Annotated in this window: 48 protein-coding genes and 1 rRNA gene (1 of these 49 only partly in view); 27 read left to right on the top strand and 22 right to left on the bottom strand. The window is 62.1% G+C overall.

All coding sequences use genetic code 11. From position 1 onward, the window contains the following. Positions 1-788: the final stretch of an endopeptidase La gene (gene lon, locus VLU25_20370; GenBank protein HSR70296.1), read on the top strand. Its footprint begins 1594 nt before the window's first position; the window shows 788 of its 2382 coding nt (coding positions 1595-2382); the start codon falls outside the window, past its left edge; the stop codon is at positions 786-788. A 16-nt stretch (positions 789-804) separates the two neighbouring features. On the opposite strand, the gene VLU25_20365 is transcribed toward lon, so the two are convergent. Beyond that, complete coding sequence (locus VLU25_20365; GenBank protein ID HSR70295.1) at positions 805-1902, bottom strand: VWA domain-containing protein; 1098 nt, start codon at positions 1900-1902, stop codon at positions 805-807. A gap of 158 nt (positions 1903-2060) precedes the next feature. On the opposite strand from VLU25_20365, the gene VLU25_20360 reads away from it, so the two are divergent. Together VLU25_20360 and VLU25_20355 are read left to right on the top strand one after the other, a co-directional pair. Beyond that, complete coding sequence (locus VLU25_20360; GenBank protein HSR70294.1) at positions 2061-2252, top strand: hypothetical protein; 192 nt, start codon at positions 2061-2063, stop codon at positions 2250-2252. 119 nt (positions 2253-2371) lie between these two features. After that, positions 2372-4036 carry a Zn-dependent hydrolase gene (locus VLU25_20355; GenBank protein ID HSR70293.1) on the top strand — a complete coding sequence of 555 codons (1665 nt, stop codon included), beginning with the start codon at positions 2372-2374 and terminating at the stop codon, positions 4034-4036. A gap of 20 nt (positions 4037-4056) precedes the next feature. Here VLU25_20355 and VLU25_20350 read toward each other — a convergent pair whose 3' ends face one another. Continuing rightward, entirely contained in the window at positions 4057-5304 is a 1248-nt protein-coding gene (locus VLU25_20350) for a hypothetical protein (GenBank protein ID HSR70292.1), read from the bottom strand. A gap of 171 nt (positions 5305-5475) precedes the next feature. On the opposite strand from VLU25_20350, the gene VLU25_20345 reads away from it, so the two are divergent. After that, the gene (locus VLU25_20345) at positions 5476-6666 is read left to right on the top strand and encodes an aminopeptidase (protein ID HSR70291.1); all 1191 of its coding nucleotides are present in this window, start codon (positions 5476-5478) and stop codon (positions 6664-6666) included. Positions 6667-6959: 293 nt separating this feature from the next. Here the strand turns inward: VLU25_20345 and VLU25_20340 are convergent, their stop codons facing one another. Further along, the gene (locus VLU25_20340; protein ID HSR70290.1) at positions 6960-7958 is read right to left on the bottom strand and encodes a hypothetical protein; all 999 of its coding nucleotides are present in this window, start codon (positions 7956-7958) and stop codon (positions 6960-6962) included. A 538-nt stretch (positions 7959-8496) separates the two neighbouring features. Here VLU25_20340 and VLU25_20335 point away from each other — a divergent pair. Beyond that, entirely contained in the window at positions 8497-9129 is a 633-nt protein-coding gene (locus VLU25_20335; GenBank protein ID HSR70289.1) for a helix-turn-helix transcriptional regulator, read from the top strand. Between the two features lie 18 nt (positions 9130-9147). Here VLU25_20335 and VLU25_20330 read toward each other — a convergent pair whose 3' ends face one another. After that, positions 9148-10164, bottom strand: a complete 1017-nt coding sequence (locus tag VLU25_20330; GenBank protein ID HSR70288.1) for a DUF3011 domain-containing protein — start codon at positions 10162-10164, stop codon at positions 9148-9150. 207 nt (positions 10165-10371) lie between these two features. On the opposite strand from VLU25_20330, the gene VLU25_20325 reads away from it, so the two are divergent. Beyond that, positions 10372-12426 carry a S9 family peptidase gene (locus tag VLU25_20325; GenBank protein ID HSR70287.1) on the top strand — a complete coding sequence of 685 codons (2055 nt, stop codon included), beginning with the start codon at positions 10372-10374 and terminating at the stop codon, positions 12424-12426. A gap of 282 nt (positions 12427-12708) precedes the next feature. Further along, positions 12709-15279 carry a M14 family metallopeptidase gene (locus VLU25_20320; protein ID HSR70286.1) on the top strand — a complete coding sequence of 857 codons (2571 nt, stop codon included), beginning with the start codon at positions 12709-12711 and terminating at the stop codon, positions 15277-15279. Here VLU25_20320 and VLU25_20315 read toward each other — a convergent pair whose 3' ends face one another. Continuing rightward, entirely contained in the window at positions 15280-15858 is a 579-nt protein-coding gene (locus VLU25_20315) for a peptidylprolyl isomerase (protein ID HSR70285.1), read from the bottom strand. 67 nt (positions 15859-15925) lie between these two features. Between VLU25_20315 and moaA the strand changes: the two genes are divergently transcribed. Together moaA and VLU25_20305 are read left to right on the top strand one after the other, a co-directional pair. Next, a complete protein-coding gene (gene moaA, locus VLU25_20310) occupies positions 15926-16909 on the top strand; it encodes a GTP 3',8-cyclase MoaA (GenBank protein HSR70284.1) in 984 nt (327 codons plus the stop codon). 67 nt (positions 16910-16976) lie between these two features. Beyond that, positions 16977-17303 (top strand): iron-sulfur cluster assembly accessory protein, encoded by a 327-nt coding sequence (locus VLU25_20305; protein HSR70283.1) that lies wholly within the window; start codon positions 16977-16979, stop codon positions 17301-17303. Between the two features lie 51 nt (positions 17304-17354). Here VLU25_20305 and VLU25_20300 read toward each other — a convergent pair whose 3' ends face one another. After that, positions 17355-18269, bottom strand: coding sequence for a substrate-binding domain-containing protein (locus tag VLU25_20300; protein ID HSR70282.1), 915 nt, complete (start codon positions 18267-18269; stop codon positions 17355-17357). Positions 18270-18338: 69 nt separating this feature from the next. Between VLU25_20300 and VLU25_20295 the strand changes: the two genes are divergently transcribed. The 4 genes from VLU25_20295 (at position 18339) to VLU25_20280 (ending at position 23933) form a co-directional block, all read left to right on the top strand. Further along, positions 18339-20012 (top strand): GWxTD domain-containing protein, encoded by a 1674-nt coding sequence (locus VLU25_20295; GenBank protein HSR70281.1) that lies wholly within the window; start codon positions 18339-18341, stop codon positions 20010-20012. Continuing rightward, positions 20009-20497: a tRNA adenosine(34) deaminase TadA gene (tadA, locus tag VLU25_20290; GenBank protein ID HSR70280.1), complete on the top strand. Its 489-nt coding sequence runs from the start codon at positions 20009-20011 to the stop codon at positions 20495-20497. Before VLU25_20295 ends, tadA begins: the two co-directional genes overlap by 4 nt. Positions 20498-20660: 163 nt before the next feature. Then, positions 20661-23474: a pitrilysin family protein gene (locus tag VLU25_20285; GenBank protein ID HSR70279.1), complete on the top strand. Its 2814-nt coding sequence runs from the start codon at positions 20661-20663 to the stop codon at positions 23472-23474. A gap of 81 nt (positions 23475-23555) precedes the next feature. After that, positions 23556-23933 carry a c-type cytochrome gene (locus VLU25_20280; protein ID HSR70278.1) on the top strand — a complete coding sequence of 126 codons (378 nt, stop codon included), beginning with the start codon at positions 23556-23558 and terminating at the stop codon, positions 23931-23933. Between the two features lie 30 nt (positions 23934-23963). On the opposite strand, the gene VLU25_20275 is transcribed toward VLU25_20280, so the two are convergent. After that, positions 23964-24698: an SDR family oxidoreductase gene (locus VLU25_20275; GenBank protein ID HSR70277.1), complete on the bottom strand. Its 735-nt coding sequence runs from the start codon at positions 24696-24698 to the stop codon at positions 23964-23966. A gap of 114 nt (positions 24699-24812) precedes the next feature. Here VLU25_20275 and VLU25_20270 point away from each other — a divergent pair, with 114 nt between their 5' ends. Next, the gene (locus VLU25_20270; GenBank protein ID HSR70276.1) at positions 24813-25283 is read left to right on the top strand and encodes a cytochrome c-type biogenesis protein; all 471 of its coding nucleotides are present in this window, start codon (positions 24813-24815) and stop codon (positions 25281-25283) included. 31 nt (positions 25284-25314) lie between these two features. After that, the gene (locus VLU25_20265) at positions 25315-25683 is read left to right on the top strand and encodes a metallopeptidase family protein (GenBank protein HSR70275.1); all 369 of its coding nucleotides are present in this window, start codon (positions 25315-25317) and stop codon (positions 25681-25683) included. A gap of 113 nt (positions 25684-25796) precedes the next feature. Here the strand turns inward: VLU25_20265 and VLU25_20260 are convergent, their stop codons facing one another. The 4 genes from VLU25_20260 to VLU25_20245 are packed head-to-tail and all read right to left on the bottom strand — an operon-like array spanning position 25797 to position 29249. Continuing rightward, the gene (locus tag VLU25_20260; protein HSR70274.1) at positions 25797-26315 is read right to left on the bottom strand and encodes a hypothetical protein; all 519 of its coding nucleotides are present in this window, start codon (positions 26313-26315) and stop codon (positions 25797-25799) included. Positions 26316-26319: 4 nt separating this feature from the next. After that, complete coding sequence (locus tag VLU25_20255) at positions 26320-26763, bottom strand: hypothetical protein (protein HSR70273.1); 444 nt, start codon at positions 26761-26763, stop codon at positions 26320-26322. Between the two features lie 36 nt (positions 26764-26799). After that, positions 26800-28236, bottom strand: coding sequence for an adenosylhomocysteinase (ahcY, locus tag VLU25_20250; GenBank protein HSR70272.1), 1437 nt, complete (start codon positions 28234-28236; stop codon positions 26800-26802). Further along, positions 28233-29249, bottom strand: coding sequence for a metalloregulator ArsR/SmtB family transcription factor (locus tag VLU25_20245; GenBank protein HSR70271.1), 1017 nt, complete (start codon positions 29247-29249; stop codon positions 28233-28235). The genes ahcY and VLU25_20245 overlap by 4 nt, the downstream gene beginning before the upstream one ends. 68 nt (positions 29250-29317) lie before the next feature. Between VLU25_20245 and VLU25_20240 the strand changes: the two genes are divergently transcribed. From VLU25_20240 to VLU25_20225, 4 genes are all read left to right on the top strand, one after another. Next, positions 29318-29827 carry a low molecular weight protein-tyrosine-phosphatase gene (locus VLU25_20240; protein HSR70270.1) on the top strand — a complete coding sequence of 170 codons (510 nt, stop codon included), beginning with the start codon at positions 29318-29320 and terminating at the stop codon, positions 29825-29827. Positions 29828-29838: 11 nt separating this feature from the next. Further along, on the top strand, positions 29839-30729 hold the full coding sequence (locus VLU25_20235; protein ID HSR70269.1) for a fructosamine kinase family protein: 891 nt from the start codon (positions 29839-29841) through the stop codon (positions 30727-30729). A gap of 1019 nt (positions 30730-31748) precedes the next feature. Beyond that, complete coding sequence (locus VLU25_20230) at positions 31749-34145, top strand: FtsX-like permease family protein (protein ID HSR70268.1); 2397 nt, start codon at positions 31749-31751, stop codon at positions 34143-34145. A 1048-nt stretch (positions 34146-35193) separates the two neighbouring features. Further along, positions 35194-38544, top strand: a complete 3351-nt coding sequence (locus VLU25_20225) for a S41 family peptidase (protein HSR70267.1) — start codon at positions 35194-35196, stop codon at positions 38542-38544. 125 nt (positions 38545-38669) lie between these two features. Here VLU25_20225 and VLU25_20220 read toward each other — a convergent pair whose 3' ends face one another. The 5 genes from VLU25_20220 to VLU25_20200 all read right to left on the bottom strand — a co-directional run bounded on the left by VLU25_20220 (position 38670) and on the right by VLU25_20200 (position 45240). Further along, positions 38670-39722, bottom strand: a complete 1053-nt coding sequence (locus VLU25_20220) for a hypothetical protein (GenBank protein ID HSR70266.1) — start codon at positions 39720-39722, stop codon at positions 38670-38672. Positions 39723-39731: 9 nt separating this feature from the next. Then, positions 39732-41636, bottom strand: coding sequence for a M1 family metallopeptidase (locus VLU25_20215; protein HSR70265.1), 1905 nt, complete (start codon positions 41634-41636; stop codon positions 39732-39734). 68 nt (positions 41637-41704) lie between these two features. Continuing rightward, complete coding sequence (locus VLU25_20210; GenBank protein ID HSR70264.1) at positions 41705-44434, bottom strand: ABC transporter permease; 2730 nt, start codon at positions 44432-44434, stop codon at positions 41705-41707. Then, on the bottom strand, positions 44431-44796 hold the full coding sequence (locus tag VLU25_20205; protein HSR70263.1) for a PadR family transcriptional regulator: 366 nt from the start codon (positions 44794-44796) through the stop codon (positions 44431-44433). Before VLU25_20205 ends, VLU25_20210 begins: the two co-directional genes overlap by 4 nt. Before the next feature lie 144 nt (positions 44797-44940). After that, the gene (locus VLU25_20200; protein ID HSR70262.1) at positions 44941-45240 is read right to left on the bottom strand and encodes a hypothetical protein; all 300 of its coding nucleotides are present in this window, start codon (positions 45238-45240) and stop codon (positions 44941-44943) included. Between the two features lie 58 nt (positions 45241-45298). Between VLU25_20200 and VLU25_20195 the strand changes: the two genes are divergently transcribed. Continuing rightward, complete coding sequence (locus tag VLU25_20195) at positions 45299-45850, top strand: hypothetical protein (GenBank protein HSR70261.1); 552 nt, start codon at positions 45299-45301, stop codon at positions 45848-45850. Between the two features lie 22 nt (positions 45851-45872). Here the strand turns inward: VLU25_20195 and VLU25_20190 are convergent, their stop codons facing one another. Together VLU25_20190 and VLU25_20185 are read right to left on the bottom strand one after the other, a co-directional pair. Next, complete coding sequence (locus VLU25_20190) at positions 45873-46922, bottom strand: agmatine deiminase family protein (protein HSR70260.1); 1050 nt, start codon at positions 46920-46922, stop codon at positions 45873-45875. Then, a complete protein-coding gene (locus VLU25_20185) occupies positions 46919-47785 on the bottom strand; it encodes a carbon-nitrogen hydrolase (GenBank protein HSR70259.1) in 867 nt (288 codons plus the stop codon). The genes VLU25_20190 and VLU25_20185 overlap by 4 nt, the downstream gene beginning before the upstream one ends. A gap of 97 nt (positions 47786-47882) precedes the next feature. Between VLU25_20185 and VLU25_20180 the strand changes: the two genes are divergently transcribed. After that, the gene (locus VLU25_20180) at positions 47883-50090 is read left to right on the top strand and encodes a hypothetical protein (GenBank protein ID HSR70258.1); all 2208 of its coding nucleotides are present in this window, start codon (positions 47883-47885) and stop codon (positions 50088-50090) included. Here VLU25_20180 and VLU25_20175 read toward each other — a convergent pair. After that, positions 50042-51523, bottom strand: a complete 1482-nt coding sequence (locus tag VLU25_20175) for a M20/M25/M40 family metallo-hydrolase (GenBank protein HSR70257.1) — start codon at positions 51521-51523, stop codon at positions 50042-50044. The genes VLU25_20180 and VLU25_20175 overlap by 49 nt on opposite strands. A 47-nt stretch (positions 51524-51570) precedes the next feature. Here VLU25_20175 and VLU25_20170 point away from each other — a divergent pair, with 47 nt between their 5' ends. From VLU25_20170 to VLU25_20155, 4 genes are all read left to right on the top strand, one after another. Then, positions 51571-52182, top strand: coding sequence for a sigma-70 family RNA polymerase sigma factor (locus VLU25_20170; protein HSR70256.1), 612 nt, complete (start codon positions 51571-51573; stop codon positions 52180-52182). After that, positions 52179-52427 (top strand): zf-HC2 domain-containing protein, encoded by a 249-nt coding sequence (locus VLU25_20165; GenBank protein HSR70255.1) that lies wholly within the window; start codon positions 52179-52181, stop codon positions 52425-52427. The genes VLU25_20170 and VLU25_20165 overlap by 4 nt, the downstream gene beginning before the upstream one ends. Positions 52428-52639: 212 nt before the next feature. Then, a complete protein-coding gene (locus VLU25_20160; protein ID HSR70254.1) occupies positions 52640-52843 on the top strand; it encodes a hypothetical protein in 204 nt (67 codons plus the stop codon). A 28-nt stretch (positions 52844-52871) separates the two neighbouring features. After that, entirely contained in the window at positions 52872-53414 is a 543-nt protein-coding gene (locus tag VLU25_20155) for a hypothetical protein (protein ID HSR70253.1), read from the top strand. Between the two features lie 28 nt (positions 53415-53442). On the opposite strand, the gene VLU25_20150 is transcribed toward VLU25_20155, so the two are convergent. The 3 genes from VLU25_20150 to VLU25_20140 all read right to left on the bottom strand — a co-directional run bounded on the left by VLU25_20150 (position 53443) and on the right by VLU25_20140 (position 56588). After that, positions 53443-55188, bottom strand: coding sequence for a M28 family peptidase (locus VLU25_20150; GenBank protein HSR70252.1), 1746 nt, complete (start codon positions 55186-55188; stop codon positions 53443-53445). After that, the gene (locus tag VLU25_20145; protein HSR70251.1) at positions 55189-55899 is read right to left on the bottom strand and encodes a hypothetical protein; all 711 of its coding nucleotides are present in this window, start codon (positions 55897-55899) and stop codon (positions 55189-55191) included. A gap of 158 nt (positions 55900-56057) precedes the next feature. Next, positions 56058-56588 carry a hypothetical protein gene (locus tag VLU25_20140; GenBank protein HSR70250.1) on the bottom strand — a complete coding sequence of 177 codons (531 nt, stop codon included), beginning with the start codon at positions 56586-56588 and terminating at the stop codon, positions 56058-56060. 90 nt (positions 56589-56678) lie between these two features. Here VLU25_20140 and VLU25_20135 point away from each other — a divergent pair, with 90 nt between their 5' ends. Together VLU25_20135 and VLU25_20130 are read left to right on the top strand one after the other, a co-directional pair. Then, positions 56679-56987 carry a hypothetical protein gene (locus VLU25_20135; protein HSR70249.1) on the top strand — a complete coding sequence of 103 codons (309 nt, stop codon included), beginning with the start codon at positions 56679-56681 and terminating at the stop codon, positions 56985-56987. 281 nt (positions 56988-57268) lie between these two features. Then, positions 57269-57342: ribosomal RNA gene (locus VLU25_20130) — 16S ribosomal RNA — on the top strand; the annotation flags it as partial.

Here is a 57342-nt window from a genome sequence, read left to right as displayed (position 1 = left end):
TGGAGCGCATCGTCGACCGCTATACCCGCGAAGCGGGCGTCCGCCAACTGGAGCGGGCGGTGGGCAAGATCGCCCGCAAGGTGGCGCGCCAGTTCGCCGAGGGCCGGCAAGAGGCCGTGCAGGTGCAGATCGGCGATCTGGACGACATGCTGGGCGTGGAGCTTTTCTTCCCCGAGGAGGCGCGCCGCAAGCTGTCGCCGGGGGTGGCCACGGGACTGGCCTGGACGGAAAGCGGAGGGGACGTCCTCTTTATCGAGGCCTCCCTGCTGCCGGAAGGCCGCGGACTGACCTTGACCGGCCAATTGGGTGAGGTGATGCAGGAGTCGGCCAAGGCGGCTCAAAGCTATATCTGGTCGCGGGCCCAGCAGTTCGGCATCGATCCAAAGCAGTTCAAAAACTCAGGTGTGCACATCCATATCCCGGCCGGAGCCATCCCCAAGGACGGCCCCTCGGCCGGCGTGACCATGGTAACGGCGCTGGCCTCACTCTACTCCAAGACGGCGGCCCGGGCCGATACCGCCATGACTGGCGAAATCACCCTCTCGGGGCTGGTGTTGCCGGTGGGAGGGGTCAAGGAAAAAGTGCTGGCCGCTCAGCGGGCGGGAGTCGGCCGCGTGATTCTGCCCGCCCAGAACCGCAAGGATCTCAAGAAGCTCCCCGACAACGTGGCCGGGCAAATGGAGTTCATCTTCGTGGAGAACGTGGACCAACTGCTCAGCGCCACTATACCCGAGATCCCCAACTGGAAGCCCACCCTGTCCGATTCGGACTCGGCGCACGTGGTTTGAAGCAGTCCGGCGGGCTTCAGTCCTTTGCCGCCAGGTAACCCTCGCGGTGGCGCAGTCGCAGGTTCTTGCGCTCGCTTCGGACCTCGATCTTGCGGAACTCGCCGTCCCTCTCGGGATTGGAAGAGACGTAGGAGAGAGTGTAGAGCGAGCGCAGTTCCTCGGCGATGGAGGCGAAGACCGTGGCCAGGTTCGATACGTCCGAGCGGGCCTTGAAGTTCTCGCCTCCGGTGAACTTAGCCAGATTCTTGAGATAGCTTTGAGCGATGTTGTAGCGCAGCCTCTCGCGCTCGATCGCTTCGCGCTCTTCCTGGATGTCGCGGGGGGTGCGGCGCCGCGGCGGTGTGGGAACTGGGACCGGCAGCGGATTGATATCGGGCGTGGGCGTGGGACTTTGACCGGGTACGGTGGGCGGAGATCCCGCGGGCGGAGCTCCCAAGGGTCCTGCCGTGGGGTTCCGATAGTACTCGCGGATTTTCCTGATGGCGTCCATCTCGGTGTCGAAGTAGACGGTGTAGATAAGGGTATTCGACTCCTTGGCCTTGTCCAGCGTGTCCCTGGAACTCGTCAGGTGGCTGGCGGTATCGACACCGTCGGTGAAGATCACCAGAACCCGTCTGTAGCGACTGCGCTCCATCTGTTCCAGAGCCAGCCAGACGGCCTCGTAAACCTGCGTGGAATCGCCGGTGCGCGTCGACTTGATGGCCCGGTGGGTGTCGTCGCGGTTGGCAGTGAAGTCGGAGTCGAAGTAAACCTCGTCGTCGAATGAAATCACCATCACTTCGTCCTGGGGGTGAAGGGCATTGACGAAGTGAATGGCGGCGTCCTGAATCTGGCCCAGCTTGCCCACCGTGCTGTAGCTGGTGTCGAGCACCAGTCCCACGCTGAAGGGCGCCTCCACGGGGAAGAAATTGAGGATCTCCTGCTCGACGCCCTCCTCGTAGATTCTGAAGTCGTCCTTCTTCAAGCCCTTGACCGGAGTTCCGTTTGGCGTGACGGCCAAGACGTCGACTTTGACGGCGTCGACGCGGGCGTCGATGCTGGGAGGCTGCTGCTGATCCTGGGATTGGGCCTGCGCCCAGAGCGGACACACGGCCAGGAAAACAACAAGAAACATCCGAATAGCGCGCTGATGTGGCATGAAATCTCTCCCTACTTATATTGTCCGATGCGCCGGCGCTTGGAAAGTATCAGCCTGGAAGCTCGACACCAGACTGGAAAAATTCCCGCCGGCTATAGAATAGCCGCGCTTAAGAGGGCGTAATCAACATTGCTATGACGAAATTTCATCGAGGCATTCTCATCAACAAGATTCCTGTTTCGACCATCCCCGGCCTGATCTTCGCCGCGGGGGTGGTCGCGATCGTGCTGATCGGACTTCCCACCCTGATCGTCCCCTTCCTGGCCTGCATCGTGCTGGGCGTGGCTTTGGCCTTCGTGCGGCGATGGTGGCTCAACCGCACCTGAGAGAGGAGCGTCTCGGCTGCTCCGCCCACCCTTTCCCGCCTCCCGGCTCGCTTCCCGCCTTCCATACCGATACAATGTCTCCCGCAACAATTCGAGCAACGGCGGGAGGATACGCCACCATGACACAGAGAATCATCAGTGCACTGCTGATTGTGCTGCTGGGCGCCTGCGGGGTCCCCTCGGGCGATCCGGCGGACGATTCCGGCAGCGAAATCGAGGCTAAGTTGAACAAGTACACGACCGTCCGGCTGACGACCGACCTGTCCGTCCTCGGCGATGAGCAGAAAAAGATCATCCCCTACCTCATCGAGGCCGCCAAGGCCATGGACGGGGCCTTCTGGCAACAGGCCTACGGCGACAAGAGCGAACTGATGCGGTCCATCTCCGATCCCCGGGTACGCCGTTACGCCGAGATCAACTACGGTCCCTGGGACCGCCTGGAGGAGAACGAACCCTTCGTCGAAGGCATCGGTCCCAAGCCCGCCGGAGCCAATTTCTATCCTCGCGATATGAGCAAGGACGAGTATCAGCAGGCGCTGGCCGACAACCCCGCCCTGGGCAGCCTTTACACCATGGTGAGGCGCGACCAGGACGGCGACCTGCAGGCCATTCCCTATTCAGAGTTCTTCCAGGACTCCTACGCCGTGGCTTCTCATTGGCTGGGCCGGGCCGCCCTGATGGCCACGAACGAAGGACTCAAGAAGTACCTCGACTCGCGCATCCAGGCCCTGCAGACCGACGAGTACCGGCCCTCCGACATGGCCTGGATGGACATGAAGGACAATACCCTCGATATCGTCATCGGTCCCATCGAGACCTACGAAGACCAACTGAACGGCGCCAAGGCCGCCAACGAGGCTTACGTACTGGTCAAGGATCAGGAATGGAGCCGCCGCCTGGCCCGCTACACCAGCATGCTGCCCGACCTGCAGGGCCAGCTTCCCGTGGATAAGGCCTACAAGAGCGAGACCCCGGGGCTGGAGTCCGACCTCAACGCCTATGACGTCGTCTACTACGCGGGCGACTGCAACGCCGGGTCCAAGACCATCGCTATCAACCTGCCCAACGACGAAGCCGTGCAGTTGGCAAAGGGCACCCGCCGCCTGCAACTGAAGAACGCCATGAGGGCCAAGTTCGACAAGATTCTGCTGCCGCTGTCCGACGAGATGATCGCTCCCGATCAGCGTCAGTTCATCGACTTCGACGCCTTCTTTTCAAACGTCATGTTCCACGAGGTGGCTCATGGACTGGGCATCAAGAACACCATCTCGGGAGAGGGCACGGTCCGCCAGGCTCTCAAGGAGAAGGCCTCCACGCTGGAAGAGGGCAAAGCCGACATCCTGGGACTCTTCATGGTCACCAAGCTGATCGACGGCGGCCAACTCGACTCCGACGTCCGCACCAATTACGTGACCTTCCTGGCCAGCATCTTCCGCTCCATCCGCTTCGGACTGGCCAGCGCCCATGGACGGGCCAATCAGGCCGAATTCAACTTCCTGCAAGAAGCGGGGGCCTTTCGCTACGACTCGGAAAACCATACCTACTCGGTAGATTTCGAGAGGATGCGCGAAGGGGTCGAGAAAATGGCGGCCCGCATCCTGACCCTGCAAGGCGACGGAGACTATGACGGCGTGAACCAGTTTTTGGAAGACTACGGCAAAGCCGGCGCCGACCTGGAATCCGACTTGCAGAGACTGGCCGAGAAGGGCATTCCCGTAGACATCGTTTTCGAACAGGGCGTGGAAGTCCTGGGACTGCAACCGGTGGCAGCCGAGGAGGAATAAGCCGCGCGCAGGAGGTCGGCCTATGGTTCGAAGACGGCCTGCTGGAAGTCTTTCCAACGGACCAGCACACGCCTGCCGTCATCGAGCTCGACGATAATGCCGTTGTTGTCCTCATCGACGTCGGCGCTGTCCTCGAGTTCGAAGGTGGGCCCCTGACGCAGCTTGACGCGGGCGCCCCGGTTGGTCTTTTCGATCGACTCGATGGCGGAGAAGAGCAGCGAGTAGCTCCAGTCGTCCTGCTCGCCGTCCAGCGTCTCCCAGGTGTAGGACTCGTCATTGTCCCAACGGATCTGGCCCCGGTAGGTCTTGCCGCTTTCGTCGGTGACGGTTCCCCGCAGCGGCGCCGACTCGGTGAAGTCGTCATACAAGAGAGGTTTCTCGGGGTCCTGCAGGACAAGGCTGCGGTAATCCCTCCAGGGCACGATCACTTCGCCCCATTCAGGGACGGCCACGACGATGCCGCGATTGTCGTTGTCGACGTCATTGGTGCCCGACAACACCAACTCGCGTCCGTCCTTGAGCTTAACCTTGGAAGCCCTGCGGCTCTCCTTTTCGATGGAAGCGATCTGGGAGAAGGGAAGGGAATAATCTTCGCCGTCCTGCTCGCCGTCCAATTCTTCGTTGCTGAGGGATTCGTCGCGGTCCCAGGTGATGTAGCCGGTGAAGGTCTCTCCCTGTTCGGTGGTGAGCACGCCATGAATGCGGCTCCCCACCTTGGAGCGGGCGCCCTGCGGCGGTGCTTTAAAGTCGATCCTCTCCACCCCGCGCCAGCGGAGTTTGACCTCGCCCTTCTCGGCGTCCTCGATGACGGAGGTTCCCAGGGCTGTTCCCATGTCGTTGGACCCGGCGTAATAGGTGATCTGGCGTCCTGAGCGCAAGGTGAGCCGGGCGTCGGAGCGATTCAGGATCTCGATGCTGCGGATCTGCCCGAAACGCACTGCCGAGGCGCGCCGGTTGGAATCCTCGTCGCCGTCATCCAGCCGCAAGCCCAAGAAGTAGGTCGGTTTCTCCTCCTCATGCTCAGGCATCAGTTCTTTCAACTGGCGCATGTGCTCTTCGGAGATTCTCTTGCCGCCGTTGAAGAGGTCGACCCAGGCCGTTTCCGTCCCTCCCCAGCGGATAAAACCCTCTAACACCTCGCCGTCGGCGAGGGTGATTCTTCCGTAGAGGCGGTCGCCGTCGGCGGTTGAGGCAGCCGCGGCGCTCAGGCATCCGGCCAGTGCTGAAACGAGGGCCAAGATTCGAATCTGCGAGCATAGGGTTCTCATAGTGTATTTTCCTTCCACATCCAAGGGCTTTCCCTAGCATACGGCAGACCACCCCCTGGATGTTCAACGCTTCTCGGGCAAGAGAAGTTAACAGGCGTCGAAATGCACCGGCCATTCGACCGCGGATGTGCGATTGGGTAACCTGTCAGCGGGAGGACAGAAGGTATGAAGATGATGACGACGAAGATGGGGATTCTGGCCCTGGCGCTACTCACCCTGGGGCCGCTTTCCGGCGTTGCGGCATCCGCCCAATTATGGGCTGGCTGGCAGGAGCAGGAATGGCATCCCGACTGGGAGGCCCTGGCCGAGGCCATTGCCTACCGGCTGGAGTTGCAGCCGGGAGAGAAGGTGCTCTTGCTCACCTATCCTGGACGCTTCCAGTCCCTGGCCGACCAATTGAGGAGCCAGGTGCGCCGGGCGGGCGCGGTGGACATGGGGCAGATGGAGGTTTGGCGGTTCACGCCTACCGGCGATCCCGCCTTTCAACCGGACGAGGCCTGGAATCGGGCCCGCGAGGCGGCACGCGAAATGCTCTCCGACGTTGACGTCACCCTCAAGTTGCCGGGAGCCCTCCCCTTCCACGCGCCTTACCAGGCCGTGCAGGATCTGCTGCGCCAAGGAAAGGGACGCACGGTGCATTTTCACTGGGAAGGAGCCTACGATCTGCAGGGCAATGCCCTTCCCGTCAGCGAAAGAGTCAGCCGCCTCTATGAGAAAGCCGTCCTGGAAACCGACTATGACGCCGTAGCCGAGACCCAGCGAAGCTTCGAATCGGCCATGCGCCAGCATCCCGTCCGCGTCACCACCCCCGCCGGAACCGACATCACTTTCCGCATCGGCGGCCGTCCGGTGACCCGCCAGGACGGGGACGCCTCGGCCACCCGGGCCTCGCAGGCACGCAACCTCATCGACCGCGAAGTGGAGCTGCCCTGCGGCGCCATCCGCGTGGCGCCCCTGGAGGAATCCGTCGAGGGCGTCATCGTCTTCCCCGAGACGACCTGGGCGGGCCAGAAGGTGCGCAACTTGCGCATGCGCTTCGAGAGGGGGCGGGTAGCCGAATGGAGCGCCCAAGAAGGCGCCCAGGCTGTGCAGGAAGAAATGGCGCAGGCCGGCGACGCTTCACGCGCTTTCCGTGAATTCGCGTTGGGATTCAACCCTCTGCTGGCAGTCCCCCGGGAAGATCCTTGGATTCCTTACTACGGCTACGGCGCCGGAGTGGTCCGTCTTTCCTTGGGCGACAACAGCGAACTCGGGGGCAACGTCGGCGGGGGCTACGTGCGCTGGAACTTCTTCGTCGACGCCGATGTGCAGGTGGGCGATGAAGCGTGGGTCCAACAAGGACGGCTGACCGCTCCGCGCTAGGCTTCGCAACCGCGATTTGAGAGTTGGCCTAGTGCTGCCGGCCATAAGTTCTGAGCCAGGGCCTTGCCAAGTTCGAGGTGCGATATGCGAAGTTCGAAAGAACCCCGAAGGGGTGCCATTCGCCAGCCCAGGGTCAGCCCCGGCGAGGGCAAGCGAGACGGCGGCGCCATCCTGGGTTTCAGACGGCAAAGGTCCGAACGCTGAACGTGGAATAACGCGACAGGGTTGCTCAAAACTTCTGGCGCACTGCATTAGTGGCCCTAGTTGGGCCTTGGGAATTGGGAGCTGCGCAGCTACTGGGTGAAGAGCTTGACACGAGCCTGGCGTTGCAGCCACTGCTCGTCTTCGGGAACGCCCTCCTTGAGTTCGAAGAACTCTTGTTCCATATCGCTGATGCCGCCCTGGTTGTCGAGGGTCAGCAGCAGACGGGCCAGTTGCCGTCCTCTTTCCACTCCTCCCAGCACGGTGGCGGATCCTGCCTCTTCAGGCGGAAAGAGAACATAGCGCTTCTCGGTGTGGATAATCAGCTTGACTTCAGGGTGGGCCTCAGCCAGCCGGTAGAAAAAACTGTCGGTTGCGATGGTCTTTGCCTCGCGCTCAACGTCGGCCAGGACGACCAGCCAGTCGGCCTCTTTGAGAACCTCGTCCTTGACTTGGGCAATGGCCTGCATGGGATTGGATGCGCGGAAGCCGGAATTGGGTTTGACGCGGCTGGGATCGGTCACGCCCAGGAAACCGATGCGCAGATTCCTTGACAGGCCCAGCCGCGATCCCTCGATCTCGACGACGGCGTAGCGCGCCGGAAGGGCGCGGGAAGAGCGCCGCGGCGTCAAGTTGGTGCTGATGATCTGAGTGGGCAGGTCTTCCAAGGCGCTCAGTTGATCCCAATAATGGAGGTCTTCGGAGGCCAGGTTCAGGACCGATACGGGGAATTCGCGCAAAGCCTCGGTCATCAGCTCGTTGACCATCGAAGACCCCGGCCCCAGCGCGGCGAAGAAATTGCCGGCATCCACCTGCAGGATGGGATGGGAGTGTTGGTCCGAGTAACTCGTCATGACTCCGGCGCGGCGGGCCAATCCGCCCGTGGGGTTGCCGCTGCAGCCGCAGGGCTCGAAGTTTCCGGCCAGTGAGGCCGAATAGAAAAGGGCCAGTCGGGAAGACTCGCCGCCTTCCCCGTCGCCGCCCGCCGCAAGGCCGGCCGTGGCGGTCAGGAGTGCCGCCGGCAGCACCGACAGGGCTGCTATCTTGAAGATGAACGATTTTAGCGCTTGGTATTTATAAGCAAGAGTCACAATTCACCCTTTCTCACACTCTCCGGAATCACCTTGCCATCGGCTCGAACCCATATAAAGATGTCGGGCTGGCGTCAAGGTTGCAGGTTCGGAGGACGGTTTCCCCAAATTCTTCCCCATTGCGAAGGCAGCAAGGTTGGACTTCCTACAAAATCCCGGTTGATCTCCTCAAGAAATCGTGGAAATAACTTGCTTTGTGAATCAAATACTTGTATCATCACAAAACTCTGTGATTCCATGACCCGAAGATATCCACGAGTGCGTTCCCGAGGGCATCTCGACAACGCTTATTGGGGAAGATCAGCGTGTCAGATCAAGAAGAGGCAGGATCGGGCGGAGATCGGCTAATCTGCCTTCGCTCACTGGCCGTGACTCTCTCGTCTTCACTAAAAGACAATGGTTTATGGCAGACGTTTTCTCCCTTGGCTGAGTGCGGGCTGTTCTTTATGAGTATGATGTGTTGACTTTCTTATGAACTTGAGGTAGATTGTCGACCTGTCGGAGCTTATACAAGGTGTCAAAAGCGCAGGTAGTAATCATGGAAAGGGGGAGCATCTTTATGCACTCAAAAGGTCCGATCAATAATTTTGTGTGTAAAAACCTTAGACAGATTCGAATCGGGAAGGGAATCAAGGTGCTGGAGGTTGCCAAAAAGACAGGCATTCCGGCCAGTTCTTACTCTTGTCTGGAGTGGGGACGCTACAAGCTGAATCTGGACAATCTGTTCCGCATCCTGCACGCAATCGAGGCCGACATTACCGATGTCTGGCCCATGGCTCACCGCAGCAGTCGCGAAGCCGTCACCAGAGAGCACATCCGCAAGGTTCTGGAAGCCTCCGAGGAAATGCGTCCGCCCACCATTTCCACCGACGACTTTATCCAAGCCGTGTGCCGCTGTTGCGGCGTGGACCGCATTGACCGCGAGGTAGCCCGCAACTCTAAGAAGATCCGAGAAATCCAAGTCTTAGCTTCAATCGTGGTGCGCGACGTGCCCCAGATAACATTGACTTCTCTCAGCCATCGGCTGGACGTCAATATCTCCTCGCTCTCTCACCGCACCCGACGCATGCTCAAGCAGGCGGGGAAGGATGAGGAGCTGGCTGAACGGATCGAAGACACGCGCGAGGCGGTGCTTTCCATGCTGCCTCTGGAGTTGGCTAAGGCGTCCTGAACTGGTCGAGGTCCGAACTCACCGGTAGTCGACTTCGAATTCCGCCGAGCAGCCCTTGTCGACCCAGATGATATTGCCTTGCCAGCCCCAGCTTTCCCCGCGGCGGCAGGGAGCGTCCGACTTCTGCTCGAGCAGGCGGACCCGGCGGATGAAGCGGTCCGCTCTGCAGGAGTTGTAGCGGTAGTCGTGGCTCTTGCAGGAAAGGACGTCGCCGTCCCGGCCTCCGGGCGGTGGCCCGCCGCCGCGGCCGTCCCGGTAGTAAACTTCGAAATCGGCTGAACAGCCTTCGTCCACCCATACGTAGTCGCGCCTGTATCCATAGCTGCGTCCCAGGCGGCACTCAGCGCCGGATCGCCGTCGCAGCAGGCGGATGTCGGTGATGCGCCCCTCCACGTAGCATTGTTCCTGGCGATAATCGCGGCTGCTGCAGGTGATCCTTTCTCGGCGGTCGCCGCCTCCGAATATGGGGCCCGAGGAGCCGTTGTCGACGTAATGGACCTCGAAGTCGCCGTCGCAGCCGTTGTTAACCCAGACATAGTCGCGGTCCCATCCCCAGGAACGGCCCTCGATGCAGGGCGCGTCAGAATCGGTGTCGCGCAGAAAGGCGCGCTCGATGCGTCCGCCCACCCGGCAGTCTCTGCGCCGGTAGTTCTCGCTTTTGCACTCGATCTCAACCCTTTTCAGGTTGTAGCCCCCGCGGTCCGGGTCATTGGGGGAAGGCGGATAACGCCCCGGTCCGGAGTTTCCGCTGCTGCGGAAGGTGACGTCGAACTCGGCGTCGCATCCTCGGTCCACCCACAGGATCTCGCCCCGAAAGCCGTAGCTGTATCCTTCCCGGCAGGCGGCGCTGGACTTCTGGTCTTTCAGGCGCACGCGCACGATCGGTCCTCGCAGGCGGCATTCCCGCTGCCTGAAATCTTCGCTCTTGCAGCGTACTTCCTGGGTTCTCAAGTTCTGCGCCTGGACCGGCACCCAGGCTAAAAAGAGAACGGCCGCCCATGCCGGGAGAAAGGCTCCGTAAGTTAAGGCCTGCATCGATTCCCTCGTTTTCTGCGGGACTCTGAGTTCCGCAGTTCTCTAAGATGCCCGGCTGCGGAAAAGGTTGTCAGCAGACGCAACTTGCCCGGCCTCCCGGAAAGCAGATCGGCGGGAGGCTCTCTATAATGCGGCCAACAGGACTCTGCTCAGGCAGAAGGACTCCCGCGAGGGAGAGCAAACGTGGCAACAGGAAAGAAGGATGGAATGTTGAGAAGACTTTGGGTTGTGGTGGCATGTGTTTCCCTGTGCTCGCTGTGGCTCGCAGCCGAGACGGCCGACAAGCGTCCCATGACGGTGGACGACATTTTCAGGATGACGGACGTGGTCTCCCCTCTCCTATCCCCTGATGGGGAGTGGATTCTCTACGGCCGCCGCACGGTGGACTGGGACGAGAACGAGAGCAAGACGACTTACTGGCGCATCCCTTGGCAGGGGGGCGAGGCCTACCGGTTCATCGGGGAAGAGGGCGGGAGCAGTTTCGCCTTCTCGCCGCAGGGCGGCTATTTGGCCTTCCTGCGCGAGGTGGGCGAGGGTAAGGACAGGAAGCGGCAGATTTTCATCATGCGCACCCGGGGCGGGGAGGCCGTCCAGCTCACCAAGCACAAGACCTCGGTGGGCCGATTCCTGTGGGGACGGGACGAGAGCCGCATCTACTTTCAGGCTGACGATGCCCGGCCCAAAGAGGAGGAAGCGGAAATCAAGAAGGGCGCCGATGCCATCTTCGTGGACGAGCCGCCCAACGGCCAGGGCCGCGATCAGTGGAACAACCTGTGGATGATCGGCCTGGACGACAAGGAAGAGAAGCAGATCACCGACGAACGCCATCTCATCAGCTCCTGGGACATCTCGCCCGACGGTTCGCGCCTGGTCTACACGGCACGCAGCGAAAACCGCCGCAACCAGCAGTATTTGGCTGAAATCTACCTCCATTCGATTCAGGACGGGCTGAGGACGCGGCTGACCGACAACCAAGCGCCCGAGCGGGGCGTGCAGTTCGCCCCCGATGGCCGCAGGGTCCTCTATTCAGCCCCCGATGACCAGGAGTGGGAGCTGCGCAACGACAAGATCTGGGTCATCGACGCCGACAGCAAGGAATACCGCATGGTATCGGGGGCGTTTGAAGGCAATATGGGCGACGTGGAATGGGGTCCGGAGGGCGACTTCATCTACTTTTCCGGCTTGCAGCGCACCGAGGACGCGCTTTTCCGTCTCGACCCCGTCAGCGGTGCCCTTGAGAAGCTGCTGGACGTAGATGGCGTCATGAGTTCGGTCTCCTATTCAGCCGACAGGAGCCGCATCGCCTACGTCTTCGAGGATCACGACACACCTGCCGAGCTTTATGCGGCATCCCTCACCCAGGCCTCGTCCCGCGAGCTGACCGACCACAACGCCTGGGTGGAGGAAGAGTTGCTGCTCTCCGACATGAAGGTGGTCAACTGGAAGAGCACGGACGGGCTGCCCATCGAAGGACTGCTGCACCTGCCTCCCACCTACCAGGAGGGCCGGCGTTCACCCCTCATCCTGCACATCCACGGCGGACCGGCGGGAGTCTTCACCAACAACTTCGACGCCCGCGTCCACATCTTCGGCGGTTTGGGCTACGCGCAGTTGCAGCCTAACGTGCGCGGCAGCAGCGGCTATGACGACGAACTGCTGCGCGGCAATATGAACGACATCGGGGGCGGCGACTACCAGGACCTGATGACGGGGGTCGACTACCTCATCGAGCAGGGGATCGCCGATCCTGAGCGGTTGGGCGTGCGCGGGTGGAGCTACGGAGGCATCCTGGGCGGATGGACCATCACTCAGACCGACCGTTTCAAGGCGGCCTCGCTGGGCGCCATGGTTTCCGACTGGACCTCGGAATACGGTCCCGGATTCAACCATGACGTCCGCCTCTGGTACATCGGAGGAACCCCCTGGGAGAATCCCGAGGGCTGGCGCCAGAAGTCTTCGCTGACTCACATCGCCAACGTCGAGACTCCCACCATTCTCTTTCACGGCAACAACGACCGCACCGACACCGAAGGCCAGAGCATGATGTACTTCGCGGCTCTCAAAGACCGGGGAATCGAAACCCGCTACATCCGCTTTCCCCGCGAGGGCCACGGCATTCGCGAACCCCGCCACTTCCGCACCTTGGTGGTGGAGGAAGTGCGCTGGATGCAGCGCTACGTCCTCGACGATCCCGACTGGCAAGCTTGGCAGCGCCCTTCCGAGAAGAAGGACGAGGAGAAGGACGAGCCTGAGGTGCGCTGAGACGAACAGGCTAGAGCCAGCGAGCAGCCTCATACCGCCGAGAGCAAATAGGCCTCAGCGCGGTCGCTGAAACTTGATCCGTGTGCGAACTTGTCGGCCACCTAGTGGCCCTAGGCGGCAGCGCCCCTTCGGGTTTCTTTCGAACTTCGCCTGTCGCAGTTCGCACTTGGCAAGACTCTGGCTCAAATCTTTTGACGCGCTGCATTGCAGCGGGCTTGAGGGCGGCGAAAACCGGCGGCCGCCGCCCGCTGCGGCCTCCAAGCCGCTATAATGCCGCCGCATATGAGCAAATCAAGCCTGTTGTCCTCCTCGCTCCTCCTGCTTGCCGCGGCTGTGGCGTCCGCTCTGGGGAGCGCCCGCGTGCCCCTCAGCATCGACTTCCAGGTGGAAGGGGTCGAGTACTCTTCAGAGATTCCCGCCCCCCAGGACGTCATCGGCCATGAGGTGGGGACCCGTCACACCCGGCCTCACCAGTTGGTCGATTATTACCGGGCCGTGGCCCAAGCCAGCGACCGTGTAATCGTGCGCCAGCACGGAACCACTTACGAAGGCCGGCCCCTGGTGCACGCCCTGGTCACCTCGCCCTCCAACCACGCCCGTTTGGAGGAGATCCGGCAGGCCAACCTGGCTCTTTCCGATCCCTCCGGTTCCCCTTCCGATTCGCGCCTGGCCTCCCAGCCCGCCGTCATCTGGCTGGGCTACTCGGTACACGGAAACGAAGCCACCGGCTCTGAGGCGGCCCTCCTGACCCTTTATCATCTGGCGGCGGGAGAGGGCCAGCCGGTGGAGGAGGCGCTGGAGAACCTGGTCATCATTCTCGACCCCTCCTTCAATCCCGACGGACGGGCCCGTTTCGTCAATTGGGTCAACGCCAACCGGGGGCGAGTGGCCACCATCGATTCCCAGGACCGGGAGCACAACGAGCCCTGGCCCGGCGGACGCACCAATCACTACTGGTTCGACCTCAACCGCGATTGGCTGCCCGCCCAACTCAAAGAGAGCCAGGCCCGTTTGCAGGTCTTTCACCACTGGCGGCCCCAGGTGCTGACCGACCACCATGAGATGGGAGGCGACCGCACCTTCTTTTTTCAGCCCGGAATCCCCTCCCGCAACAATCCCTACACGCCTCGGCGGACCTTCGAATTGACCGCCGAAATGGCCACCTATCACGCGCGCCGCCTGGAGCGGATCGGCGCCCTCTATTACACCGAGGAGAGCTTCGACGACTTCTATTACGGCAAGGGATCGACCTATCCCGACGTCAACGGGGCGGTGGGAATCCTCTTCGAGCAGGGCTCCTCGCGGGCTCTGCGGCGCAGCACCGATTTAGGCGAACTGACCTACGCTTACGGGGTGCGCAATCAGTTCTCGGCTTCCCTCTCCACCATCGAAGCGGCGGTGGCCATGCGTCCCCGTCTGCTGGCCCATATGAGGGACTTCTACGCTCAGGCCCCCGAGATGGCCCGCCAGGAGCCGGTCAAGGGCTACATCTTCTCCATCCAGGGCTCTCAGCGGACGCGCGGACAGGCGCTGGCTCAGATGCTCAGGCGCCACCGCATCCGGATTCACGAGTTGGCGCGGGACGTGGAAATCGGCGGCCGGGCTTTCGCCTCCGGCCAGGCCTACGTGGTCCCCCTCGATCAACCTCAGATCCGCCTCATCAAGGCTCTCTTCGAGACCGTAACCGAGTTCGACGACGTGCTCTTCTACGACGTCTCGACCTGGGTGATGCCCATGGCCTTCGACGTCGACTACGCGGCCTGGGAAGCCGGGCTGTCGGGCCTGATGGGCGACCCGGTGGAGGAAGCAATCCTCGATGGAGGACGCCTCGAGGGAAGCTCGGACTACGCCTATCTGATGCCCTGGGGAGGTTTCTATGCTCCCCGCGCTCTCTACAAGATCCAGCAGGCCGGACTTTATCCACGCCTGGCGACGCGTGATTTCCAGGCCAGGGTCGGCGGTGCGGTGCGCTCCTTCGCCGCCGGAACGGTGGTCATTCCGCTGCGTCCGCGCGATGCCCAAGCTTCGCTTTCTCCTGCCGAGGTGCGCTCGCTGCTGGAAGAGGTCGTGGGCCAGGACCACGTCGAGCTGGTGGCGGTTGAGGGGGGACTGACGCCTTCGGGTCCCGACCTGGGCGGACCCTCCATGGAGGTTCTCTCCAAGCCCTCGGTGGCCGTCCTCTCGGGCCGGGGAACCAGTTCCTACCAGGTGGGTCAAGCCTGGCATCTGCTCAACGAGCGCATGGGAATCCCCCTCTCGCTCATCGATATGGACGACTTCAACGGAGCCGATCTGAGCCGCTACAACACCCTTCTGCTGGTGGGCGGATCCTATCGGGTCATCGACGCCGAACGGCTCAAGGCCTGGGTGCGTGAGGGAGGCACCTTGATCGCCGCCCAGTCCGCCGCCCGTTGGGTGGTGGAGCAAGAATTCGTATCGGAACGGCTCTACCGCCCCGAGCGCGAAACTCCGCCGGCCCGCTACGCCGAGGTACAACGTCAGCGGGGAGCCCAGCTCATCGGCGGATCGATCTTTCAAGTAGAACTCGACACCACACATCCGCTGGCCTTCGGGTTCGGTCCCCGCATGGCTTTTTTCCGCGACCACACCCATTTCTTCGAAGTGTCTCAGACGCCCGGCGCCACCGTTGCCGCCTATACCGACGATCCCCTGTTGAGCGGTTACGTCTCAGACGAGAACCTCGCTGCTCTCTCGGGGACGGCGGCCCTCTTGGCCCGGCGTTCAGGTCGAGGACGGGTGGTTCTTTTCGCCGACGATCCCACCTTCAGGGCCTTTTGGTACGGCACCAGCGGACTCTTGCTCAACGCCGTCTTCTTCGGCTCTGTCTTTTAGCTACTTCTGCAGCCAGACCTTGGTGATTTCGATGGGCGTGACGGGAACGTGATGGTGTCCAGCCCGTGTGACGGAGGGCACTGAGGCGATGGTGCGCACCACTTCCATGCCGGAGGTGACGCGTCCGAAGACGGCATATCCCCACCCTTGAACGCTCTTGTCATGGTGGTCGAGGGCCGTGTTGTCGTTGAGGTTGACGTAAAACTGCGACTGGGCGCTGTGGGGTTCGCTGGTACGAGCCATGGCCACTGTGCCGACCTCGTTCTTGAGTCCGTTGTCGGCTTCGTTGGGGATGGGCGGGCGAGTCGGTTTTTCCTTCAGGTCGGGCGTCAATCCTCCGCCCTGGATGATGAAGCCGGGGATGACCCGGTGGAAAATGGTGCCGTCGAAATGGCCGTCCTCGACATAGGCCAGGAAGTTCTCCACCGTCTCGGGCGCCTTGTCGGCGTAAAGCTCGATGGAGAAGCGGCCCAGCGTGGTATCGACCGTCACGACCGGGTTCTGGGCCAAGAGCGCCGAAGGGGCCAGGCAAGCCGCCAACAGAAAGCCCAGCAGACAAAGCGATCTAGAAGAGCGCATAGGTTTCATCACTATAGCACTCGGCCGAGTTGATCGCGACAGCGTCCATTCCGTACACTGGAAGCCTATGTTGCAGGACTCTTTCGGACGCACCATTGAAGATCTGCGGGTTTCCGTGACCGACCGCTGCAACTTCAAATGCGTCTACTGCAAGTCGGCCCGCTCCCTGGCCTATCAGGAGCGCGACCAGATCCTCTCCTTCGAAGAAATCGAACGGCTGGCCGGCATCTTCACCGCAATGGGCATCCGCAAGCTGCGCATCACCGGCGGCGAGCCGATGGTGCGGCGTGAGCTGGAGAAGCTCATCGAGCGCCTGGCCGTGCTTCCGGGATTGAGCGATCTGGCCCTCACCACCAACGGCTTCAACCTTTATCAGAAAGCCGCACTGCTTAAGGAAAAGGGCCTTGACCGAGTCACCATCTCGCTCGATTCGCTCCAGCCTGAGCGCTTTCGGCGCATCACCCGCAGCGACGACTTCGACAAGGTCATGAAGAGCATCGAGGCGGCCAAGGAGGAGGGGCTTGATCCGGTTAAGATCAACTGCGTGGTGGTGCGCGAATTCAACGACGACGAGATCGTCGACTTTGCCGAGATGGCCCGCCGGCTGGAAATCACCGTGCGCTTCATCGAGTTCATGCCGCTGGACGAAGACGAGGGCTGGACGCGCCGTCAGGTCTTCAGCGGGGCCGAGATCCTGGAGATTCTGGAGTCCCGCTATGAGCTGCGCGAGCGTCCTCTCAAACACCCCTCGCAGACCTCCCGCAACTACGACTTTGCCGACTCGGGCGGGCGCATCGGACTCATCATGCCGGTTTCGCGTCCCTTCTGCGGGGCTTGCAGCCGCATCCGCCTGACGGCCGACGGCAAGATCCGCACCTGTCTCTTTTCTCACGTCGAGCACGACATCAAGTCGCTGATGCGCTCGGGAGCCGGCGACGCCGAGCTTCGCAGCTTCATCCTCGACACCGTGGCCAAGAAAGAGGCGCGCCACCACATCAACGAGCCTCATTTCGTTCCCCCCTCCCGCTCCATGTCCTACATCGGAGGCTGAGCCCGGCCATTTGAGATCTTGCGCGTCCCTGCGTTAAAATAGGTTTTGTCAATGGAGGAATTTAGGCATGATCGACATGACGTCCAGAGCCGTTGAGAAAATGAAGCAAGTTGTGGCCGAGCAGAACGACGCGTCCATTCTGGGCATCCGGGTGGCCGTGGAGGCAGGCGGCTGCTCCGGCTTCCAGTACGCCATGAAGGTCGAGCGCGAGCCTCAGGACGGCGATGAAGTCATCGACCGAGACGGGCTCAAAGTCATCGTCGATGAACAGAGCCTGATCTATCTGGACGGTACTCAGATCGACTACGAGTCGAGCTGGCAGGGCGAAGGCTTCCGCTTCAAGAATCCCAACGTCACCGGCACCTGCGGCTGCGGCGAGAGCTTCTCAGCCTGAGTTTCGCAAACTCCGGTTTCCAAGCGCCAACTCCCGCTGGGCTGGTCAAGCCTACCTGTTGCCGATATTCCGGGCCGGAACCACCGTGTATCCCAGGCGTCGGGCCATGTCGGCGGCTTCGGGGCTGAGCAGATACTCCAATAACAGGTCGGCCTCGCGCCGGGGCGTCCCCACCGCGCACATTCCGTAGCGGATGGGAGCCCCATAGATCTTGAAGGGCGCTTGGCCGGAATCTTCACCGCTTTCCCAAAACACCTGTCGGTAGCGGTCGGCTTGCGCCGATTCCCCCAGCGAGACCGGGCCCGGCAGGCTCAGATACTCCAGTCCGTTCCGCTCCGCCATGGAGCGGTAGAGAAAGGCGAAATCCAGACCTCCGCTTGCCAGAGAGGACGTCAACCCCGCCCAACCGGATCCCGCGGGGGATTCTTGCCGGCCGTTGAGGAAGCGCCTGTAGAGACCGGGATTTCGGTAGTGAATCTCGGAGAGCTTCCACGTCAGGTGCCCGAAATAGCCGGTCGGATCACGGTTCGGGTCGGACACGGCGTAGCTGAGGTCCTGGGAGAAGATGAGCCGCGTCCACTCGGCTTGCCAACGCCTTCGTCCTTCTTCCGTCTCCCACAAGGCCCTTTGGCTGGTGGCCAACACCATCTCGTCACCCAGGAAGACGGTGCCTCTCAAGATCTGCTCCGGTTTCAGGAAACGCTCGATGAGCCGGTAGTCGGAGGAGGCAACCAGATCGCAGTATTCCTTTGATCGGATCAAATCGCGCAGCTCCTCCAAGCTGTCAGCGGACTCGCTGCGCACGCTGACGCGCGGATGATTGGACTGGAAGCGTTCCCCTGCCGACTCAACGAAGGCCCGCAAGTCGGAGGTATGGCAAATCGTAACCTGGCGGGCCTCTTCCGCGCACCCCCAAACGAGGAGGCAAACTCCGGCAAGCGCTGAGACTCGAAAGCTGCGGCCCATCCTCTATTCTTATCCTTTGGCGTTTCCTCTTGCAAAGCCGGTGATGCAGCGACTGCTATAATAGCGCCCATGGCTGCTCTTCAAGGCTCCACGTTCCCGCCGCTCCATCGGATTTTGGCTGCCGCGGCGTGCTTTTGCCTGGTCTTGTCTTTGGTGCCGGCGCCGGCTCTGGGTCAGGATGAAAGACGCCGCCAGGAGGAAAGCACCGACTACTACAAGAAGTGGCTGCAGGAGGACGTCTACTACATCATCACCGACGAGGAGCGAAAAGTCTTTCAGAGCCTCTCCACCGACGAGGAGAAGGAACAGTTCATCGAGCAGTTCTGGATACGCCGCGACCCCGATCCGCGTACGGCCCACAACGAATTCAAAGAAGAACACTACCGCCGCATCGCTTTCGCCAACGAGCGTTTTGCCAGCGGGATTCCCGGCTGGATGACCGATCGGGGACGCATCTACATCATCCACGGCGCCCCCGCGGAGATCGACTCGCGGCCCACCGGAGGAACTTACACCCGCCCCTTTCACGAGGGAGGAGGCGACACCACAACCTACCCCTTCGAAGTGTGGCGCTACCGGCACATCGAGGGCATCGGCAGCGACATCGAACTGGAGTTCGTCGACCCCACCAATTCAGGCGAATACCGGCTGGCCCTCAATCCTGAAGAGAAGGACGCTCTGCTCCACGTTCCCAACGCGGGACTGACGACGGCCGAAAAGCTGGGTCTGGCTTCCAAGGCCGACCGTCCCTACTTCAGCCCCGGCAACCGCGAACGCTATCCGCTGATGGGCCTGCGGGCCAAGGACAATCCCTTTGACCGCTACCGCACCTATACCCAAGTGCAGGCGCCTCAGTCGATCAAGTTCAAAGACCTCAAAGAGCTGGTCGAGGTCAACGTCTCTTTCGCCGACCTGCCAGTGCGCATAGGTGAAGACTACTACCGCCTCAACGAGGGGCAGGCCCTGGTGCCCATCACTGTCCAATTGGAGAACAAGGACTTCACCTTCGAAGAGAAAGAAGGCGGCTACCACGAAGCCCGCCTGGCTGTCTACGGACTGGTCACCAGCATCACCAACCGAGTTGTGGCCGAGTTCGAGGACGAGTTGGGCCTGGCCTATCCCTCTCACGCGTTGGCGGCGGCGCTGCGCAATTCGGCCACCTACCAGAAGATCATCACCCTCGATCAGCGCATGCGCTACAAGCTCGACCTGATCGTCAAAGACCTCAAGAGCGGCAAGACCGGCGTGGTGCGGCGGGGTCTCAACCCTCCCAACTATCCCGAGGAGGACCTGGCGCTCAGTTCGCTGGTGGTGTCGGACAAGATTCAGGTGTTGCCCGAGATCCCCCGAGAGAACGCCATGTTCGTGATCGGCGACGTCAAGATCCGGCCCAACCTGACGGGCGCTTTCCGCGAGGGGACGCGGCTCAACCTCTACTGCCAGGTCTACAACGCAGCCTTTGACCAAACCACCTGGGAGCCGTCTCTGCGCGTCAGCTATCAGGTCTTGAAGGATGGGGACATCATCGGTGAAGCCGTGGACGAGGACGGCCAGTCGATACAGTTGGCCTCCCAGCGCCGTATCGTGCTCATCAAATCTCTTCCCGTGGGCGGGCTCGAGCCCGGACGCTACCAGTTGCGCCTGCAGGTGGAGGACTTGATCGAGGGGCACAGGGTGGAAGCCGAAGAGCGTTTCGCCATCGAGCCCCGCCCCACTTCCCGCTCCACCTCCGGATCGCCATGAGCGGACCTCGTGACGACAGCGCCAGAGCCGACGATTCCTCCAGCCACCGGTCCTGGATGGCCCTGGCCCTGGAGGAAGCTCGGCGGGCAGCTCAAGAAGGAGAAGTTCCCATCGGAGCGGTAGCCGTCCTCGGCGGTCAACTGGTAGCGCGCCAGCACAACCGCACCATTCAACTGGTCGACCCCACCGCACATGCCGAGGTCCTGGTCTTGCGGGAAGCGGCCCGCAAGCTGGGCAATTATCGTCTCAACGGACTCGAGGTCTTCGTGACCGTCGAGCCTTGTTCCATGTGCGCGGGAGCTGCCATCTGGGCCCGCATCGCCCGCTGTGTCTTCGCAGCCCGCGACGAAAAGGCCGGTGCCGTGGTTTCCAAGGCCCGACTCTTCGCCCCCGGCCTTTTCAATCACCAGGTGCAATGGCAGGAGGGTCCGCTGGCCGAAGAGTCGCGCGCGCTCCTGCAGGCCTTTTTCGCCGCCCGGCGCTGACGGCGACCTCCGGTCCGGCAGCGTTCTTAGCGCCTCCGGTGGGGCCAAGCCTTCGGCAAGCGTTAAAGCGGCTTCGCCTCGCGTTCCACGTAGCTGAAGAGAGCGCTCAAGATGTTAGAATCAGCTTTGACAGGGAAAAATGCACCGTGAGGAGCGAAAGCAAATGAAGTGGATGTTACGAATCTTGTTGGTTTCGATGCTGCTCGGACCGCTGGCGGCGGCCGACGGAATCTTTCCTTTTGAATATCGCGAGGTGAAACTGGACAACGGTTTCACCGCTTACCTGATCGACGCGGGCTCGCCCGGCCAACTGGCTTACGTGACCATCGTACGCACCGGCAGCCGCGACGAGTGGGAGCCCGGACGCAGCGGATACGCTCACTTCTTCGAGCACATGATGTTCCGCGGCACCGAGAAATACCCCAATTTCGACGAGGTGCTGACCGCCATCGGAGCCGACAGCAACGCCTTCACCAGTTCTGACATGACGGTCTACCACATCGTGGCTTCCAGCGAATCGCTGCCGACCCTGGTGGATCTCGAGTCCGACCGCTTTCAGAACCTCAGCTACGACGAATCGGAGTTCCGCACCGAGGCCGGAGCGGTCCTGGGCGAATTCAATCAGGGACGGGCCAACCCTTTTTCTTTTCTCTTCGAAAAGCTGCTCGACACGGCTTTCGACAAACACACCTACAAGCACACGACCATCGGCTTCGAGGCCGATGTGCGCTCGATGCCTGAGGGCTTCGACTACAGCCGTTCCTTTTTCGAGCGCTACTATCGTCCGGAGAACGTGGTGCTGGTGGTGGCCGGCGACTTCGACTTCGACAACGCCGAGCAGTTGATTCGCAGCCATTATTCGGGGTGGCAGAGAGGGTACCGTCCGCCGCAGATCACTCCGGAGCCTGAGCAAACGGCTCCCCGCGAGGCCACCGTGCATTTTCCGGGAAGCGCCCTGCCCGCCATGGTGGTGGCCTACAAGATTCCTGCCTGGAAACCCGACAGCCGCCTGGCTGTAGCGGTGGAAGTCCTGGGTCAAGTCGCCTTCGGCCCCAATTCCGACATCTACCGCGAATTGGTGGTGGACAGCCAAACCGTGCAGTTCATTCAGGGCGACTTCGGAACGCAGAGGGATCCCGGACTGGGAGCCGTTTTTGCGGCCGCCACCGATCAGCAGAAGCTCTACCGGGCCCAGCGGGCCATCGAGGCGGCCGTGGAGAGATTCACTTCCCAGCCGCCTTCCCAGGAGGCGCTCAACACCGCCAAACGGTACATGCGCTACGACTACCTGATGGATCTGGAAACGGCCCGCGACGTGGCTTTTTCGCTTATCGGCACGGTGGTCAACACGGGCGGGATAGAAGCCATCAACACCTTCTATCAAACCCTTGAGAAGGTGACTCCCGAAGACGTGATGGAAGCCGCCCGCCTGGTGCTTCAAAAAGACAAACGCACCATCGTGACCCTGCTGCCCGCGGGCATGGAACGCGAGCCCGAGATGAGGATGGACGAGGCGGGCTCTTTCCCGGACGTCGTCACTCTGCCCGAGCCCGATTCGCCCTTCGTGTCCTTCAACATCTGGTTCAAGGCGGGCTCCCAGAACGACCCTCCTGGCAAGGAGGGGCTGGCCGCCCTGACGGCTGCCGTGCTGGAAGACAGTTCCACCCGGAACAACAGCTATGAGCAGATCCTGGCCAAGCTCTATCCCATGGCGGCGGGGTATTCCTCCAGCGTCGACAAGGAGATGACGGTCTTCAGAGGAACCGTCCACAAGGACAACCTGGACGAATACTACGGCCTCTTCACCGACGCCATTCTGGCGCCGGCCTTCAAGGAAGAGGACTTCCAGCGCATCAAGTCGCGGCTCATGAGCTATCTGGAGCGACAGCGGCGCTTTTCCTCCGACGAGGAGTTGGGCAAAGAACTGCTCTTCCGCGAGATCTTCCGCGGCACGCCCTACGAGCATCCGGAGGAGGGATACGTCGAGACCGTTCGCGCCTTGACCCTTCAAGACGTCAAGGACTTTTATGCCGGCAACTACCTGCGCGGCAATGTGGTCATGGGCGTGGCTGGCGATTATCCCGAGAACATGCCCCGGCGGCTGCGGTCCGACTTCGACGCCCTGCCGGCGGGCTCGACCGATCCGGTGCCCGCGCCCCAGCCTCAGCCCATCGAGGGGCTGAACGTGCTTATCGTCGAGAAAGACACCAGCGCAACCGCCATCAGCATGGGCTATCCCTACGACCTGCTGCGCTCAGACGACGATTTCTACGCCATGATGCTGGCCAATTCCTGGTTGGGGGAACATCGCAGTTCCGCCAGCCATCTCTATCAGGTCATCCGCGAGGCGCGGGGCATGAATTACGGCGACTACAGCTACATCGAGGCCTATCCGCTGGGACACACCATCAGCTTGCCGCCCCAGAACGTGGCCCGGCGCAAGCAGATCTTCCAGATCTGGATCCGTCCCGTCTCCGGACTCCAGGAGGGCGACCTCCACAACCGGGCTCTCTTCGCCACCCGCGCCGCCCTGCGCGAGTTCCAGGACCTGGTCGACGATGGAATGACCCAGCAGGAGTTCGAAATCACCCGCGGCTTCCTCAAGAACTACACCGTCAACTACGGCTCCACCCTGAGCCGCCGCCTGGGATACCGCATCGACGACTATTTCTACGGCATCGAGGATGAGCCGCACCTGGAGTCGATCAAGTCGGAGTTGGACGCTCTCAGCCTGGAGGACGTCAACCAGGCCATCAAGCGTTATCTGCAGTATGACGACATGTGGATCGTCTTCATCACCAAGGATGCCGAAGGACTCAAGCGCCTGTTGGTGAGCGGCGCCGCGAGCCCCATCGAATACCCGGGTGAAAAGCCCGAAGAGATTCTCAGCGAAGACCGCATCATCCAGGCCTTCCCCTTGCCGGTGCAGGACGACAAGATCAAGATCATCCACATCAACGACGTCCTGGAACGCTGAGTCCGGCGCCGGAGTGCGGCCGGAGGACTGCTATAATGCTCGTCTCTTCCGGCCGCCAACAGGGTCATTTAAGGAGATGGAATGAGGAGATTTGCAGTCATCGCGCTGATGGCTTTGTGGTGCTCGCTGTTCGTACTCGACGCTGCATTGCCCGCCTCGCCGGCGGCGCAAGCCCAAGACGACGCCGAGACCAAGCGTCAGATCCGTCAAGGCAAGCGCCTGTTCAGGCTCCACTGTCAGCTCTGTCACGGCCCGGAAGGAGAGCATCCCGACCCGCTTTTTTCTTTGGCCGACGACGATTGGCGTCACGGAGACAAGCTGGAAGACATCGAGCAAAACGTCACCGAAGGCATCCTCGGCACCGCCATGTTGGGCTTTCAGGGCCGCCTCAGCGAGGAAGACATCAAGGCGGTCTCCCGTTATGTCTACACTTTTATCGATGAGGAAGAAGGGCAGTAGATCACCTCTTGGCAAGGGTTGGAGCGGATCTCAGATACTGCGCAGCAGCCCTCCGTCGACGGCGATGGCCTGACCGGTGATGTAGGCGGCCTTCTCAGAGGCCAGAAAGGCGGCCAAAGCGGCCAACTCGTGGGGGCGTCCCAGGCGGCCAGCCGGGATTTGGGCCGCGATCTGCTCGTCGGAAACTCCCAGTTCGGCTAACCGCTCGGTCTTGGTGTAACCGGGCATGAGGGCGTTGACGGTCACACCCTGAGAGGCCACCTCGCGGCTGACGGAATTGACCAGTCCGTGCAGTCCCGCGCGGTAGGCGTTGGATATGGTCAGTCCGGCCACCGGTTCGCGGGCGGCCACCGAGGTGACCAGGAGCAGTCGTCCCCAGCCTTGCTCGCGCATGTGCGGCAAAGCGGCCTGCATCGACTCCACCGCGCTCATCCAGAGCCCCCGGAAACCGGCCTCCCAGTCCTGGCTGGTGAGATCGAGAAAGCCTCCCTGAGGCGGTCCTCCTGTGTTGGAGACCAGGATGTCGAGTCCGCCCAGCTTCTCACGCGATTTCTCGACCAGAGCCGCGGCGGCTCCTGCTTGAGAGAGGTCGCAGACCACCGGGAAGGCCCCGATTTCCTCTGCCGTGGACCTGAGCTTCTCCTCGCCCCGGGCGCAAATGACGGCTGAGGCGCCTTCCTCGACGAGGGCTCGGGCGACCGCCTTGCCCAGTCCGCTGGAGGCTCCCATCACCAATGCTTTCCTTCCGCTCAGCCCTAAATCCATGTCCGGTTCTTCCTTTCCTCTCGCATCCTCGACGAGGCTGCCATGTGCTAAACTACGGGAAGTTGCCTGGCGAGGCAATCTTGAGCCGAGGCAATCTTGGCGGGAGGTTTCCCCATGCGTATCGCACTGATGGTTCTCTTCTTGGTCTTCTCTTCAGCAATGGCCCACGAAGACGACGTCCGCCTGAGCCCCCAGCAGGAGGTCGTAGCCAAGAGCTTGGAAACCGAGTTGATCGCACCTTGCTGCTGGCGTCAGCCGGTTTCGGAGCATCATTCTCCGGCCGCCGAGAAAGTCCGTGCCGAAATCCGACAGTTGGTTTCCGAGGGGCAAAGCAGCGAGGCCATCCTGGCTCGCTTCACCGATCAATACGGCGCCCGCATACTTTCCGCGCCGCCCAGGCAGGGATTTAACTGGCTGGCCTGGGTGCTTCCCTTCGTAGCTCTGGCAGTTGGCGGCCTGGGCATCGTCATTTACGTCCGCAGCAAGCAACCCTCTGGCGAGGCGGCTTCCGCTGACCAAGCGGGCCGCTCCTCCTCCGACGACCGCTACGCCCGCATGCTGGAAGAGGAAATGAGGGAAGTCTAGAGCGGACGCCCTCTAACACAAAGAAATCCTGATGGACCGCCGCGCATTCGACCGGGTCTTGGAACGTGCGATTGAGCGCATTCCTCCCGAGTTCCGGCGTGCCATGGACAACCTCGAGATCCTGGTCGAAGACTGGCCCAACCCCGACTTGATGGAAGAAGTGCTGGGCGATCGTCACGCCCAGGCCTACGGACTCTTCGTGGGTGTTCCCCTGCCTGATCGGGGAGCATTCGACTGGGGCATGTTGCCCACCGTCATCTACATCTTCCGTCAGCCCTTGCTTCGCGATTTTCCAAACCGTCGCGACCTGATCCGCGAGGTCGAGATCACGCTGGCTCATGAAGTCGGGCATTTCATGGGCTTCGACGAGGAAACTCTTGCCGCCTACGGCTACGAGTAGTGCTGCCGGTCATTAGTCCTGAGCCAGGGTCCTCCGTTCTTTCCCCTGACAGGGACAGATTCGCCAGTTGCCCCAGTGAATCGCTCGCCTTCGAGCGAGCCCGGACTTGTTCTCTAACCCAGTCGCTTTCGGCTCATGTTTCCCCGGCCTGGGGAGCGGCGGCGGTAGAGCCAGGCTGCCAGGCTGAGGACGGCCAGGGGAGGGAGGACGTAGTAGAGGCTGTCTTCGGTCCAGAAGAACTCGGCTTCCCATCCCATGTACGAGAGCGGGTAGAGGGGGTGGTAGTCGTAGAAGAGATGGCGCTGCAGGTAGTCGAAGCCCAGGTGCAGCCATCCGCCCAAGAGCAGGCAAGTGAAGACCTGTCGCCGGGCCGGCGGAGTGGGAGCGGCGAAAGACAGCACCCAGCAGAGCAGGGCCAGCGGCAGCAAGGTGTGGAAGATGGCGGTGCCGTCGAACACCCAGTCGGGAGTCGAAAAGCGCCAGGCCGGGAAGAAGGTTGCCGCGGCTAACTCGGGGGCGCGCCCCGCCAAATCGGGAAGGGCGGTCCCGGCCACGGTCAGCAGGATGCTCCGCCGTCCCGCCTCGGGGCGCGCCAAGAAACCCGTTAAAGCGTGGCTGATGAGGTCCGGCATCGCGTCAAGCTTCCTGGCCCCATCCGCGGCGGAATTCGAGCAGCAGAGCAGGCAGAAGCAGGAAGAGCACCAGCAGTCCTGCGTATTTCTTGAACCAGTCGCGGCGGGCGGTACGGCCTTCGATCAGTTGCAGGCTTCCGTCTGCCAGCAGGCGTCCCTGCAGGATGGCCCGGGCGCCCACAGTCAGGCCTTCAAGGCGGCCCCGAACGTGGATCGATTCCCCTTCGCCGGTGCGCAGGTGAAAACCGTCCTCGTCGATCTTGTAGCAGGGTGCATAGCTGACCGTGACGATGCTGCCCGCGGGAAGGCTGGACAGAGATCGCAACTCGTAAAAGTTGAGGAATTCGCCGTCCAACCAATGGCCGTAGTCGAGGTAGAGGCCCAACAAGGCCAGCAAGACCAGAGGAATCCCGATCAAGCCGGCCCGGTTGGAGAATAGAGTAGACATTTGGGCGTGGGGGCCCTCCTTCGCCAAGGCGGAGGGTTAATACCGGTAGTGGTCGGGCTTGTAGGGGCCTTCCACTTCCACGCCGATGTACTCGGCTTGCTCGGAAGTCAGCGTGGTGAGCCTGGCGCCCAGCTTCTCCAGGTGCAAGCGCGCCACCTTCTCATCCAGGTGCTTGGGCAGGACGTAGACCTGCTTGTCGTAATCGGAGTGGTTCTTCCACAGCTCGATTTGGGCGATGACCTGGTTGGAGAAGGAGTTGCTCATCACGAAGCTGGGATGTCCGGTGGCGCAGCCCAGGTTGACCAGGCGTCCCTCGGCCAGCACGATCAGGCTCTTGTCATCGCTGAAGTGCCACTGGTGGACTTGCGGCTTGATTTCCTCTTTTTGGATGCCCGGCACCTTGGCCAGTTCGGCCATGTCGATTTCGTTGTCGAAGTGGCCGATGTTGCAGACGATGGCCTTGTCCTTCATCCGCTTCATGTGCTCGGTGCGGATGACGTTGAAGTTGCCGGTGGCGGTGACGAAGATGTCGGCCGTGTCGAGGACGTCTTCAAGCCGGGCCACCTGATAGCCTTCCATGGCCGCCTGCAGGGCGCAGATGGGATCGATTTCGGTGACGATCACGCGTGCGCCCTGTCCGCGCATGGACTGGGCGCAGCCCTTGCCCACCTCCCCGAATCCGCACACCACCACGGTCTTGCCCCCGATCATCACGTCGGTGGCCCGCATGATGCTGTCGGGCAGAGAATGACGGCAACCGTAGACGTTGTCGAACTTGCTCTTGGTGACCGAGTCGTTGACGTTGATGGCGGGGAAGAGCAGCGTCCCCTTCTTGGCGCGCTGGTTGAGGCGCAGGACGCCGGTGGTGGTTTCCTCGCTGACGCCCAGCACCCCCTCGGCCATGCGCGTCCAATAGCGCGGGTCCTCCTGCAGGCGCTGGCGGATGAGGGCCAGGATGACCTTCATCTCGGCGTTTTCGGTGCTGTCGGGCTCGGGCAGCGTGCCGTCCGCTTCATAGGCGTCCTCAGCTTCTTTGCCCAGGTGGATGAGCAGGGTGGCGTCGCCTCCGTCGTCCACCATCAGGCTGGGTCCGCCTTCAGGAAAAGCCAGGGCGCGGTCGGTGCACCACCAGTACTCCTCCAGCGTCTCGCCCTTCCAGGCAAAGACCGGGATGCCGGCCTCGGCGATGGCGGCGGCGGCGTGATCCTGGGTGGAGAAAATATTGCAGGAGGCCCAGCGGACCTCGGCGCCCAACTCGGCCAGCGTCTCGATCAGCACGGCGGTCTGGATGGTCATGTGCAGCGAACCCGCGACGCGGGCGCCTTTGAGCGGCTTCGAGGCCGCGTACTCCCGGCGGATCGACATCAATCCGGGCATTTCGGCTTCGGCCAGCTCGATCTCCTTGCGTCCGAACTTGGCCAGGCTCAAGTCTTTGACCTTGAAGTCTTGCTTGGTGGCGGTGGTGGTTGTCATGAAACAGTCTCCTTGGATGTGGAATCCGCTCTTTGGGCGGAGGTTCGGTTCTCAGCGGTCAGCAGAAACAAAGGCGGCGCCGGACGCGACGGTGCGGCCGGGTGGCCGGGAGGCGGCATGGGCAGATTCGTGTGCCGGCCCAGTTGGAAACCGGCCTCCGTCAGTTCTTCGATCAGCCGCCCGGGGTCGATTCCCGGCGAGGAATCGCCCATGGCGAGGTGAAACTCGTTCAATCGGTGTGGATGAATGTCGACCACCAGCAGGCGTCCGCCGGGCTTGAGGACGCGGGCCAGCTCGGTCAGCGCCTGCCCTCGATCGGCGCTGTGGCGCATCACCAGAATGGCCAGGACGGCATCCACGCTGTCTTCTTCAGCAGGAAGCTCCTCCAGGCGTCCGGGGTGGACGCGGACGTTCTCCAGTCCTTCCCGATGGGCCCTCTCGCGGGCAAGCTCCAGCATGGCTGAGGAGGGATCGACCGCGATCACCTGGCGAAACTGGCGGCTTAGGAAAGGCAGCATGTAGCCGGTGCCGGTTCCGATGTCCAGCACCGTCCACCCGCGGGGCAGCAGCGATGCCAGGGCTTCGAGGTGAAAGAGTCCGCCGAAGTGCTGGAAGCGCAGGTCGTCCCACTGGTGAGCCAGCCGCTCAAAGGCGTCCTGGCCGCCTTCGCGTCCGCGCACCACGGTCTTGAGGCGCTCTTCCAGGAGATCTCCCAGAGGCTGCTTCCTCAGCCAGCCGTTGAGCAGATCGCCCAGTTGAGCGTCCCCCTTGACACCGTTGCCGTTGACCTGCGGTTCGACCACTCCGATGTAAGTCCGGTTGCCTTCCCGCCGGTCCACCAGCAACCCGGTCTGGCGCAGCGTCTTCAGGTGGCGGCTGACGGTCGACTGAGGCATCCCCAACACCTCGGTGATCTCCCCCACCGTCAGGGGCACTTCTCCCAACACCCGCACCATATCCCGCCGCGTCCGGTCAGCCAGCGACTTCAGCAACTGGTCCGCTCGTTCATCCACAAATCCGAATATACGGATGGAAGCACGCCTTGTCAAGCTGTTTTTTTTACAGGTTTCGGCGACAGGGGATGGGGGGATTGGGTAGACTGCTGGGGATGAGTAGGAAGCGGGTTTTGTTTGTGTGTTTAGGGAATATTTGCAGGTCGCCGGCCGGGGAAGGGGTGTTCAAGCACTATGTGGCCGAGCGGGGGCTGCAAGGGGAGTTCGAGGCCGACTCGGCGGGCACTTCGGCTTACCATGTGGGCGAGCCTCCGGATCGGCGCATGCGCCAGGCGGCTTCGCGCAGGGGACTCGACTTGACCGGGCAGTCGAGGCAGTTTTCCGAGCGTGATTTTCAGCGCTTCGACCTGATCGTGGCCATGGACCGGTCTAACCTGCGCAGCATTCAGGCCATGGACCGAAAAGGACGCTACCAGCACAAAATCAAGCTCTTCAGCGACTTCGTAGGCGACGGATTCCCTGTCGATGTGCCCGATCCCTACTACGGCGGACGCGACGGTTTCGACGCCGTCCTCGACTTGCTGGAAGAGGGTATGGACGGTCTGCTCGAGCATCTTGCAGGCTCGGCTGGCGAATGAGGGCCGAGGTTATGAGCTTAGAGAACGCCGTTGAAGACGCCATCGCCCAGGCCACGGGTAAGCGCTCCGCCATCCGGGAGAGCGCGGGAGTGGGCGGGGGATGCATCAACGCCGCCCGGCGCATCGAGCTCGAGGACGGGCGCGAGTTCTTCCTCAAGTCGAATGCCGATCCCCTGCCGGGGATGTTCGAGCGTGAGGCCGAAGGACTCGAGGCCCTGGCCGAGGCGGCTGGAGAACTGCGGGTGCCCGAGGTCATAGCCGTGGGAGGCGGCCGGCGGGGCGCGGCCCACTTCATCGTCATGGAGCACATTCCCACGGGACATCCTGCGGGGGACTTTTTCCGCCGGCTGGGGCGCGGATTTGCCTTGCTCCACCAGGAATCCGGCGCCGAGCGCTTCGGCTTTGAACATGACAACTATATCGGCAGCACCCCACAGCCCAACGGATGGATGGAGGACTGGGTCGACTTTTATCGTCGCCGCCGGCTGGGATTTCAGCTTGAGCTGGCTTGCCAAAAGGGGCACGCTGACGACCAGATGATGCAGTTGGGCCGGCGCTTGCTCGACCGGCTGGATGAATACATCGCCCAACCCGACGAACCCCCCTGCCTGCTGCACGGAGACTTGTGGAGCGGCAACTATCTGTGCGACGACCGGGGACGCCCGGTGCTCATCGATCCGGCCGTCTACTACGGACGCGGCGAAGCCGACCTGGCCATGACCCGCCTCTTCGGAGGGTTCGACTCGGAGTTCTACGCCGCCTATCACGAAGTGCGTCCACGCCGGGATGGGCACCAGGCCCGCAGCGACCTCTACCAGCTCTACCACCTGCTCAACCACCTCAACCTCTTCGGACGCTCCTACCTGAGCGGATGCCTGCGCATCCTCCGCCGATATGCATAGAGCCGCCAGGTAGCCACACGTTACCCAGAAGTCGGCACAAGGTCCTATTTATAATAAAATGTTGAGAATCCAACAGAAAATGAAGCGACTCGCTGTTAGGGTCGATGGGACGCAATGCGGTATATGAAGTTCGGTGCATTTTCGATTGCTGCTCTATTGCCTTTTCTTGTGTTGGTCAGTCAAGAACTTGAAAGCCAGGCTAGAGAGCGACTCGCGAGCACTTGGACTGACCGGATTTATCCAACGATCCTTCGCGGATTGGCTCTGGATAGGATAGTCCCCGACACGACTGGGGCTGAAGGCGGGCTTCTCATCGTCGGCAAAGGGAACTGCCCTCCCAGTGATCGAAGTGTCCCCGCAATCCTAAGTCTGCTTGAAAAGACGAGGTGGCGGCCGAGAATGCACGTGTGGGTTGTTTCAGCCGGGCAAGACTGGCCCGGAAAGACTGCCATCATCGAGGACCTCAAGAGGCGTCAGTTGCCTTACCGCGAGTTCTTCATCGGGGATGTGCGCCCCTGGATTTTCAAGACTGGGATCGCCGCCACACCTTTAGTGGCAGTAGTAGATCGCAGTAATCGTCTTCGGCGAATCCATCGGGGGCAGGTCAACGAAGACGTCATCTCTCACTTATACGGCAAGTAACTGATAGGAGGACAAGTGAAACAAAGATTACTGAATTTCGGTAAATTGGCAATGGCATGGGTACTCCTCCTGTCGGCTGTTTTCTTCGCTTTGAACCTCATGGGCCAAGAAGGTACGACATTTGACTGCTGTTGCGACGAGTGTCTGATTTGCAGGAGAGACAAGAATTGCACAGAAGATGCCGACGCTTGCGACAATCAACCTACCTTCGATGATTGTTGTATGGATGCTTGTGGTAAGCCTGGAGGCGAACCCCCTGGGCCCTAGATCGTTCGTGACTGCGCCCGCGTTGACGGGTGCCAGTTCATTCCTGGACTTCGGGACACGTCGGACGGCTTGGAGCAGACTGCCTGCTAGGTCGTCTTGAGAGAAACGTGATGGGCAAGCTGAAGCAAGTTTACTTTCTAGCGTTGATCTCCGTGACGGCCGTAGCGTTAGTGGCCACTACCGCCCTTCTTGCGTTCATTCATCCTGTCTTTCTCAAGCCCTTGTCGTTTCGCGACCAAGATCGGCTCGTGGCATTCGTGCAAGAGCCCCAAGGCTCACTTGAGAGTTGGTCTTACCCTCTCTTGGAACTGGTTGAAAGAGAAGCAGCCAGCATCGAGGTGGCTGGCGGCTTCCGGTCCAAGTCATTCGAATTGATCCCGCAACAGGGCCAGTCAGTCGGGATCGAGGGTCTTCTAGTCAGCAAAGACTTCTTTTCCGTTCTCGGTGAACGGCCACTGTTAGGAACGACGCTGAGCGAGAGTCAAGAGGGAGGGGAGCTGCCTGCGGTGGTTAGCTTTGGGTTTTGGCGGTCTCGTCTTGGAGGCCGAAGAGATTGCTTGGGTGAGTTGATCCAACTTGATCAAGGGACTATCAGAATCGTGGGGATCATGCCAGAGGGCTTCAGCTTTCCCCACCGCGACGTCAAAATCTGGGTTCCTTTGGAACAGACCTTTTCTTCGGCTCTCTCGGTTCCTTGGGCGCGCATCTTGACGCCCATCGCACGATTGGCCGCAGATGCCAATCCCAGGCAAGCAGCACAGGAACTGCGCCAACTGCAAAAGGCAATCGGAGGGGACTATCGCTGGCAAGCTTCGCCCGCAGTCCAAAGTTTGGCGGCGGTCCTGCCTTTGCTGAGCAAGAGAAGACAGGGAGGCGACGACGCCGCTACGCTAATGGCTCTGACTGCCAGCGTCGGAGCCCTCCTTCTTCTCGCCTTGGTGACAACCGCCGTGCTGACCGTAATCCACAGCAAACAAACCGCATCCGAGATTGCTGTTCGCAAGGCCTTGGGATGCCCTCGTTGGCGGTTCATGGGTCAAGTCGTGCTTGAGACCGTCTTCGCCATGAGCTTGGCGGCAGTGGCGGGTGTCTCCGGCGGTATTCTGCTAACCGAGTGGCTGATCGCTCAAGCCCCTCCAGATCTGACCCGGGCCGACGAGATAGGCTTCAGCATGCGAGTGATTGCACTCGCACTCCTGCCGGCTGTTGCCTGTGTCGTCGTGGTGGTGTGCGTGGCTGGCTGGCACCGGTGGAAGGTTGATTCGTGGATCAGCCTCAGTCAGTCTATTACTAAACCGGCTCGGGGAGAAGGACGCTCATCCGGCTGGGTCGACACTCTCCTGGCCGGTCAGATTACCTTCGCCACTGTCATCATGCTGAGCGCAGGAGTTCCCACGTTGGTGTGGTTTAAAGCTAGCTCCCTGAGCGAGGCGGGAACACCTTACCGCCTCCTTCAAGCCATCCGGGTATCCAACCAAGCGAGGACAAGCGGGGCGGGGGATGGGCCGTTGCTTGAATACCAGAGCCTCAAAGAAGTGCTCCAGGGGCCTGAAGGGCCTGTTTCTGTTGCTCTCAGCTCCGGGTTGCCTTTCGAGAATTATACTGGAAGTACGTTCTTTACGGTCCTGGGACCGGAACATCATGGCAAGGTGATCCAAGCCCGCGAGAAATATATCAGTTCCGGATATTTTAAGACTTTGGGGATACCCCTGGTACAGGGCAGAGCCTTCCGGGAAAAAGAATCCCGACCGACGGCTATTGTTGATCTCTCAACAGCGAATTCCCTTTGGCCCGACGGAGCTTTGGGCAAGCGCCTCAAGATCGGATGGCCCGACGAGCCGGGCGAGCACGTCACCATTGTCGGCGTCGTCGACAATCCCCACAGGCAGAATGCGGTGTCCAGCCAGTGGGAGGACGTGCAGGGTACGAACAACATCTATCTTCACTTCGATTCCGAGCCGCTGGTGCATTGCTGGGTCATCTTCCAAACCAAGGAGGGCTCACCGGCCGCCCTTGGAGACTGGCTGGTCGAGAATCTCCAGGCCGTTTTTCCCGATCTGGCGGTGCGAAGGCCGCTGGGCTTCACTGAAATGCTAGCCGTTGAGATTTCGCGCTTAAGATTCACATCCCTCGTGCTCTTGATTTTCAGTAGCGCCGCACTTTTCACGGCCGTTCTGGGCATATATGCGGCGTTCAGCCACATGTGCTTTAGTCGTATGAGGGAATTCTCCATCCGTAAGGCCCTGGGCGCCGGCCCCAAGCACCTGGCTGCCTCGGGTCTCTTCCGCTTGCTCAGGACCACTGTGGTGGGCCTGCTGCTAGGGCTGCTAGGGTCTTCTCTAGCACTTAGCTATATTTCCAGAGTACTCCGGGGACTCCCGCAGGAATCGGTCGTCCCCTATGTCGCGGTGGCGGTTCTTGTGGCCGGCGCCTCCACCTTTGCTTTCCTGATTCCGTTCCGGAGGGTCGTCAAGGAATCTCCCACGCGTTATCTGCACCTACCCTAGCTCCGAGGACTGCTCTACATGCTGAAAAAGCATCCCCTTCTATTCTGTTGCCTGGTTGCGGCTTGTCTTTTCATGGCCGGACTCGTGGTCAAGAACGTGCTCGACACGATTCAGCTCAATTCTAGGGTCGCTGAATTGGAGGCCGCTCAAAAATCACCAATCTCTCAAATTCTTCCGACCGAGGATCTCTTGGGCCGACTTGTGCCCCTGTCACAGTCGGGGACTGACTCGTACGAGCAAAGTTTTCGAGTCTTGATCCTCCTGGCTGATGATTGCCCCTATTCGCAGGCCGGAATAGACGCTTGGAAGCGGATGCTAGAAGGCATGGCAAGTCGTCAACGTCCCCTGGATCTGTGGGTGGTGTCATTTGGGGGAACTCGATTGAGTGAAGAGCTGATCGAACATGCTCGAAATCTGGAACTGTCGGCCCGGTCCTTCAGGCCCCGTGACAACTTGGACCTTCGCTTAGCGCTTGGAATGGACGCCTTGCCTCACACACTGCTAATCGATCCTGATTCGTTTGTGGTGTTAGGCGTGCTTGGCCAAATCGGCTCAAGGGAAGCCGCCCTTCTTTGCCAAGTACTCGATAATCCGCCACCGCCAGGCCAAGGACAATACGTCCGCTCTCACAAGCTGTCCGGCGTCACTCATGTCCCCCTAGGGCCACTAGGTGGCCAGTAAGTCACACACGGATCAAGTTTCAGCGCTCGGCGGTATTAGACTGCTCGCTCCCTGGCTTAGCTTCGGCTTAGCTGAACTGCTAGCCGGGAGCCGAGTTTTAGGGCCCTAAGGCGGCGCTCCATCTGCTCCCGGAGCTATGAGACAGATTGCTGCTTCAGCGATCAACATTTCCGATTTGAATTGAGAACCCCTCACCTCGCGGCTTGCAGCTTTGTCGGGGAGCGGGGGGCGTGTAGCATGGAACGAGAATAGAAACTGCGGCCCGCAATGCGGCCTCCGGGAGGCTCACGCGGACGGTCGGTCTTGACCGGCCAGTTCAGTCGCCAATCCCGGTCAAAGCGACCGCGGGGGCAAGGGAGATATGGGCATGAAGGTAAAGGCATATCGGTTTTCTTGGGCGACAACTCTGGCGCTGTTGGCGGCATTCTTGCTGGTGGGTGAGCAGGCTTGGGGACAGACCAAGCTGCTGCGCTTTCCCGACCTGCATGGAGATCAGGTGGCTTTCGGCTATGCCGGCGATCTGTGGACGGCTCCGGCTGAAGGCGGCACGGCCCGGCGGCTGACGTCCCATGAAGGGATCGAAATCTTTCCCAAGTTCTCGCCCGACGGGCGCTGGATCGCCTTCACCGGCCAGTACGACGGCGACGAGCAGGTCTATGTGATGCCTGCGCAAGGGGGCGTCCCCAAGCAGTTGACCTTCTATCCCGCCCGCGGACCCCTGCCTCCCCGCTGGGGCTACGACAACATCGTCTACGGCTGGACTCCCGACGGAAACGGGGTGCTCTTCCGCTCCCTGCGCGAGGAGTGGTCGCTGGCCGGGGGACGCCTCTTCACGGTCTCGGTGGAAGGCGGACTGCCCCAGGCTCTGCCCATGCCCACGGCGGGCGCCGGCGACTTCTCCCCCGACGGAACAAAGATGGTCTACTCGCCTCTTTTCCGCGATTTCCGCTCCTGGAAGCGCTATCAGGGAGGCTGGGCCCAGGACCTGCAAATCATCGACCTTGAGAGCCTTGAAACGACCCCGGTCACCCAGCATGAGCGCAGCGACCGCGATCCCATGTGGGGCGACGGAGTCATTTACTTCGCCTCCGACCGCGACGGGACGCTCAATCTTTACGCCTACGATGTCGACTCCGGCGATTTAAGCCAGTTGACCCGCAGCACCACCTGGGACGTGCGTTGGCCCAGCAAGTCCGAGGACGACCGCATCGTCTACGAACTGGCGGGCGAGCTGCACATCCTCGACGCTTCCAGCGGCGACTCGCGCAAGGTCGAGATCACCGTGCCTTATGACGGACTGGCCATGCGTCCCGAGCGCACCTCGGCCGCCGACGTGATCGAAAATTTCGGACTCAGCCCCAAGGGCGAACGGGCCCTTTTCGCGGCCCGCGGAGACATCTTCACGGCTCCCGTCGAACACGGTCCCACCCGCAACCTGACCCGCTCCTCAGGCGCCCACGACAAGGCCCCCGACTGGTCCCCGGACGGCTCCCGGATCGTGTTCATTTCCGACCTGGACGGCGAAGAGGAACTCTACCTGGTCTCCCAGGACGGAAAGGACGAGCCCCAGCAGGTGACCGATGGGAACGAGGCCATGCTCTACTCCCCGCAGTGGTCTCCGGACGGCAAGCATATCGCCTACTCCGACAAGGAGGGCCGCATCTTCGTCCTCGCCGTGGAAGACCGCTCGGTGCAGCGGATCGCCGACGAAAAGGGAGGGCAGGTGCCCGGCTACCAATGGTCTCCCAAGGGACGCTACCTGAGCTTCGCCCTGAGCGACCCCAGCGGATTCACCTCCATCTACATCTGGGATTCTCGGGACAGCCGACTGCACCGCGTCACCGGCGAGTTCTTCAACGAGTTCAGTCCGGCCTGGGACCCCGCAGGCAACTACCTTTTCTATCTGAGCGACCGCATGTTCCAGCCCCAAATCGGCAGCTTCGAATGGAACTACATGGTCGACCGCGAAAGCGGAATCTACGCCCTGGCCCTGCGCGAGGACGTCAAGAGCCTCTTTCCGCCCCGCAGCGACGAAGTCACGGTGGAGGAGAAAGAAGGCCAGGCTGAAGAATCCTCAGAGGAAGAAATGGGCGGGAAGAAAGGCGCCTCTCAGGATGAGGCCGGAGAAAGCGGCCCAGAAGAGGGCGAAGCCGCGATGGAAGCCGCCGAATCGATCGACTTCGAAGGACTGGCGCAGCGTGTCGAGCGCGTCCCCGTCGATCTCGACAACTACGCGGCGCTCTCGGCTGTGAAAGGACACCTGATCTACGTCCGCACCGGACCCTTCTACTACGGACGCGCATCCGACATTCCTCCGGGACTCAAGATCTACTCCCTGAAGGACCGCAAGGAAAGCGACCTCATGCAGCCCATCGCGGGCTACGCCCTGTCGGCCGACAACAGCAAGCTTCTGGTGCGGCAAGGCAACGATTTTCAACTGCTGGCGGCGGCTCCCGAGGGCCCGAAATCGGCCAAGAGCGTCTCCACCGACGGCCTGGAGGTCGACCGCGTCCCCAAGCTGGAATGGGAGCAGATCTTCGACGAGGTGTGGCGGCGCTACCGCGACTTTTTCTATGTCGAGAACATGCACGGCTATGATTGGCAAGGGCTGCGCGAGCAGTACCGTCCGCTGCTGGAGCACGTGGCCCACCGTTCCGACCTCAACTACGTCATCTCGGAGATGATCGCCGAACTCAACGTGGGTCACGCCTACATCAGCGGAGGCGATTGGAAGCAGCCCGAGCGGCCGCTGGCGGCCCTGGCGGGCGCCCGCTTCCAACTCGATCCTCAAGCCGGGCGCTACCGCATCGCCACCATCCTCGGCGGCCATAACGAGGAAGATCTCTACCGCAGTCCCCTGACCGAAGTGGGCGTCGAGGTGCAGGAAGGCGACTACCTGCTGGCCGTGGACGGCCAAGAAGTTCAGGCGGGGGACAATCCATACGAGGTGCTGCTGCACAAGTACGGACACCCGGTGACCTGGACGGTGGCCGACTCTCCTGAGGGCCAACGCCGCGACGTGACCTACTCGCCCATCCGCCACGAGCGCGACTTGGTCTACCTCAACTGGGTGGAGGACAACCGCCGCAAGGTTTCCCAGATGAGCGGCGGACGTGTGGGCTATTTGCACATTCCCGACATGGGGGCCAACGGCATCCGCGAGTTCATCAAGTGGTACTACGGGCAGATCCGCAAAGAAGGGCTGGTCATCGACGTGCGCAGCAACGGGGGAGGCAATGTCTCTCAGATGCTCATCGAGCGCCTCAGGCGCGAACTGCTGCACACCGGATACGCCCGTACCAGCGACTACACCGGCACCTACCCCTCGGTGGTCTTTCACGGGCACCTGGTGTGCCTGCTCAACGAGACTTCGGCTTCTGACGGAGACATCTTCCCGGCCATGTTCCGCGAGGCCGGACTGGGGCCGCTGATCGGCAAGCGCTCCTGGGGCGGGGTCATCGGCATCACCAGCCGCGGAACGCTCATCGACGGGGGCGGCGTCAACGTCCCCGAGTTCGGCTACGGCAGCAAGGAGGGCGAGTGGACTATCGAAGGTTACGGCGTCGATCCCGACATCGTGGTCGAGAACTCGCCCAAAGACCTCATCGAGGGCCGCGACGCCCAACTGGAACGGGCCCTGGAAGAAGTCCTCAGGCGCATCGAGGAGAATCCCATGAAACTCCCCGACCGCCCGGCGGCGCCAGTTCGCACGCCTTAAAGGGCGCGCGCACTGAGCGAACTCCCGAATTCCAAGGGCCAACAGGGCCAACTTCCAAGTTGCCCGAGTGTGGGTCGAGCTTGGGGGGCGGAGACTGGCCCTGCGGGAGGGGTGCGGAATGGAAGTCAAGCCGGAGGGCGCTCGTCCTCCCCGGCGTACTCTGCTTGGGGAAGCGAATCGCCTGTGGAGGGAGAAGACGGCTGGGTGCCGGGGGCCGGCTCGCCGTTTGAATCGGGGGTCAGCCAGAGGGTGCAGAGGTCGAACTGGGAGCCGAAAAAGCACAGCCGGGTGAAGATGCGGGAGGCGATGTAGAGCTGGCCCAAGAACAGGGCCCATATGACGGCGGCCCATGAGGCCTGGCTGGCACCGGGAGCCAGGGCTGTGTAGATGATCAAAAAAACCAGCGCCAGCAGCAAGTTGAGTCCGTAGAGCGAGATGGCCTGCAAGGGATGGGAGAAAACCAGGCGCAAGGAGCGCAAGGTCGCTCCCAGCATACTGCGGCGGTCCTCGATCACGGTCACGATCTTGGCGTAGTCGAAGACCAGGTTGACGATCAGCAGCAGGATCCAGGCCACCAGGTAGGCCAGCAAATACCAGAAAAAGGCCATGCGCTCGTCCACGATGTCGCGCGAGACGCTCTCCACGTGCTCTTCCAGAAATGGCATCAGCCAGCCGAAGATGACCAGGTAAGCCAGCCCCGAGAGAACAAACAGACGCAGAAAGCGGAAGAAATAGCGTGTCCCGTCCGCCGCGCATTGGGGCAGGGAAGGCGCTTGCCCGCTCTCGAAGGCGGTGAGAATGGCTCCCGCGGCCCAGATCCAGACCAGCAGGTAAAGCGCGCCGATAAGAACCACTCCGGGGAAGTAATCGAGGTGCTCCCCGGTCAAGAAGGCGTCGACAGCGTTGAGGACCGCACCGGCTCCCGCCACCGTGGGGTCGAAGCTGGCGGCCAGCGCCTTGGCTTCGGCTTCGAACTCCAAATACCAGCGGTCGTCGTAACCTTGAGCCAACGCCTCGGCCTTGGCGCTGGACCCCAGCGAGTCCTCGATCTGGTGGGAGAGGATGAGCGCGGGGGCAAAGGCCAGAAGAAAACTGACCAGCCACATCCAGAAGATAAAGCGCTTGACGCTGAGAGAGGCTGCGATGCCCCGGCGGAATGCTGTGGCTGCGGTTTTCATGTTGACGGCTCAAAAGTGAAAGGCATAAGTTTCCATCACGTTCTGCATCCACACCATCCACTTGAGCGCCCACTTCTTGGCGGCGAAGGCCGAGGGGGCATCCTCGACCCAGGAGTTGTTGGTGCGGTCGACGTCCAGGGCCACGACTTCTTCCGGATCGACCTCCACCCGCACGATGCGCTGCTCGGGCTGGTAGACGTAGTCCTGCCAGCGGCCTTGCCCGTCCCATTCCTCTTGCACGCTTGTGCCGTCCTCAAAGGTGATGCGGGCGGTGACGGGGAAGGTGGCTTCGCCGAAGCGCCGCACCACTACGAAGGGACGGTCCAAGCGGTCGCGGCCGACCTGGGAAACGCCGTAGTCGAAGACGTTGGAGCTGTAGTAGGTCTGCTCCCAGAACCAGCTCAGGTCCTCTCCCGTCTCTTCCCCGAGGACGCGGAAGAAATCCTCGGCGACAGGATGGCCGAAGCTGTACTGCCGATAAAAAGCCGCCATGGCCTTTTGAAAGCGGTCCCATCCCAGGTAGCGCTCCAGGGTGAGCAGCATCAGGGCCGGCTTGGTGTAGGAGTTGATGCCGTAGGCGTCGGGTCCCAGTTTCCAGGAAGGACGTCCCATGATGTCCTTCTCAAGCTCTTCGCTTTCGCCCGCCACCGTACGCCGCTCGCGCGGCAGTCCGCGGAAGAGCAGGGGGATGAAGCCCTTGAAATAGCGTCGGGTGCGGTAGACCTCGGGGTAAGCCACCATCTGGGTACGCAGTTGCGAGTAGGAATTGAGTCCCTCGTCCAGCCAGGCGTGTTCGAATTCGTTGTTGCCCACCACCCCGTACCAGAACTGATGTCCCATCTCGTGGACGGTGACGCTTTCCGGACGGTCCGATCCCAAGGGCGTCAGCCAGCGCGACCCGCCGGTGAACAGGGTGGGGTATTCCATGCCTCCGGAGCCGGATTCCCAGGCTGGATCGACCACGGTGACATGGTCGTAGGGATAGGCTCCGAACCACTCCCCGTAGTAGCGCAGGGCTGCCTCGGTGGCGGCGAAATAGCGGTCTTCCTGTCCGGCGTGGTCGGGCATGATGAGCAGGCGCATCTGCACCGGAGGCAGGCTCTCGTGTTGAAAACGGCGCAGGTGCTCGCGCAGGCGGGGACTGGTGACCCAGGCAAAGCCGTGGACGCGCTGCTGGGTGTAATGATGGGTGCTGGTCCCATCCCCGTTGTCGTTGACGCTTTGAGCCGTCCCGGTGGCGCCCAGCGTCCAGCCCGAGGGCACCTGCAGCTTGACGTCGTAGTCCCCGAAGCGGCTGTAGAACTCGGTCTGGATGAACTGGTGGCAGTTCCAACTGCCGTCCTCTTCAAAAACGCCCAGCTTGGGAAACCAGTGAGCCAGGAAGTAGTAGTCGCCGCGGAATCCCGTGCGGGCGAAGGTGCGGGGGATCTTGGTGGTGAACTCGATCTCCACGCGGATGCTTTCGCCCGGCGCCACCGGCTGGGGCAGCGCCACGCGCAGGACGCTGCGGTCGTTGGGATTGCCGTCGTCAGGCTGGATGAACTCCATGCGCCCGGTCAGGTCGAAGTCTTCCCGCCGGGGGACGCCCTCCTCGCCGGCAGGCAGGCTGCGGGCCACGACAAGGGAGGAGATCTCGGTTCCGCCCCAATCCCCCTCGCCCCAGTCGCTCAGGTCGCGGTCCCTCCAGCGCCAGGAGTTCATGAAGGAGGTCTTCTCGTTCTCCCAGGCGTTGAAGTAGAGATGGAAGCGCAGGTCGGGGGCGGGGAACGGGGTGTCGTTGGTCCACTCCAGCAGCAAGGACCCGCCCACGGTCTTGGCGGCGGGGTTGAGGCGGACGTCCAAAGTGTAGTCGGCCGCCGCCGCTGGGACGGCGGCCGATAGCGCAATCAGCAGGTAAAGGGTGATCCTTTTCATCACGATCTTAGGTCCATGATGAAACACCCGTTGTCCACAGGCAAGCGCCCGCGGAGAATTCTCCGTCTTCAGTCGGCGCGCAAGGTGATCTGAGGATCGACCCCGGCTGCCTTGCGGGCTGGACGGTAGCAGGCCAGCAGGGCCACGGCGGCCAGTCCCAGGGCCACGCCGGCGAAGGTGAGCGGATCGGTGGGACTGACGTTGTAGAGCAATCCTTCGATCCAGCGGCTGACTCCCCAGGCGGCCGCCAGCCCCAGGGCGATGCCGATCAGGCTGACGACGAGTCCCTGTCCCATGACCAGGCGCAGGATGTCGCTCACCCGGGCTCCCAAGGCCATGCGGATGCCGAATTCCTGGCGGCGGCGGCTGACGGTGTAAGAGAGCACCGAGTAAAGTCCCACGGCGGCCAACAGCATGGCCAGCAGGGCGAAGACGCCCACCATCTGAGCCATGAAGCGGTCGGCCGCCAGGGATTCCCGAAGGTAAGAGGGCAGGGTGCGGACGTCGAAGACCACCAGGCGCGGATCGATTTCCAACACCGCCTGGCGGGCGGAAGAGGCGATCCGCGTGGGATCGCCGCTGGTCTTGAGCAGGGCGTGGATGTCGCCTCGCAGACGCTGGATCAGCGGCTGGTAGACCTGAGGCGTCGGCTGGGCCCGCACTTGGCCGTACTTCTCGTTGGCCACGATTCCCACCACCGTCATTTGCGGCCCTTCCTCGCCGAAGGCGATTCGGCGTCCGATGACCCGCCCGTCATGAAATTGGGCTGCCAGGGCCTCGTTGACCAGCGCCACCGGTTGGCTCTGGGGACCGTCGGAAGGCTGGAAATTGCGTCCTTCCAGCAGCCGCACGCCCAGGGTTGTTAGGTAGTGGGAGTCGATGGTGCGGTGGCGGAACTCCTCGATGCGTCCCTCTTGTCCCTCGACGTAGACGCTTCCGCTCCAGGTGCCGTCGCCGCCGATGGGAATGGAGGTGGCCAGAGCGGCCTTCTCGACCTCGGGCAGGGCCTGCAGGCGCGGGGTCAGGCGGTCCAGGAAGGCCAAGGCTTCCTCAGCCTTCTCGTAGCCGGCGTCCTCCAGGTTGAAGCGCAGCGACAGCACGTTGGAGGGATCGAAGCCGGTAGGTTCGCTTTGCAGGTGCAGGAAGGAGCGCAGCAGCAGTCCGCCGCCGATCACCAGCAGCACCGAGAGCGCCACTTCGGCAACCACCAGACCTCGCCCCAGAGGAGAGGCGCCGCCTCCCGATCCCTGGCGTCCGCCCTGGGACAGGCCCTCTACGGCGGTGGTGCGGCTGAGCATCCAAGCGGGCAAACTGGCGAAGACGAGCAAGGTGACCAGCGAGCAGAGCACGGCGAAGAGCAACACCGAGGCGTCCACCGAGAGTTCTTCCAGGCGGGGAATTTCGGGGGGTGCCGCGCTGCGCAAGAAAGCCACGCCGCCGTAGGCCAGCGCCAGCCCCACCGCTCCGGCGCCCGCCGCCAGCAGGAGTCCTTCGGTCAGCAGTTGGCGCAGCAGACGGATGCGTCCGGCGCCCAGGGCGCCCCGTATCGCCATCTCGCGGCGGCGGGCCCGTCCCCGCGCCAGGAGGAGATTGGCCACGTTGATGCAGGCGATGAGCAAGACCACGCCGACGCTGGCCATCAGCAGCCAGAGAGGCCTGCGGGCCTCTCCCGCCACCCATTCCTGCAGTCCGACAAGGCCCGCTCCGGCCTGCTCATTGGTCTCGGGATACTGCTGTTGCAGGCGGGAGGCGATGGTCTGCAGTTCCTGGGAAGCTTCCTGAGGCGAGACACCGGGCTTGAGCCGGCCTACCACGGTTACCCAGTGGGCGCGGCGCGTCCACACCGCCACCCCGTAGACTTCGGGATCCCACCCGCTGGGCGTCCACAGTTGGGGCGGGACGGCGATTCCCGGCAGGCGGAAGCCGGGCGGCAGCACGCCCACGATCTCGCGGGCGCCTTCGCTGGTTTGCAGGATGCTGCCCACGATGTCAGGGCGTCCGCCGAAGCGGCTCTGCCAATAGGCATGGGAGATCACCGCCACCGCCGCTCCGCCGCTGAAGGTCTCGGAGGGCCGAAAAAGCCGTCCCGCGGCAGGACGGATGCCCAGCATCCCGAAGAGGTTGCCGGTGGCCTGTCCTGTCGCCACCCGTTCCCGCTTGCCGTCGGCCTCCACGGTGGCGCCGTCGAAGGCCCAATAGCCGGCCATGTCCTGGAAGCTTTCGCTCTGGGCACGCCAGTCCAGGAAGTTGGCGGGGGAGGCAGTTTGGCGGATCCACCCTTTGAGGGGATTGGTTTCGTAGATAAGCACCAGGCGACCAGGGTCTTGATAGGGCAGAGGCCGCAACAGAACTGCGTTGAGGACGCTGAAGATGGCGGTGTTGGCTCCGATGCCGGCCCCCAGCGTGATCACCGCTACCAGCACCAGCACCGGAGAACGCAGCAGGTTGCGCAGCCCGAAACGAAGGTCGGATGTCCAGGAAGTCATGTAATCTCCTTTTTCCAGCCCTCTGCGGAATCTCTCCCTGGGATTCTGCTGGCTGGGCCAGAGGCGCTTGGCGACGCTCTCGGCTCGCAGTATCAAGGCTGTGGCGAGCAAATCAAAGGAAGTCCTCAGCAGGTGCAGCAGACGTTGCGCCATGCCCCTGCATTCGTGCTGGCGCTGGCGGCGGAATACCTCCAGCATTTCATCGCCGAAATGGCGGCGATGGCGCCCCGGCAGCAAGCTCAAGAGCAGGCCATAGAAACGCTGGGCCCAATCGGCGGGGACGGGACGGGCCAGATCGCGTCGACCGCTCATGCCGGCTCCTGCCGGCCGGACTTCAAGCGCCGGGCGGTTTGCAGCAAGCGTTCCAGGCGCTGTGATTCCAGCTCCATCATCTGTCGGCCGCGGGGCGTGAGGCGGTAGTAGCGGCGCCGTTCGTCCTCGTCGGGACGCGGACGCTCATCGTCCTCCACCCAGGCGTCGTCCAGGAGCCTCCCCATCCAGCGGTAGAGGGTGCCTGGATCGAGCTTGACCTGTCCCTGCGAGATATCCTCCACCTTCTTCTTGACCCCGTAGCCGTGACAAGGCTCCTCGGCCAAGGCCAGCAAAAGCAGATAGACAACGGGTTTGAGAGGCAAGAGATTCTCGGCCTGGCTGCGCGCTAACGGTTCACTCATGACGTGTCGGCCCTCTCCCGGAACTATGTGGCACTCTGAATGCAGGCAAAATGCCTACATGAGATGAGCCTATATTAGCAGAGGGAATAACTTGTGGGCAATCAATTTTTTTTTGGGGGGGGGCACTGGAGGAGGTCGCGCAGACTACCCGCGGTTGCGCACTTTTTCGACTTCGGCTTCCATCTGCGATTGCAGGCGCTGCTTTTCCTGCGCCATCTGCGACTTCAATTCCTCCACCTGATCGCGCTTTCCAGAGGCGGCGGCTTGTCGCAGCTTGCCCTGGAAGGCGATCTCGGTCTCGGCGATCTTGGAGCGGTAGCGGTTGCGCACCTCGGCGATCTCATTGCGCTGATCGTCGGTCAGCTTCTTGACCTTGAATTCTTCCTGCGCGTCCAGCTTTTCCAGGGCCAGTTCCAGCGCCGACTTGGGGCGTCCTGAAGACATCGATGCACCTCCTGCCGTTTATCCTACCATTGCGGCCCTGATGCTAAGATAGAAAGCCATGAACCCTCTTGCAGCCTGGGCCCTGCTGGCCCTTCTGACGATATCGCCCGCGGTCGCTCAAGACAGCGGCCTTCCCGAGCCCCAGCCTTCTCAGCACTTCGTCTATATCGACTACGAGTTCATCTTTACTTTCGAGATGGTGGACGGGATTCCCGTCGTCAACATCATCACCTTCGCCGAGGGGGAATGGCCGCTGCGTCCTCCCCAGATCCACATCCTCGACGAGGAGAAGGGGCGGGCCCGCGTCAAAGAGTTCTCCATGGACACCGGAACCGAGCCCTACCGCACTCCCTTTTTCAGGGTTTTGGGGAACAGTTTCATCGGAATCGACCTGCTGGGCGATTTCTCGGCCCATCAGCAGCCGGCGCAGGTCCACTTCGACCTGGGACAGTTCCGTTACCATTTGAAGCCCGTCGATCCGCTGGGCTTTGAAACCCTGGTGCAGAAGATCAACTCGCTCAACTTCAACAGCCCCGACATCAGCCAGGACTTCGAGGTGCTGGAAATCGAGTTAATGGGCGTCCGCCGCGTGATTCCTCGTCGTCGTTAACTTCGAACCTCGAACCTCGCACTTACGCCAACGGCTGCTGCTGGGTCACGCAGTGCAGCGTCCCCAGCCCGCGCACCAACTGACGGCAGTCGATGTCGACTACCCGGCGGTCTGGAAACAGGTCCTCGAGCACCTTTTTGGCTTGCCTGTCGCGGGGATCGCCGAAGCTGGGCATGAGGACCACCCGGTTGGCGATGTAGAAATTGGCGTAGCTGGCCGGCAGGCGCGTTCCCTCTTCTTCGCGCAAGGCCTGCGGCATGGGCAGGGTGACGATGGTGTAGGGTTGTCCGTCAGGTCGGCGGAAGCTGCGCAGCCGCTTCAGATTGTCGCGCAGCGGGGCATAGTTTTCGTCCCGCGGATCTTCCTCCAGCGCGCACACGATGGTGTCGGGGGAGGCGAAACGGGCGATGTCGTCGATATGCCCGTCGGTGTCGTCGCCCGCGATGCCTTCTCCCAGCCACAGAATCCGGCTCAGGCCCAGGAAGTCCTTCAGGCATTGCTCGATTTCCCGGCGCTGCAGGTGCGGGTTGCGGTTGGGGTTGAGCAGGCACTGTTCGGTGGTCAGGCAGGTTCCCGCGCCGTCCACTTCGATGGATCCGCCTTCCATGACGATGCCGGGGGTGAAGCAGGGCACGCGCAGAGACGTTTGCAGGCGTCGGGGAACGGAGTTGTCGGGCAACAGGTCGTCATACTTGTTGCCCCAGGCGTTGAAGATCCAGTCGTTGTAGGCCAGCCGGGGCGCCTGTTGGCGGCGCACCAGGAAATTGGGGCCGTAATCGCGGATCCAGACGTCGGCGGTGGGCAGCAGGCGGCAGATCAGGTTCTCTTGGGGAACCTCCCGCGGCAGGCGCGAGCGCACCTTCTGCTCGACCGAGGACTCGTCGATGAGCAGGTGCACCTCTTCATGGGGCAGCAGAGCCGCCATCATCTGATGATAGGACTCGCGCACTGGCTCCAGTCGGGCGAAGGTGACCGGGTTGCTGGGATAAGAGAGCCAGGTGGCTTTGTGGCGGCTCCATTCCGCGGGCATGGCGTAGCCCAGACGGGATGGAGGGGTCTCGCGGCCGCTCACTTGTCGATCACCCGGCGTTCGATTCCCTGGTAGGCGTCGATGCGGCGGTCGCGCAGAAAAGGCCAGTGGCGGCGCACTTCCTCCACCCTCGACAGGTCGCAGTCTGCCACCAGCACCTCGTCCTGGTCGCCGGAGGCGCGGGCGATGATCTGTCCGAAAGGATCGCAGACGAACGACTGTCCCCAAAACGTAAGGTGTCCTTCCCGTCCCACCCGGTTGGCGGCGGCCACAAAGACGCCGTTGGCCACGGCGTGTCCCCGCTGGACGGTTTCCCAGGCCTGGTGTTGGGCCTTCTTGACCTCGTCTTTTTCGCCTTCCGCCCAGCCGATGGCGGTGGGATAGAAGAGGACCTGTGCTCCTTTCAGCGCCGTCAGGCGGGCGGCTTCGGGAAACCACTGGTCCCAGCAGATGAGCATGCCCAGATTTCCCACCGGCGTGTCGGCGGCGCAGAAACCCAAATCGCCCGGCGTGAAATAGAACTTCTCGTAGAAGCCAGGGTCGTCAGGGATATGCATCTTGCGGTAGTGATCGACGATGCGTCCGGCGGGATCGATGAGCAGGGAAGAGTTGTGGTAGATGCCGGCGGCGCGCTTTTCGAAGAGGGGCGCCACCAGGTAGATGCCCAGTTCCCGGCAGAGATCAGCGAGGCGCCGGCTCGAGGGTCCTGGGACCGGCTCGGAAAGGTCGAAGCGCTCGACCTCTTCCCGGCGGCAGAAGTATTGGGAGCGGAAGAGTTCTTGCAGGCAGACGACCTGCGCCTCCTGGCGGGCGGCCTGGCGTACCAACCCGATGGCCTTGTCGAAGTTGGCCTCCAGGTCCTCGCCGCAGCTCATTTGGACTAAAGCGATCTTCAAGTGGCTCATAAGCGGCCTTTCCAAAGGCCCGATTGTAGACGAGAAGAGGCGGTGAGTTCATCCTCCGTCGACGATGTCCCAGTCCTGGCGTACAATTCCGCTCAAGATGGCTCATCCCTTGGTCCGCTACTGTGAAGAGGCCCGGCAGGTGTTGCTGGAGGCGCGCGACGTACTGGCCGGATGCGAGCTGGAGGAAGTCTTCACGCCCGAGTTGAGGGAACGCTTCGGCAGCCTCTACCGGCGCACGGCCCGTCCCGAGGTGCGCACCATGGTGACGGGTCCGCTCAAGGCCGGAAAGTCGACCTTGCTCAACGCGCTGGCCCGCAATCCCCACGTCAGCCAAATCAGCCAGTTGCCGGCCTATCCCTGCTTCGTCGAGGTGCGCGACCTGGAGCGGGACCAGCAAGGGACGCCGCTGGAGGACGCCCGCAGCATGTTCTACCGCCAGGACGGCTCGCTGGGCCGAGAGACCTCCCACCAGCAGGGCATCGAGTTCCTCGACGGACTGCTCGACGACTACATCCGGGCCGGCAAGGACGCTCCCATCGAATACGAGCGGGTGGTGCAGAAGGTCGATCTGCCCAAGGGGGAAGCCGGCGTTGAACTGGTGCTCATCGATTCGCCGGGGCTTTTCTTCAACCGCCGCGTGGACGCCACCTTCTTTCCCAGCGAGGACCTGGCTTCGGAAGCCGCCAATCCCGAGGTTCTGGACCGCACCCGAGACATGTATCTGGAAACCGACGTGGTCATCTTCGTGATCCGTCCCGAGCAGCTTTTCTTCGAGGCGGTGGCCGACTACCTGAGGAGCTTCGCCCGACGGACCAAGATGCGGGTCTTCATCCTGGTCAACGCCTCCACCCACAGCAAGGTGCAGAAGGGAACCGAGATCGTCGACTTCAACCAGGTCGAGGAACACGAGAAGATCCGCGACTATTTCCTCCAGCACATCGCCGACGGCGACCTGCTTGACGACATCCGCTCCGAGCGGAGAATCAGCCTTCATTTCGCGGATCTGCTGGACGCCGCCACGGCGCTTTTCTCCGCTCAAGGAGATGCCCAGGCCTTTGCCCGAACTCCCTCGGGCGAGGTGGTGGAACTGATCCGCCACTACATCTTCGGGGAGGACCTGGCGGCCCTTAAGATCCAGGACTTGAGCGAAGCCATCGAGGACAGTCTGGAGCAGGCCGACACTCACCTGGGACGCCTGCAGGAGCGGCGCCGGGCCCAGGCCGAAGTGCTGTCGCGGCGGCGCCAAAAGCTGGAGCGGGAAATCGAAGAAGTCGCCGGGGAGCATGAGCGGGAAAAAGAGCGCTTGCAGGAATTGCTCGACCTGGAGGGGCTGCTGGAAGAGCGGTTGGAGATCACGCGCGCATTTTCAGAACGGCGGGAGTTGCCTGAAGACAGTTCCGACTCCGTGGTGGCCGAGTTCGCCTCGCTGGCCGAGCCGCATCCTCTGCCCCAGGAGATCGCAGACCAGATCGAACGGATGTCGGGCCAGCGGGCCCGTCAGATCATGGACCAGATCTACCGCCGATGGCGCAAGGGCAAGTATGGTCCCCGCACCCTGCGTCTGCTGGCCGAGGCCTTTTGGGAATCGAAGCTGGAGGATGAGTCCACCTCGCTGCGCTCCTTCACCCAGCAGGCCGTAAGAGACTGTTTTCAGGCCATCGTCCGCCAGGCGGCCCGGCAGATCGAGGACGACCAACTGCGTCAGTGCTTGCAAGGGATCGATCCCGAACGCCTTCAGGCCCACGGCGTCAACCCCGCCTTACGCCACGGTCTGGCCCTGCTCCACTTCGAGCCCCGCTTCACCTTCAAGTGGGACGCCTGGAAGAGCGGCTTCCGTCTCACGCCCGAGGGGGTTTGGGGAGAGGACGGCGAACGCCCCATCATCGACCTCGACGAAGAACGCCTGCTCTACGACGAGCGCAAGACCTTTCTGCGCCAAGCCTGGGACGAGCCCTGGGGCTTGGGACGCTGCTTTTCCTCCGACTATCTGCAAGGCGTGGCCCGCGGGATTCTCATCGGCAAGATCAGCCGCCGCTGGGGATTCTCCCTGTCCCAACAATTGTCTTCCTGCCGCCAGGAGGTCCGCCGCCAGGACGGGACTCTGCGTCAGATCGACGAGCGCTTGCAGGACCTGCGCGCCAAAGACAGTGAACTGGAATCCGGCATCGAGCGCGAGCGGCGGCTGGAAGAGGATCTGCGGGAACGGCGCCTGCGCCTGTCCCGTCTGGCTGGCGAATCGGGTCAACCATCCGCCGCCTACGGCTTGTTGCCATACAGTTCCCGCCAGGCTTCGGCGAAGGACTGACCTTCTTCCCACCCCGTCTGGGAAGGCTCGTCGCCGATCAGGCGGATGGCATGGGCAAAAGCCTGGGAAAAGCGCAACAGGTAGTCGAAGTCGAAGTCCTCGGTCACCTCGTCCGAGGGCCGGTGGTAGTGCTTGACCAGCTCCGCCGTCCAGGCCCGGAATCCCGGACTGAACGTGGGAGCCGGCACCCCCTTGCGGGCGAAGGGGATGTTGTCGGAGCGGTTGAACAGGCGCTGCTCGGGAGCGGGATTGGGAATGGCCTCCATGCCGAACTCGCGGCAGGCTTTCTCGATAAGTGGACGCGCCGTGACCCGCTCCAGGCCTACTACCGTGACCACGTCGGTGTCGGTGTATCCGCCGGTGTCCGAATTGAGCAGAAAGACCAGCTTGCTCAGTTCCACGGGAGGATGCTCGGCCAGATAGGAGCTTCCCAGCAAGCCCACCTCTTCGGCCGTGAAGGCGATCAGCAGCACTGAGCGGCGGGGGGGCTTCTCGGCCAGGGCCCGGGCGGCCGCCAGCAGGGCCGTTACGCCCATGCCGTTGTCGCGGGCGCCATTGTAGATGAAGTCTTCCTCGCTGGCTCCCGGCAGGTTGCGGTCGGCTCCCACGTGATCGTAATGGGCGCCCAAGGCCACATACTGATCGCGCAGTTCCGGATCGGATCCTTCCACCCAGGCTACGACGTTGTCGGCCCAGACCGATTGGCTCAGCCTGGAGGGGATGTCGAGAACGGCTTCCAGATCCTGGGCCTCCCTGAGGCGGGTCCACAACTCCTCTGTTGCAGACGCCATCAAGTGGACGATGGGAGGGGTCGTCTCCTCTTCGCGGGGCAGCACCCGCGATCGTCCCAGAAAGGCTGCGAAACCGTCGAAGCCGGGGCCGATGAAGACTTCTACCAGCGCCACGGCTCCCCGGCTGCCGACTTCTTCCGCCTTGTCCGCTCCCGCCCGTACCCCGGCAAAGGCCGAGTCAGGACGGTCAGGGTCGCCGAAAGGCAGCACGACCAGCTTGCCCTCGAGCTTCTCGGGCAGGTCGTCCAACCGCTCGGCCACTGCCGTCGGGAAGCTCCCCTGCAAGGCCGGACTGAGCAGCTGCAGCAGACTCTCGGGGGCTCGGAATTCCGTCTCCAGCAGCCGCAGCGACCCCTCGGAGGGGGCCTGCGGAATCTCGCTCAAGGGGACCTTCTGACGGTAGCCCTGCAGGGAGGGCAGGGCGCGGGCTCCCGCCTCCTTGAGACGCGTCTCGATATAGTCGGCGGCCAGGCGTCCGCCCTCGGCGGTCACAAAGCGTCCCATCAACTCGTCTGAGGCCAGGAAGCGCAAGTCCTGCTCGATGGACTCCCGCGACAGTCGGTGCTCGGGCAGGTCCTGGGCGGCCGCCAGACGAAGGAAAAGAAGCGAGGCGAAGAAGACGGACAGGTATCGCTTGGGCATGGCTTAGAGCCTTTCTCGAAATCGACGGGCTAGGGTATGATCCCTACATGGCAACTCCTCGATACAGGTCGGAGGCCGAGGACAGCGATCTGGTCGCTGCTCTGAAGATAGGCGACGAGACAGCTTTCAGGCAACTCGTCGAGCAGCAGGGGCCCCGCATGCTCTCAGTGGCGCGCCGCTTCATGCGCGACGACGACCAGGCCCGTGACGTCGTCCAAGAAGCCTTCATCCAAGTTTACCGCAAGATCGGCACGTTCAAGCAAAAGGCCAAGCTGAGCACCTGGCTTCACCGCATCGTCGTCAATACGGCATTGATGCGCATCCGTTCCCGCAAGCGCAAGCGGGAAGATTCCATCGAAGACATGCTTCCCGGTTTCCTGGAGGACGGGCATCAAGCCAATCCCGCCCGCCCCTGGTCCGACAGCGGAGAAAAACTGCTGCAGCGCAAGGAGGTCCGCCAACTGGTGCGGGACGCCATCGACCGCCTTCCCGACAACTACCGTACCGTTTTGTTGATGCGCGACATCGAAGAGATGTCGACGGCGGAAACGGCTCAAGCCTTGGAGATCACCGAGAATGCCGTCAAGATTCGCTTGCACCGGGCCCGCCAGGCCCTGCGCGAGCAAATCGATCCCGCGCTGCGCAAGGAGGCCCTATGAAGGAGCAAGGACTGACCTGTCGAGAAGCCATCGATTTTCTCATCGACTACGTAGAAGGGGAAATGTCGGAAGAGCAAGCCGGCGCCTTCACCAGCCACCTTGAGAAGTGCCCCCCCTGCCGAGACTATCTGGAGACCTACCGGGAAGCGATTCGCATGGGCAAGGAGGCCTGCTGCGAAGAGGAAGAAATACCCCTCGACCCTCACCTGACCGAAGCCATTCTGGCGGCCATCCGCAAGTCCTGACCAGGACGCTCCAGACCCTCTCGTCTGCTCTCGTCAGCTCCTCCCGCCGCTCGGATTGGCCGCCTCTGAGGGCGGATAACAAATTCTTCACCGCTTCTTTATCAAGCCTAAATGCGAATTTCTTCGAAATTAGGGGCCACTTTTGGACCTCTCCGGTATCTATATGGGGTGTGAGGCAAGCCGGCGGGATCTGATGGAAAGGGCATCAAGCGATGAGCATTTGGGCTGTGATGGCGATTCTCCTCGGGATCACCGGCTTCTATATTTTTCTCTCCCTCTATCTGGTTTTCCATCTTGTGGCCAAGTCGGTCATCGGGCGGCGGGACCGCATCAAGTCGGAACCTCCCTCCGCCCCGCGGCTGCAATCCCTGCTTTCCCGAATCAAGCAGCGGACGGCCGAATCGGCCGAATCCTAACAACAAGCCGAGGCGAGGGTTGTGAGTTGTGAGCGGCGTCAGCTATGATGCCTGCATGGACGGAGCTTCTCTAGAGATCGCTTTTCTTATCATCCTGGTCGTGTTTTTTGTGCAGTCGCTGGCGTTGACCTTCGTATTGCTCAAGGTGTCGCGCCGGCTCAGCCTGCTGGAGAGGAACTTCAGCAAGTGGATGCGGCCTCTCGATCAGGCCGCCTCGGCACTCTCCAAGACGGTGGACCGCATACTGCCGCTCAGCCGCAAGCTCCCCCCCTTGCAGGAGACGATCCGCAAAGCATCCGACAAGACCCTGGAGACGGCCCGCGAGAGCGACGAGCGCCTCCATGAGACGGTGGAAAAGCTGCGCCGGGGCATGCGTCAGGTCGATCGCCAGATCGACGACGGCTTCCAGTCGTTTTCCCGCTACTCCTTCCAGGTTCATCAGGTCATCCTCCATCCTGCCCGGAGATTCTCCCAAGTCCTGCAAAGCGCCAGCGCTACGGTGCGGGCGTTCTTCTCCCGGGGACGCTCGGTGTCCCCCGAATTCGTAGCCGAGGAAGAGGACTTCATTTGAGCTGAGGGAGGAAGGGGAGGACCGGGATTCAGCGTACGTCGGCTTCCCGTTGGCCCAGCCGGACGGGCAAGATGAGCAGGCGGTCTTGGCGCAGCACCATGACGTCAACGTCCTCTCCGGCCGAGCGTCCTTCCAGGGCCAGAGTGAAGTCGTACATGTCGTCTATGCGGCGTCCGTCGAATCCGATCAGAATGTCGCCCTCGATCAAGCCTGCCTCGAATGCCGGAGTGTCCTCGTCTACGGCTCTCAGACGCAGCCCCGGGTAGGGCCAGTTGGCATCGCTGCGGATTCCCAAAAGGACCCCGTTGGACTGTCCCAGCAAGCCCAGAGTATCGGGTTGAGGCAGCAGGTCGATGGGCTGAGGGCGTTGAGGCATTCGGTCCAGCGAGAGCATTACCGACTGAACCAGGTTGATGACCTCGATGCTCCGGCTCACCTCGATGAGCGGCCAGTCGTCGTCGGGATGGTGGTATTGAGCGTGGTGCAGGCCGGTGGTGAAGAAGAGGACCGGTATGCCCGCTTCGGCAAAGGGCTGGTGGTCGGAGCGTCCGCTGGGGGAATTGAACGTTCTGATGCGCAAGGGCGTGCGGCGTTGGGCGGACCTTAACAAAGGCTCGAATTCTTCGGCCGTTCCGGCCCCGAGCACCAGGATCTCTCCTTGGCTGCGTCCCACCATGTCCAGATTGATCATGCAGATCATGCGTGCCGGATCGATGGTGGGCTGACGCATGAAATGGCGCGAACCGAGCAGCCCCAGCTCTTCTCCCGCAAAGGCGATGAGCAGGATGCTGCGGCTGGGAGTGGGGCCCAATGCCAGCTCGCGGGCCAGGCTCAGCAACGCCGAAGTCCCGGAGGCGTTGTCGTCGGCGCCGTTGTGGATTTGTCCCAGCAATTCAGGGTGGGTTTCGGGGCCTCCCAGTCCCACGTGGTCGTAATGGGCGCCCAACACGATCACCTCGTCGCTGCGTCCCTGGATGAATCCCAACACGTTGCGGGCCTCCCGCGTATTCTCGTTGACCTCCACGCGCAATTGGGCGCGCAGCCCCTCGATGGGGGAGGAACGCGGGGTAAGGCTGCGGTTGATGGCCTCCTCGCGGCTGCCTAAAAAGCCGCGAAAGCTCCAGGACCAGGCTGAAGAGGCCCGGAAGGCCGGAATGCCCAGGCTGTGGATTTCCTTGCCGCTCTCCAGCCGCTGGCGGTCTGACCGCAGCAGGCGGGGGCCCTGGGCGAAGAGGATTCCCGCCGCCCCATGGTCGCGGGCGTTGGCGATCTTGTAGCGCAAAGTGGAATAAGGCGTCGATGGCCCCCCGGCCAAGGGCGGTTCGCCTTCCAGAATCAAGGCGATCTTGCCCTCCACGTCCAGGCCCTGATAGTCGTCGTAGTCGGCCGCGCTGATGCCGTAGCCGGCGAACACCAGGGGGGCGCTGACGGTGCGCGAGGGCCAGCCGTATCCGATCAGTTCAAACTCCCTCTGTAAGGTCGGGTAGATGCCGCCATAGAGAAAGCGGACCGAACTATCCGGTCCCACACTGACCTGCACCGGAAGCTGAAAGCTCTGAAAGTAGCTGCCCTCGCTTCCCGCAGGTTCCAGGTTCAAGCTGCGGAATGCATCGGCGATGTACTCGGCGGCCAGTTCGGTCTGGGGATCGTAGTTGCCGCGGCCCCTCAGCTCGTCAGAGGCCAGGTAGCGCAGATGGCGCATGAAGTCCTCCTGAGCCATGACCGGCGTCAAGGTCAGCAGCAGGAGAATGGAAATGCGCCGGATCGTCCTCACTTAGTCGGGCCTCCTTAAGGCCATACGGCTGAGTCGCATCAAGGCATCGCTGAGCATTGCCACCGAGTGGCTGTTGAATTCCGAGGCGGTGACGACTGAAGGGGCCTTCAAGAAATAGTCCGCCAGGCGGTTCTCCAAGCGTTCCACAAGCGGGTCAGCCTGTCGCAGAAAATGATCGAAGTCGCCTTCCACGGAGGGCGACCGTTCATATTCTAGCAGGATTTCGACGTTGCCATACTCGCGAAAGTATCGCCGGAAAATATTGCGCAGCCGCCGCGACTCCTGCTCCATGGAGCGGATGGACTGTGCCGCCTGCACCCTGGAGGAATGGCCCCTTTGGTTGAGACGGCGCAAATCCTCTACCAGTTTACGCAGTTTGCGCCCCGTCGCCAGCGCCGTCTGGACCTTTTCCACCACTTGCCGGGGCGGAGGCGTGACCACGAAGCGGCTGCGGTCGAGTTGGTTGTAGAAGACGAAATGGATGTTGCTGCGGATGACCTGTTCCAGTTCCTGCTCGTCCAGTTGCGGATTGCGCTGCCGGCCGGCTTGGATGAGCGGACCGAGGTCGATGTCCTCGAAATCCATCAAAGCCTGGCGGCGGGCGAAAAAGATCTGCTGGTCGGTGGAAAAGCGCGACTGAGCCGCCAGCTCAGGCAGCCATAGCAGACAGGCGATTAAAGCCAGCATGAGTTGGCGTGTTGGTACGAGCAAGGCGCCGCCTCCTCTCATCGGCCGGCCCAGAGAGGCTGTCTGCCGAGGAATCGTCGCCTCTTATTATAGCCTGCCTGTCAATTGGAGCCGGAGACTTTTTTGAAGCGCTTTCAATCGTTTAGGGGTTTCAGGGGGGCGCCGACCCGGGGGGCAGGCGTTCAGTGGACTCCCATATGAATGAGGCGGTCGATCTCTTGCGCCGTCCGCTGGCCCGTCAGGATCAACTGGAAGAGATCTTCGAACTGCCAGTCGGGGTCGATCTCCATGCGCCGGGCCAGATCGGCCCGATCCAGGGGATGCTGTCCGTCCAGCACCAGGGCCTCCAGATGGTGGATATCGGCGGCCCCCCAGGGGCAGTCCTCGATCTCCACCGGCAAGTGCCGCCCCTTGAGGACGTAGGCCCTCCCGGTGCCGACGAATCCCATGTAGTCGGCCGCTTCGGCGGGAGGGCCGAATCCGCTGTAGGAGATCCGCTCCACTTGCACCAAGGTGCCCTTTTTCTGGTCGAAGAGTCGGTAGAAGACCTCCTCCTCCACCAGGTCCGAGGGGATGACGGAAAGCAGTCCTCGAGGTTCTTGGCCCCCGTCGTCGAAGAGGCTCCGGGCCAGGTCGGCCTGCCCGGCTTCCTTCAGGACTTGGGCGGCCTCGTCCAGTGACTTGAATTGAATGGCTTGCAGGTATTTGGGCATATCGTCCTAAAGCGGCCGGGGACCCGTGTCTAGGCACGCCGCCGCCTCGCTATGTTATACAGAAATAAGACGGTTGGGGGGAAAGCGGCCATGTTTGACGAACGGCTTTATCAGGCGGAAACCGGGGATCTGCTCTCCAAGAACCGCTTCAGCCAGGTGGAAATGGCGGTGGCCTTCCGGAAGGCCGTCTGCTATCGCTGCGGACACGCCGCTCTCTACAAGTACAAGGTCAAGCACCTGCGCCGCAATCCCGAGATCTTGTGCGGGGAGGGCGAAGAGGTGCGTCCCGACCACGAAGAGATGTGGCGGGCCATTCCTCGCTTCTGCGAGATCCCCCAGACCGTTAAATGCAAGAAATGCGGCGAAGTGATGGGTTTCTACGGCGAGCAGGTCTACTGAAAAGGCCGCCGCTGCCGGACCGGTGAAGGCGCCGAGAGGCCCTTGATACTTTTTTTCTTTCTTTTAAACGGCGCTTTTTCAGGCCTTTACCGCAGTCCTTGGGAAAAAAGCTTAAAAAATCTCTCTTCTGGCTTGAACTTGGGTTCGGAAATCCGTAAGCTACGGAGTCTGCGGTTGGGAGGGGCGGCTTTGCCGTCGCCTCTCAAGCCGCTTCGTTCTTTGACAACTGGACGGTAAGCAGTAAAGCGTTGAGCAGGAATCGGGTGTTGGGTTTTTTAGATTCAACTGAGAGTTTGATCCTGGCTCAGAATCAACGCTGGCGGCGTGCCTAACACATGCAAGTCGAGCGCGAAAG

The sequence above is a fragment of the Acidobacteriota bacterium genome (genome assembly GCA_035471785.1).
Classification (GTDB): Bacteria; Acidobacteriota; UBA6911; order RPQK01; family DATIPO01; genus JANQFM01.
Note: the sequence above shows the minus strand (reverse complement) of the source record. Positions and strands in the feature narration are given on the sequence as shown.

What these genes read in the sequence shown, in the direction of transcription:
- VLU25_20365 (HSR70295.1), bottom strand. Translation starts at nt 1,902, where the DNA reads ATGTTTCTTGTTGTTTTCCTGGCCGTGTGTCCGCTCTGGGCGCAGGCC.
- VLU25_20360 (HSR70294.1), top strand. Translation starts at nt 2,061, where the DNA reads ATGACGAAATTTCATCGAGGCATTCTCATCAACAAGATTCCTGTTTCG.
- VLU25_20355 (HSR70293.1), top strand. Translation starts at nt 2,372, where the DNA reads ATGACACAGAGAATCATCAGTGCACTGCTGATTGTGCTGCTGGGCGCC.
- VLU25_20350 (HSR70292.1), bottom strand. Translation starts at nt 5,304, where the DNA reads ATGAGAACCCTATGCTCGCAGATTCGAATCTTGGCCCTCGTTTCAGCA.
- VLU25_20345 (HSR70291.1), top strand. Translation starts at nt 5,476, where the DNA reads ATGATGACGACGAAGATGGGGATTCTGGCCCTGGCGCTACTCACCCTG.
- VLU25_20335 (HSR70289.1), top strand. Translation starts at nt 8,497, where the DNA reads ATGGAAAGGGGGAGCATCTTTATGCACTCAAAAGGTCCGATCAATAAT.
- VLU25_20330 (HSR70288.1), bottom strand. Translation starts at nt 10,164, where the DNA reads ATGCAGGCCTTAACTTACGGAGCCTTTCTCCCGGCATGGGCGGCCGTT.
- VLU25_20325 (HSR70287.1), top strand. Translation starts at nt 10,372, where the DNA reads ATGTTGAGAAGACTTTGGGTTGTGGTGGCATGTGTTTCCCTGTGCTCG.
- VLU25_20320 (HSR70286.1), top strand. Translation starts at nt 12,709, where the DNA reads ATGAGCAAATCAAGCCTGTTGTCCTCCTCGCTCCTCCTGCTTGCCGCG.
- VLU25_20315 (HSR70285.1), bottom strand. Translation starts at nt 15,858, where the DNA reads ATGCGCTCTTCTAGATCGCTTTGTCTGCTGGGCTTTCTGTTGGCGGCT.
- moaA (HSR70284.1), top strand. Translation starts at nt 15,926, where the DNA reads ATGTTGCAGGACTCTTTCGGACGCACCATTGAAGATCTGCGGGTTTCC.
- VLU25_20305 (HSR70283.1), top strand. Translation starts at nt 16,977, where the DNA reads ATGATCGACATGACGTCCAGAGCCGTTGAGAAAATGAAGCAAGTTGTG.
- VLU25_20300 (HSR70282.1), bottom strand. Translation starts at nt 18,269, where the DNA reads ATGGGCCGCAGCTTTCGAGTCTCAGCGCTTGCCGGAGTTTGCCTCCTC.
- VLU25_20295 (HSR70281.1), top strand. Translation starts at nt 18,339, where the DNA reads ATGGCTGCTCTTCAAGGCTCCACGTTCCCGCCGCTCCATCGGATTTTG.
- tadA (HSR70280.1), top strand. Translation starts at nt 20,009, where the DNA reads ATGAGCGGACCTCGTGACGACAGCGCCAGAGCCGACGATTCCTCCAGC.
- VLU25_20285 (HSR70279.1), top strand. Translation starts at nt 20,661, where the DNA reads ATGAAGTGGATGTTACGAATCTTGTTGGTTTCGATGCTGCTCGGACCG.
- VLU25_20280 (HSR70278.1), top strand. Translation starts at nt 23,556, where the DNA reads ATGAGGAGATTTGCAGTCATCGCGCTGATGGCTTTGTGGTGCTCGCTG.
- VLU25_20275 (HSR70277.1), bottom strand. Translation starts at nt 24,698, where the DNA reads ATGGATTTAGGGCTGAGCGGAAGGAAAGCATTGGTGATGGGAGCCTCC.
- VLU25_20270 (HSR70276.1), top strand. Translation starts at nt 24,813, where the DNA reads ATGCGTATCGCACTGATGGTTCTCTTCTTGGTCTTCTCTTCAGCAATG.
- VLU25_20265 (HSR70275.1), top strand. Translation starts at nt 25,315, where the DNA reads ATGGACCGCCGCGCATTCGACCGGGTCTTGGAACGTGCGATTGAGCGC.
- VLU25_20260 (HSR70274.1), bottom strand. Translation starts at nt 26,315, where the DNA reads ATGCCGGACCTCATCAGCCACGCTTTAACGGGTTTCTTGGCGCGCCCC.
- VLU25_20255 (HSR70273.1), bottom strand. Translation starts at nt 26,763, where the DNA reads ATGTCTACTCTATTCTCCAACCGGGCCGGCTTGATCGGGATTCCTCTG.
- ahcY (HSR70272.1), bottom strand. Translation starts at nt 28,236, where the DNA reads ATGACAACCACCACCGCCACCAAGCAAGACTTCAAGGTCAAAGACTTG.
- VLU25_20240 (HSR70270.1), top strand. Translation starts at nt 29,318, where the DNA reads ATGGGGGGATTGGGTAGACTGCTGGGGATGAGTAGGAAGCGGGTTTTG.
- VLU25_20235 (HSR70269.1), top strand. Translation starts at nt 29,839, where the DNA reads ATGAGCTTAGAGAACGCCGTTGAAGACGCCATCGCCCAGGCCACGGGT.
- VLU25_20230 (HSR70268.1), top strand. Translation starts at nt 31,749, where the DNA reads ATGGGCAAGCTGAAGCAAGTTTACTTTCTAGCGTTGATCTCCGTGACG.
- VLU25_20225 (HSR70267.1), top strand. Translation starts at nt 35,194, where the DNA reads ATGAAGGTAAAGGCATATCGGTTTTCTTGGGCGACAACTCTGGCGCTG.
- VLU25_20220 (HSR70266.1), bottom strand. Translation starts at nt 39,722, where the DNA reads ATGAAAACCGCAGCCACAGCATTCCGCCGGGGCATCGCAGCCTCTCTC.
- VLU25_20215 (HSR70265.1), bottom strand. Translation starts at nt 41,636, where the DNA reads ATGAAAAGGATCACCCTTTACCTGCTGATTGCGCTATCGGCCGCCGTC.
- VLU25_20210 (HSR70264.1), bottom strand. Translation starts at nt 44,434, where the DNA reads ATGAGCGGTCGACGCGATCTGGCCCGTCCCGTCCCCGCCGATTGGGCC.
- VLU25_20205 (HSR70263.1), bottom strand. Translation starts at nt 44,796, where the DNA reads ATGAGTGAACCGTTAGCGCGCAGCCAGGCCGAGAATCTCTTGCCTCTC.
- VLU25_20200 (HSR70262.1), bottom strand. Translation starts at nt 45,240, where the DNA reads ATGTCTTCAGGACGCCCCAAGTCGGCGCTGGAACTGGCCCTGGAAAAG.
- VLU25_20195 (HSR70261.1), top strand. Translation starts at nt 45,299, where the DNA reads ATGAACCCTCTTGCAGCCTGGGCCCTGCTGGCCCTTCTGACGATATCG.
- VLU25_20185 (HSR70259.1), bottom strand. Translation starts at nt 47,785, where the DNA reads ATGAGCCACTTGAAGATCGCTTTAGTCCAAATGAGCTGCGGCGAGGAC.
- VLU25_20180 (HSR70258.1), top strand. Translation starts at nt 47,883, where the DNA reads ATGGCTCATCCCTTGGTCCGCTACTGTGAAGAGGCCCGGCAGGTGTTG.
- VLU25_20175 (HSR70257.1), bottom strand. Translation starts at nt 51,523, where the DNA reads ATGCCCAAGCGATACCTGTCCGTCTTCTTCGCCTCGCTTCTTTTCCTT.
- VLU25_20170 (HSR70256.1), top strand. Translation starts at nt 51,571, where the DNA reads ATGGCAACTCCTCGATACAGGTCGGAGGCCGAGGACAGCGATCTGGTC.
- VLU25_20165 (HSR70255.1), top strand. Translation starts at nt 52,179, where the DNA reads ATGAAGGAGCAAGGACTGACCTGTCGAGAAGCCATCGATTTTCTCATC.
- VLU25_20160 (HSR70254.1), top strand. Translation starts at nt 52,640, where the DNA reads ATGAGCATTTGGGCTGTGATGGCGATTCTCCTCGGGATCACCGGCTTC.
- VLU25_20140 (HSR70250.1), bottom strand. Translation starts at nt 56,588, where the DNA reads ATGCCCAAATACCTGCAAGCCATTCAATTCAAGTCACTGGACGAGGCC.
- VLU25_20135 (HSR70249.1), top strand. Translation starts at nt 56,679, where the DNA reads ATGTTTGACGAACGGCTTTATCAGGCGGAAACCGGGGATCTGCTCTCC.